43 protein-coding genes and 1 tRNA gene (1 of these 44 running past the window's edge) are annotated in these 57,671 nt (G+C 45.7%); 25 read left to right on the top strand and 19 right to left on the bottom strand.

Annotated features, from left to right (window positions below; translation table 11 throughout):
- Positions 1-1,665, top strand: a 1,665-nt coding sequence (locus QUA47_RS16235; protein WP_333431507.1) for a TonB-dependent receptor domain-containing protein, incomplete at its 5' end; no start/stop codon positions are given.
- 5 nt (positions 1,666-1,670) lie between these two features.
- On the top strand, positions 1,671-2,834 hold the full coding sequence (locus tag QUA47_RS16240; RefSeq protein WP_333431508.1) for a PepSY-associated TM helix domain-containing protein: 1,164 nt from the start codon (positions 1,671-1,673) through the stop codon (positions 2,832-2,834).
- A 657-nt stretch (positions 2,835-3,491) separates the two neighbouring features.
- Here QUA47_RS16240 and QUA47_RS16245 read toward each other — a convergent pair.
- From QUA47_RS16245 to QUA47_RS16255, 3 genes are all read right to left on the bottom strand, one after another.
- Positions 3,492-3,719, bottom strand: coding sequence for a transposase family protein (locus QUA47_RS16245; protein ID WP_333431509.1), 228 nt, complete (start codon positions 3,717-3,719; stop codon positions 3,492-3,494).
- Positions 3,720-3,777: 58 nt separating this feature from the next.
- A complete protein-coding gene (locus QUA47_RS31015; RefSeq protein ID WP_445302520.1) occupies positions 3,778-4,020 on the bottom strand; it encodes a helix-turn-helix domain-containing protein in 243 nt (80 codons plus the stop codon).
- A 15-nt stretch (positions 4,021-4,035) separates the two neighbouring features.
- A protein-coding gene (locus QUA47_RS16255; RefSeq protein ID WP_445302519.1) for an IS1 family transposase occupies positions 4,036-4,805 on the bottom strand; the annotation gives its coding sequence in 2 pieces (ribosomal slippage) (positions 4,036-4,512 and positions 4,515-4,805; 768 coding nt in all).
- A gap of 607 nt (positions 4,806-5,412) precedes the next feature.
- Between QUA47_RS16255 and QUA47_RS16260 the strand changes: the two genes are divergently transcribed.
- Positions 5,413-6,183 (top strand): hypothetical protein, encoded by a 771-nt coding sequence (locus tag QUA47_RS16260; protein ID WP_333431511.1) that lies wholly within the window; start codon positions 5,413-5,415, stop codon positions 6,181-6,183.
- 366 nt (positions 6,184-6,549) lie between these two features.
- Positions 6,550-6,996 (top strand): hypothetical protein, encoded by a 447-nt coding sequence (locus QUA47_RS16265; protein ID WP_190656303.1) that lies wholly within the window; start codon positions 6,550-6,552, stop codon positions 6,994-6,996.
- 225 nt (positions 6,997-7,221) lie between these two features.
- Here QUA47_RS16265 and QUA47_RS16270 read toward each other — a convergent pair whose 3' ends face one another.
- Both QUA47_RS16270 and QUA47_RS16275 read right to left on the bottom strand, forming a co-directional pair.
- Complete coding sequence (locus QUA47_RS16270) at positions 7,222-7,776, bottom strand: cyclic nucleotide-binding domain-containing protein (RefSeq protein ID WP_190656306.1); 555 nt, start codon at positions 7,774-7,776, stop codon at positions 7,222-7,224.
- A 331-nt stretch (positions 7,777-8,107) separates the two neighbouring features.
- Positions 8,108-9,091, bottom strand: a complete 984-nt coding sequence (locus QUA47_RS16275; RefSeq protein WP_333431512.1) for a DUF1517 domain-containing protein — start codon at positions 9,089-9,091, stop codon at positions 8,108-8,110.
- Between the two features lie 440 nt (positions 9,092-9,531).
- Here QUA47_RS16275 and hemB point away from each other — a divergent pair, with 440 nt between their 5' ends.
- The gene (gene hemB, locus QUA47_RS16280) at positions 9,532-10,515 is read left to right on the top strand and encodes a porphobilinogen synthase (RefSeq protein ID WP_333431513.1); all 984 of its coding nucleotides are present in this window, start codon (positions 9,532-9,534) and stop codon (positions 10,513-10,515) included.
- Positions 10,516-11,139: 624 nt separating this feature from the next.
- Positions 11,140-11,628 (top strand): GNAT family N-acetyltransferase, encoded by a 489-nt coding sequence (locus QUA47_RS16285; RefSeq protein ID WP_190656314.1) that lies wholly within the window; start codon positions 11,140-11,142, stop codon positions 11,626-11,628.
- 192 nt (positions 11,629-11,820) lie between these two features.
- Here the strand turns inward: QUA47_RS16285 and QUA47_RS16290 are convergent, their stop codons facing one another.
- The 7 genes from QUA47_RS16290 to QUA47_RS16320 all read right to left on the bottom strand — a co-directional run bounded on the left by QUA47_RS16290 (position 11,821) and on the right by QUA47_RS16320 (position 17,051).
- Positions 11,821-12,756, bottom strand: a complete 936-nt coding sequence (locus QUA47_RS16290; protein ID WP_190656316.1) for a sensor histidine kinase — start codon at positions 12,754-12,756, stop codon at positions 11,821-11,823.
- Between the two features lie 25 nt (positions 12,757-12,781).
- Positions 12,782-13,372: an L-threonylcarbamoyladenylate synthase gene (locus tag QUA47_RS16295; RefSeq protein WP_190656319.1), complete on the bottom strand. Its 591-nt coding sequence runs from the start codon at positions 13,370-13,372 to the stop codon at positions 12,782-12,784.
- Positions 13,373-13,418: 46 nt separating this feature from the next.
- Positions 13,419-14,399: a HemK/PrmC family methyltransferase gene (locus QUA47_RS16300; protein ID WP_333431514.1), complete on the bottom strand. Its 981-nt coding sequence runs from the start codon at positions 14,397-14,399 to the stop codon at positions 13,419-13,421.
- 147 nt (positions 14,400-14,546) lie between these two features.
- Positions 14,547-15,413 (bottom strand): Tic22 family protein, encoded by an 867-nt coding sequence (locus QUA47_RS16305; protein WP_333431515.1) that lies wholly within the window; start codon positions 15,411-15,413, stop codon positions 14,547-14,549.
- Positions 15,414-15,565: 152 nt separating this feature from the next.
- Positions 15,566-15,639 (bottom strand) — tRNA-Pro (locus QUA47_RS16310).
- A gap of 493 nt (positions 15,640-16,132) precedes the next feature.
- Positions 16,133-16,684 carry a GNAT family N-acetyltransferase gene (locus tag QUA47_RS16315; RefSeq protein WP_190656386.1) on the bottom strand — a complete coding sequence of 184 codons (552 nt, stop codon included), beginning with the start codon at positions 16,682-16,684 and terminating at the stop codon, positions 16,133-16,135.
- Between the two features lie 190 nt (positions 16,685-16,874).
- Positions 16,875-17,051: a hypothetical protein gene (locus QUA47_RS16320; protein ID WP_190693418.1), complete on the bottom strand. Its 177-nt coding sequence runs from the start codon at positions 17,049-17,051 to the stop codon at positions 16,875-16,877.
- 149 nt (positions 17,052-17,200) lie between these two features.
- Between QUA47_RS16320 and QUA47_RS16325 the strand changes: the two genes are divergently transcribed.
- A complete protein-coding gene (locus QUA47_RS16325; protein ID WP_006631881.1) occupies positions 17,201-17,926 on the top strand; it encodes a hypothetical protein in 726 nt (241 codons plus the stop codon).
- Between the two features lie 911 nt (positions 17,927-18,837).
- Here QUA47_RS16325 and QUA47_RS16330 read toward each other — a convergent pair.
- A complete protein-coding gene (locus QUA47_RS16330; RefSeq protein ID WP_333431516.1) occupies positions 18,838-19,662 on the bottom strand; it encodes an IS5 family transposase in 825 nt (274 codons plus the stop codon).
- Between the two features lie 446 nt (positions 19,663-20,108).
- On the opposite strand from QUA47_RS16330, the gene QUA47_RS16335 reads away from it, so the two are divergent.
- Positions 20,109-20,978 carry an alpha/beta hydrolase gene (locus tag QUA47_RS16335; RefSeq protein ID WP_333431517.1) on the top strand — a complete coding sequence of 290 codons (870 nt, stop codon included), beginning with the start codon at positions 20,109-20,111 and terminating at the stop codon, positions 20,976-20,978.
- A gap of 175 nt (positions 20,979-21,153) precedes the next feature.
- On the opposite strand, the gene QUA47_RS16340 is transcribed toward QUA47_RS16335, so the two are convergent.
- Complete coding sequence (locus QUA47_RS16340) at positions 21,154-21,324, bottom strand: hypothetical protein (RefSeq protein ID WP_333431518.1); 171 nt, start codon at positions 21,322-21,324, stop codon at positions 21,154-21,156.
- Positions 21,325-21,360: 36 nt separating this feature from the next.
- On the opposite strand from QUA47_RS16340, the gene hrcA reads away from it, so the two are divergent.
- From hrcA to QUA47_RS16380, 8 genes are all read left to right on the top strand, one after another.
- Positions 21,361-22,503: a heat-inducible transcriptional repressor HrcA gene (gene hrcA, locus QUA47_RS16345; protein WP_242729137.1), complete on the top strand. Its 1,143-nt coding sequence runs from the start codon at positions 21,361-21,363 to the stop codon at positions 22,501-22,503.
- 374 nt (positions 22,504-22,877) lie between these two features.
- The gene (locus tag QUA47_RS16350) at positions 22,878-23,063 is read left to right on the top strand and encodes a hypothetical protein (RefSeq protein WP_333431519.1); all 186 of its coding nucleotides are present in this window, start codon (positions 22,878-22,880) and stop codon (positions 23,061-23,063) included.
- Between the two features lie 280 nt (positions 23,064-23,343).
- Positions 23,344-24,936 (top strand): methionine--tRNA ligase, encoded by a 1,593-nt coding sequence (metG, locus tag QUA47_RS16355; protein ID WP_333431520.1) that lies wholly within the window; start codon positions 23,344-23,346, stop codon positions 24,934-24,936.
- 105 nt (positions 24,937-25,041) lie between these two features.
- On the top strand, positions 25,042-25,647 hold the full coding sequence (locus QUA47_RS16360; RefSeq protein WP_006631885.1) for a LabA-like NYN domain-containing protein: 606 nt from the start codon (positions 25,042-25,044) through the stop codon (positions 25,645-25,647).
- A 197-nt stretch (positions 25,648-25,844) separates the two neighbouring features.
- Positions 25,845-27,044, top strand: coding sequence for an LPS export ABC transporter periplasmic protein LptC (lptC, locus tag QUA47_RS16365; protein WP_333431521.1), 1,200 nt, complete (start codon positions 25,845-25,847; stop codon positions 27,042-27,044).
- A gap of 310 nt (positions 27,045-27,354) precedes the next feature.
- Positions 27,355-27,480, top strand: a complete 126-nt coding sequence (locus QUA47_RS16370; protein ID WP_333431522.1) for a hypothetical protein — start codon at positions 27,355-27,357, stop codon at positions 27,478-27,480.
- Positions 27,481-27,898: 418 nt separating this feature from the next.
- Positions 27,899-30,697, top strand: coding sequence for an ATP-binding protein (locus QUA47_RS16375; RefSeq protein ID WP_333431523.1), 2,799 nt, complete (start codon positions 27,899-27,901; stop codon positions 30,695-30,697).
- A gap of 1 nt (position 30,698) precedes the next feature.
- The gene (locus QUA47_RS16380; RefSeq protein WP_333431524.1) at positions 30,699-32,591 is read left to right on the top strand and encodes an EAL domain-containing protein; all 1,893 of its coding nucleotides are present in this window, start codon (positions 30,699-30,701) and stop codon (positions 32,589-32,591) included.
- 332 nt (positions 32,592-32,923) lie between these two features.
- Here the strand turns inward: QUA47_RS16380 and QUA47_RS16385 are convergent, their stop codons facing one another.
- The 3 genes from QUA47_RS16385 to QUA47_RS16395 form a co-directional block, all read right to left on the bottom strand.
- Positions 32,924-33,532 (bottom strand): Uma2 family endonuclease, encoded by a 609-nt coding sequence (locus QUA47_RS16385; RefSeq protein WP_333431525.1) that lies wholly within the window; start codon positions 33,530-33,532, stop codon positions 32,924-32,926.
- Between the two features lie 171 nt (positions 33,533-33,703).
- Positions 33,704-35,152 carry a signal recognition particle protein gene (gene ffh, locus QUA47_RS16390; RefSeq protein ID WP_333431526.1) on the bottom strand — a complete coding sequence of 483 codons (1,449 nt, stop codon included), beginning with the start codon at positions 35,150-35,152 and terminating at the stop codon, positions 33,704-33,706.
- Between the two features lie 554 nt (positions 35,153-35,706).
- Positions 35,707-36,489, bottom strand: a complete 783-nt coding sequence (locus QUA47_RS16395; RefSeq protein ID WP_333431527.1) for a calcium-binding protein — start codon at positions 36,487-36,489, stop codon at positions 35,707-35,709.
- Between the two features lie 496 nt (positions 36,490-36,985).
- Between QUA47_RS16395 and QUA47_RS16400 the strand changes: the two genes are divergently transcribed.
- The 3 genes from QUA47_RS16400 to QUA47_RS16410 all read left to right on the top strand — a co-directional run bounded on the left by QUA47_RS16400 (position 36,986) and on the right by QUA47_RS16410 (position 45,780).
- Complete coding sequence (locus QUA47_RS16400; RefSeq protein ID WP_333431528.1) at positions 36,986-39,373, top strand: GAF domain-containing protein; 2,388 nt, start codon at positions 36,986-36,988, stop codon at positions 39,371-39,373.
- Positions 39,374-39,680: 307 nt separating this feature from the next.
- A complete protein-coding gene (locus tag QUA47_RS16405; RefSeq protein ID WP_333431529.1) occupies positions 39,681-45,134 on the top strand; it encodes an AAA family ATPase in 5,454 nt (1,817 codons plus the stop codon).
- A 220-nt stretch (positions 45,135-45,354) separates the two neighbouring features.
- On the top strand, positions 45,355-45,780 hold the full coding sequence (locus tag QUA47_RS16410) for a hypothetical protein (protein WP_333431530.1): 426 nt from the start codon (positions 45,355-45,357) through the stop codon (positions 45,778-45,780).
- Positions 45,781-45,821: 41 nt separating this feature from the next.
- Here QUA47_RS16410 and QUA47_RS16415 read toward each other — a convergent pair whose 3' ends face one another.
- The gene (locus tag QUA47_RS16415; RefSeq protein WP_333431531.1) at positions 45,822-46,247 is read right to left on the bottom strand and encodes a DCC1-like thiol-disulfide oxidoreductase family protein; all 426 of its coding nucleotides are present in this window, start codon (positions 46,245-46,247) and stop codon (positions 45,822-45,824) included.
- 80 nt (positions 46,248-46,327) lie between these two features.
- Positions 46,328-49,402, bottom strand: a complete 3,075-nt coding sequence (locus QUA47_RS16420) for a PAS domain S-box protein (protein WP_333431532.1) — start codon at positions 49,400-49,402, stop codon at positions 46,328-46,330.
- Between the two features lie 666 nt (positions 49,403-50,068).
- On the opposite strand from QUA47_RS16420, the gene QUA47_RS16425 reads away from it, so the two are divergent.
- The 6 genes from QUA47_RS16425 to QUA47_RS16450 form a co-directional block, all read left to right on the top strand.
- Entirely contained in the window at positions 50,069-51,262 is a 1,194-nt protein-coding gene (locus tag QUA47_RS16425; RefSeq protein WP_333431533.1) for an NAD(P)/FAD-dependent oxidoreductase, read from the top strand.
- A gap of 178 nt (positions 51,263-51,440) precedes the next feature.
- Entirely contained in the window at positions 51,441-53,354 is a 1,914-nt protein-coding gene (locus QUA47_RS16430; protein WP_333431534.1) for a S9 family peptidase, read from the top strand.
- A 163-nt stretch (positions 53,355-53,517) separates the two neighbouring features.
- Positions 53,518-54,234, top strand: a complete 717-nt coding sequence (locus QUA47_RS16435; RefSeq protein ID WP_333431535.1) for an HAD family hydrolase — start codon at positions 53,518-53,520, stop codon at positions 54,232-54,234.
- 302 nt (positions 54,235-54,536) lie between these two features.
- Positions 54,537-55,160, top strand: coding sequence for a DUF3859 domain-containing protein (locus QUA47_RS16440; protein WP_333431536.1), 624 nt, complete (start codon positions 54,537-54,539; stop codon positions 55,158-55,160).
- Positions 55,161-55,307: 147 nt separating this feature from the next.
- Positions 55,308-57,074 carry an asparagine synthetase B family protein gene (locus QUA47_RS16445; RefSeq protein ID WP_333431537.1) on the top strand — a complete coding sequence of 589 codons (1,767 nt, stop codon included), beginning with the start codon at positions 55,308-55,310 and terminating at the stop codon, positions 57,072-57,074.
- A gap of 156 nt (positions 57,075-57,230) precedes the next feature.
- Positions 57,231-57,671, top strand: the 5' end (the start) of a protein-coding gene (locus QUA47_RS16450) for a decarboxylase (protein WP_333431538.1). It continues 780 nt past the right edge of the window; the window shows 441 of its 1,221 coding nt (coding positions 1-441); it begins with the start codon at positions 57,231-57,233; its stop codon lies beyond the right edge, outside the window.

Raw genomic sequence — 57,671 nt, forward strand, 5'->3', positions numbered from 1 at the left:
GGTCTGACAGCAGCAGCCGGCAACCGACGCTTCCTAGAAAGCGGCAGTTTTGGCAACTACATCGCGCATTCCCTATCCGGTACAGAGGGCGCTTACAACTACGCCTTTTCCTTCTCGCGAGAAAGCACCGGCACTTTTTATCATGCTGAAGGCGATCGCATTTTTAACAATCGCCCCTTAGATCAAAGCGCTACCTTCAATGTATTAGCCAAGGCAGGAGTAAACCTAGATTCTCAACAGCGCTTGCAACTAACATTCAATCACTACCGTTCTAGCCAAGTCGATAACGAGTATATCAACGATTTGAGGGTCGATACCCGCCCGGCAGGAACAGAAAAAGCCCGGGCTTTGAGAGTAGGAGAAATCGAAATTATTGACTCTAACCCCCCAAGAGATATAAATACTCTCTTTAACTTGACCTACACTCACGATCGGCTTTTTGGCAGCCAGCTTCAGGCTCAAGCTTACTATCGATCCAACTCTCTAAACTTTTTTCCTACCGATTTTCGAAATGCTTTTTTCAAAAATATTGCTTTTGGACAGGTAGAACATCAAAATTGGGGCGGTCGCTTGCAGATTGACACTCCTGTATTTACAGCAGCTAGTTTACTGTGGGGAGTTGATTACAACAACGAATACAACACCATTGTGCAAGATATTTTCGATCCTGTGGCTTACGATGAAAGCGGCGGTCGAGTTTACCGTAAAATTGACGAACGCGTCGAGGTTCCGCGTTATGACCTCAGCCAGCTAGGTTTGTTTGCTCAGTTGCGATGGGATATTAGCGATAACTTTTTAGTCAGCGGTGGATTGCGCCACCAGCGCATCGGCTTCAGTGTTGACGACTACACTACCTTCCCAGCCAATGCAGATATTGAAGGCGGAGATTTGGACTTTAACAGCACCGTCTTTAATGTCGGTGCTGTCTATAAAATCACAGACACATTTAATGTTTTTGGTAACTTTGCCCAAGGTTTTAGCATACCAGATTTTGGCAATCTCCTGCGCCGTCCGCCAGCCGGATTTTCGATTGGGGGCGATTTTAAACAGTTAGAAGCGGTAAGAGTTGACAACTACGAAATCGGGGTTCGCGGCAACTGGCAGCAAGTGCAAGCGTCTATTTCGGGTTTTTACAATACCTCCGAATTGGGTGAAAGTTTCCTATTAGACGAGCGCGGCTTTCCAATCGGAATTAACCGCGCACCGCAACGGATATACGGTGTTGAGGGAACTCTTGACTGGCGGCCGGGAGGGGGATGGCAACTCGGCGGTACTGCAACTTGGCAAGAAGGTGAAGATGATGTTAACCGAGATGGAGACTATTTGCCTCTCAATAGCAGCATTATCTCACCGCTGAAGCTGACGAGTTATATTCAAAACCAAACTACCCCGGGATGGCGCAACCGATTGCAATTAGTATATATCGGCGATCGCGATCGGGCTTTTGATAAAAAAGTTGACCTCGCAGATATAGACAACTATCTGGTGGTGGATTACATTAGCAGCATCGAGATTGGGCCGGGAACGCTAAACATTGGTGTTGAGAACTTGTTGGACAGTCAATATTTCCCAGTCAGGATTCAACGTGCCGGCGGTTTTAATAATTCCGAGAGGTTTGCCGCTAGAGGCAGAAGCATTAATGTCCGCTACGTGCTCAATTGGTGAAACAAATGAAATTGCGCCAGATCGCATTAGTTTTGCACCGCTATATAGGTGTGACGGTGGGGATACTGCTAGCGATCGTCAGCTTAACTGGCAGTTCGCTGATCTTTTGGAAAGAAATCAACGCTTTCCTCAATCCCCAGATGTTCCAAGTTGTGCCACAAGGCGATCGAGTATCTGTACAGTTTGTAGTTGATACAGTCCGCTCAGCTTATCCCGATTTGCAGCTTAATTTCATGGATCTGCCTCGCACGTTAAATAGCGTGTATACAGTGCAGATGCTGTTAAATAACGGCGGGCGTCTCTTCATCTATCTCGATCCTTACACGGGATCTGTTCTCGGCTCTCAGGAGTGGGGTCGGACTTTAATGAGTTTCATTTATGAGCTCCACATCAGCCTTCTGGGAGGTAAAGCCGGCGAGACGGTTGTTGGTATCTGCGGATTGCTGTTGCTGCTGCTGAGTGTAACTGGACTCATTTTGTGGCCTGGTTGGAAAAAGCTGGTGGCCGGCTTTTCGATCCGGTGGCATTCCTTGCCTCACCTAATGAACTACGACATTCACAAAGTCGGGGGGATTTTATCGGGTGTGCTTTTGATCGCGATCGCCTCTACCGGCACAGCCATGGCTTTTGAAACTCAGTTTAAAAGCGCCGTTTACTCGCTCGCCGGTACGCCAAAACCCCCACAATTAACATCAACTATTGTGGCGAATTCACCGACAATCCCAGCAGATATTGTTTTACAAAAAGCTGACTTGGCGTTACCTTCGGGCAAAAGCCTTTCCATTACCTTTCCCCGCGAACCGCAGGGGACATTCCTAGTGCGTAAAAGACTGGGCGGGGACATCCACCCCAACGGTAGCAGCTACGTCTATCTCGATCGGTATAGCGGAGAAGCTTTGCGGGTGGAAAATTCTTTTACAACAAATGCAGCTTTCCGGATTATAATTGCGTGGTTCCCGATACATATCGGTGCTTTTGGCGGGTTGACAACACGAATTCTCTACCTTTTCATCGGACTTACACCGACATTGTTGTCGCTCACTGGCCTCGCACTTTGGCGCCGGCGACAGTGGAGATTAGCTCAGCGGCGGGAAGCAAACCGCCAATTTACTGCGACAGTAGCTGAATCTCAAAATTTTTCTCCTCTTGCAGAATGGCCTTGGTTTTGAGAATAGTTTCTGATGATTAAAGTGAAAAGCATAATTTTCACATGACTTACGCAAAGAAACCGGGTTCCCTAGAAAAATTGTTAGTCTCTCAACTAAAAATCTACGAAAAACCTAGTTTCTAGCCTAGACCTGCGTAAGTCTTATTTCAGTTCATAGATGACAGTAGCAGCATTTAGTAAACGAGTTTTTTAGATGTTGAGGATTTATTAAATCAATTGCGACGGCCATTAATAGACATCTCCAATAACTGCCAAACCTTTCCCCCGCTTGGTTTCTTGTCCGAAGCTCGCTTCGAGCTTCGGACAAGAAACTAACAGTTAAATAAGGGTTGGAAGATTATATTAATCATAAATACCAATTTTTATGACATTATTCTTACTATTTTTTCCGGTTTCTATCGATTTTTCTTGACATATAACTATTGCACCAATCCGCCATCTCATTAATCCACATACGACCATAATTACTGGCTCGTAATTGCCAGATTTTAAGCGAAATCTCTCTGCTGCACACTAAATCTTCACCCACCTAATCATATGCTCTACTATTATTCTTTTTTTAACATTCTGTTTGTTGGCTTTTTTTGAGCCTCTGTAATATTTTTACTTCGATTTTTTTGTGACGAGTATCAATTAATAGTTCCCCAGCTTTGTACCCTTAAAATTTGTGCTCTGGATTCCATTCTTTTCGTCGGGAATTCCAAATTTTCATGTCCGCCGTTGTTCCAGCTTCTCCCACTACTACATCAACAATTTCTTCCCCGTTCGGCATTACAACTATTGGATTTTTTAAGGTAGGTTTTTTTTGCTTACCTGAATAGTATTTTTTCTTCTTTCTATAGTCTGTAAGTCTTTTTCTTGGCTGTTCATAGCTATCTAGAATCAACTAAAATTCACTCAATATTTCAACAAGTCATTGGCATTCCGAATCATTTTTTTACCTGTTATAACTCTCTAAGCAGGCAAGATTTATCTAAAAACTTTATCCATTTGTGAAAGATATAATTAGCTGCTGACTCACTGACTCCAAATAGAACTCCTAATACTGGAAATGTGGGAAGATGGTGTAAATATACCAAAGTCAGGAGAATTTGAGCGGCAATCTCTAATTTAGGTTGGCGACCATCTCCGCCTTTGATGATGCAAATTTTAGAATTATGTTGAACTTTTTTCTGCTGGTTATACAGATTGGTAGTCCTTTTTTATAAAGGACAGAGAAAAACAATCGATCTTGTTATGCAATCCCTATTTTTTTTTCTAACTTGTTGGTTATATTCGTGGATGAAGTTCCAGATTGCCCCGATATGATTTTCTAGCTTTTTCGAGAATGATAATGTTTTTCTCACTAACCTCGATATTCTCTGTCTTAACGTGTTGTTGAGCCTTTCAATATAATTCGTTAATCCGGTCTCCTTTCCTACCGCAAAATGCCTTTTGCTTGGCACTACCTTTTCATACGCCTCCCACATCTCTGTATACACCTTGGCGCACTGCTTATATACCCCTGGTAATGAATCCCAGAGTTGTCTGGCTGATGCCCGTGAACGCTCTCCGATATTACATCCGATGATTTCTCTGGTTTGAGCATCGAGCGCAATCCAGACCCATTGTTTGTTTCCTTTATGATCCACAAACGACCACAACTCATCCATTTGAACCGTCAGCTTCCATGATTGCTTTTGGCACTACTTCTGCTTGCTGCTCTACATGCTTGATAATATTTGTTCACATAGTTTTGGAGCCAGCTTGCTGACACACCTACTGTTCTGACTATTCCGGCTAAGGGGATTTTATCCAATAACAATAAATTTACCAATGCGATGATGTCTTTGTCTTTTGGTTTCCACTGTGGAGCCTCCACAAACTGTCTTCCACAGTCTCGACATTTATGGTTTTGTTTTCCTCTGCGCGTTGTCCCATTTTTCATAATGTCATCAGATCCACAGGTCGGGCAACTTAGAGCGAGTTTCATTCAATCATTCCTCTGTCGCGATCGTCGATCGATTATACTATTTTCCTCCGCCCTTTACAAAAAAGCACTACCTACAGATTTTATGCGTGAGTAATTAGCCCTATAAGTTGGTCATAGTTTAGACTTAATAGCCGAGTAGTTTCTGAGGGATGTCTTTCTATGTGTTCGCGAAGTTGACTCATTCTTTTTACATAAATCTCCCTTATAATATATTGGCAATTTAACGAGAGTTGGTTTTTTGGAGATGTCTATTATGGATGGGTTCAAGCCCGTGTATGTTCCTGGAACAAACCAGGCGTCTGGAAACCCTTGTCTCCCGGAGTATTACTAATCACTAATAAACTGGGTTCAATAGGACGATTTCTTAACTGTCACACCTTATGAATCCATACCTAAACAACCTACCCCAAATCTCAACTACCTTCCACGATTGAGGTAGAGCAAGTATTTGTGGGAAAAAATAGGTTGCTCGCAACCCTTGGCCTGCATTGTTACTCATAACTAATGAACCGGGATTAATAGGACGCTCACTTAACTGTCACAGTTTATTACTCCAGACCTAAAGCACCTACCCACAATCAAAACAACATTCCACCAAGGCATCGCTATGTATTACACTTTCGCAGGTTTTGGTGCCGTCACAGGCATATTTTTGCTGCTAGTTTTTGCCATTCTCCAATGGCTGCACGTCTCCGCCGGCAGTTTTATTGATTGGGTAATTGCCATTGCTATTTTTGAATGGCTGTTGCTGATAGTTACAGTTCCCTGGAATATCCATTTTGAAGCTAAAGAAGTTTTAGCGCAAGCCGCAGAATCGACTAAAAAAAACATTGCTGTCGATCGGGAACAACTCCAATACGTTACTTTATTAGTTCGCCGATCGCTCTTGGCGGCGATCGCACTTCACCTGTTTAGCGCGATCGCACTTTACGCCCTAGCCGCCACCGGAATTAGTGCTATTGGCTATCTCAGTTCCGGTGCTGCACTGCTGTTAACTGTACTGCGTCCAGCTATCCGAGGTTATCAGTATTTAGCCCAGCGGCTGACAACTATCCGCAGCCAATTTTTGTACCCCCGCGAAGATATTGTCGAACTCCGCAGCCGCTTTGCAGGGTTAGAATCTACTGTTAGGAATTTGAGCGATCAATTAAATTCAGACGATCCGAATTCGTGGGCGGCTGTCCAAAATCGGGAACGGCAAGCTATCAGAAGAGAATTAACTACTGTATCCGCATCTCTACAATCTTTGCAAGCGACAAATCAGGCAGAACACACTAAACTGAGAAGAGATGCAGAAAGTGCGATCGCCCAACTCACCGATGACGGACAATTTCTCAACCACGTCCGCGAAATCATCCGCTTCTTTAAAGAATCGTAAAGTCAGACGACTTTAGATTAAAGAATTGAATAATTGGGAATGACTGATGACTATCGAGCTTGAGAACTGGCCTACCGTAAAATTCTGGTTCTAAACTGCTATCATTAGTCATTAGTACAATTCCCAATCCTCAACCGGCAATGGCCACTTCCCTATCTTTAGATAGATGCCAAATAGTCGCCGATAGTAAAAATTTAAATAAAAACAGAATTTTATCAGTCTTCAGGAAGAGTCCATCAAGGTATTTTCCCTCACAGCAATTTTTCGCAAACTATAACCAAAGATAGTTTGTGAATGAGCTAGCTTGGGCATAATATTTAAACATAGCGCAAAGACCTTTTTGAAAAGATAACTCAGGAATAAATCATGACTAATCGCCAACCAACACCGCCCGAGAGAGAAATTAGCAAAGCAACACCCGCCGACGAAGAAATCGAAGCTAATATGGAAGCCCCCCACTACGACAGGGGCATTACTCCTGCGGAGACAGCAGCGCGGCAAGAACGCGAAGGCGCTAACTTCATGCACACAACCACCGAAGGAAAGCAGAAAGCTGCAAAGACTGATGACCAAACCGATGACGAAAGCATTCACACTACAGATGGTTATACAGTAGACAAAGAAGGTCTGGTTAACAATTACGCGATCGAACCGGAAATGTACATCAACGAACCGGGCGATTTGAGAGAAAAAGAGGAAGCTGAAGCCGCAGAACGCGCTCGAATTCTCGCAGAAGTGAAAGATAAAAAAGGCGAGGAAGGAAAACTGACAATGGATGCAGACACTCGCGGTAAAGGCCCGGGCATTATCTAGATTGTGTGGTTGGTAGTGGCGTTTCAGCGCGCGAAATTGCAACTGCAAACCCAAGGGGCGGGTTTTTATAGTTCCGGCAGTTATTGCTCGCTATTTCCGGTACAACCCGCCCGTGTTGTGTTTTGCACATCGGTTTTTTGAGTTGAGAAGTTACATCGTACCTCTCTCAATTACCGTATCAATCGGCAAGTTTTCACACCCAGCTCAAAAAAGCCTTAAAATTCCTCAAGCTTTAACATTTTCCCTCAGCCAATTAAACTTAGCCTCAGCTAGCGCCAAATTTTCCAGGACGTTAGGATTGATATCCTCTCGTTCAAATTCTGGTTGATCTAATTCAATATTGCGACCGTATTCTATATGTCTGATCGTACCGCGCATTCTGTCTGCCAGACACAGTGAAATTCCATAATAAAACCGGGAAGCGAAGCCCATATCGTTTTGAAGTTTGATTACTAACTGCCGCCTAGGAATTGCCAGCAAGTGAGTTTCTTCGATCGCCTTCACCGTTGCCAAAGGAGGGCGAGCGTCAATGAAAGAGACTTCTCCCACCAGTTCTCCGCTGGCTATTTTAGCGAGTTCTCTAGTCCGCTCAGCCTCGATCAAAACGCTCAAACTCCCATTCAAAACAATGTATAGCGCATCGATCTGTCTCCCTTCATGGATCAAAATCCCGCCCGGATCGAGAACTTCCTTTTTGCCTTTATGGACGATCCAGTTGATATCGTCATTATTTAACTGGCTCAAAATAAAAAGTGCTTTTTTCCTGCTGCTGTCGGCCATAAGTTTTAGCTCTCGATCCCTTCTTCTTTCATATAAAATTTAGATGGCGCGCGGTCGCAACTTCTTCCGAAGCAGTCCTCGCTCAATACAGTTTTTTTTATCCTGCCTAACTTCTTCGCAAAACCCATCTCAGCCAGGCTTTGCCCATAGCAGATGAATCAGGCTGAATCATAATCTCTCAATACTAGCATTTGTTAAACAATCTTCTTTAACTCGATCGACCTCAAAAAACTCGTGTAAAATTCGCGTCTCAAAACCAATTGGGTTGACCCGCCCAGCTTTGCTGCGGGATGGGGCGCGGTAGACAATGCTCCGCGCCCAGTCTTGCTCACTAAATCGATCGCAAATCAGGATAGCCGGCCAACATATCGTCAGCAGTCAGAGTGTCCCCGTTGGCTTGAGGAGTCCACAGCACCTCAATCGCCAGCAACTGCTCGCTCGATACTCCCCCAATCTGGCGCAAAGCTTGGCGCAAATCTTCAGAATTTTTCACTGCTGGCAATTGCAATTTACCTTGAGTACCGACAATCACCGTTACCACAATAAATTCCCCGGGCTCTGAATTCAAATCAGAAGCAACCAGCGCCCCATTTTCCTGCAAACCTGGCAGGAGCTTGCTGCTCCCTGCTTGCCGGAGCTGGTTGTTATAATTCGAGAGCGTTTCTTCAGTAAATTTGCTGCGTTCTGCCAAAGAAAATTGATTAAACTTAGCTTCGGCTGCTTCCAAGCGAGTTTGCACAGATTCAGCGCCCGCGTAAGCCCAGTATTCAGGATGCCGCAGCAGCGCCAGAGTAGATTCTTGCAGCACTTGAGCGCGACCTGCTGCTGTATCGGTATCCGCTTTTAGCGCTAGGGCGTCGAGTTCGGCTTGCAAACCGCGGGCCTCTGCTAGCAAACCAACTTGCAAGCGGGCGACAGATACGGTAGTAGTGGGGGCGCTGTTGCCGAGTTCGTCAGTTCCGCCCCCGGCGCGGCGGAAGCTTTGGACGAGGAAATTAGCGATCGAGATAAAAATCAAAATCGAGAACAGGCCGCCAAACCCGCCCCCAAAGCCAAAAAACGGCAGCAAGAACGGGAAACCGAAACCGCCGCCAAAGCCGCCGCCCGGGTAGTAACCCCCTCCCGACGGCGCGTAAGTGCGACTCGGGGATGAGTAACTGCGCGCTGGAGCACTAAAAGATCCGCCGCCGATGCGTCCTCCGCTGCGGGCAGCCAGAGCTCCATCAGCGTTACCGAGGGCTAGCGTCAGTACCAGACCGATCGCAAATAGTGGTTTCAAAAGGGGTTTCATCTTTGAAATTAGTTGCTTGTACATAAGACCGTTACTATTCGATACATTTATAATTTACAGTCTATCCTCGCTTCTGGGCAGCCTGGTTATAGGTATGAAGCCAGCGAGATATCCGTACCAACCGATCCAACCACATTTACGCCTGAGTCTGCAAACGAGAAAAGCTAGAAAGGACTTGCATTCCTTACTACTAAATTCTTGCACCATTCTCAAGAGCCGGCTTTCGGGCCTGTTCCACAAAGACTGAATTTCCTGTGGGGAGTACGGGTTGGGATCTTCTAGCCCGCCCATAAAATGGTTATTGAGAATGGTGCAACATCTCTGTTACTACAAACAATCGACATCCTGGCTTTTACAGAACTTTACTTAAGTACAGGGCGATCGGCCAACAATAAGCTCTAGACTTTTAAAGAAACGCCGCGAGTCCTCAAAAACAGGGCTTTATCTACCGTAAAAAAAACATTATGTTTCCAACTCACCGCCCCCGCCGCCTCCGCAACCATCCCCAACTCCGCCGGATGGTACGCGAAAATATCTTGACAACGAGCGATTTAATTTACCCCCTATTTGCGGTACCGGGGGAAGCTTTTGCTAAAGAAGTCACATCGATGCCGGGAGTTTACCAGCTATCGGTAGACAAAATAGTAGAAGAAGCAAAAGAAGTCTACGACCTCGGCATTCCCGCTATTATTTTATTCGGCATTCCCGCAGATAAAGACACAGATGCGACAGGTGCTTGGCACGACTGCGGCATCGTCCAACAAGCGACGGAAGCAGTTAAAAAAGCCGTACCAGATTTAATCGTCATCGTTGATACTTGTCTGTGCGAATATACCAGTCACGGTCACTGCGGCTATTTGGAAGTCGGAGATTTAAGCGGCCGCGTCTTGAACGATCCCACACTAGAATTGCTCAAGAAAACCGCAGTGGCTCAAGCTAAAGCCGGTGCAGATATTATCGCGCCTTCGGGAATGATGGACGGTTTTGTCGGAGCAATTCGCCAAGGACTGGACTCCGCTGGATTTGAAGATATTCCCATCATGTCTTACGCGGCAAAATACGCCTCAGCTTATTATGGCCCGTTCCGGGATGCTGCAGATTCTGCTCCGCAATTTGGCGATCGGCGCACCTATCAAATGGACCCCGGAAACGGCCGCGAAGCTCTTAAAGAAATTGCTCTCGACATTGCCGAAGGCGCAGATATGCTCATGGTTAAACCCGCTTTAGCTTATATGGACATCATCTGGCGCGTGAAGGAAGCAACTAACCTACCAGTTGCTGCTTACAACGTTTCTGGGGAATATGCGATGGTGAAAGCCGCCGCCCTCAACGGTTGGATAGATGAAGAAAGAGTAGTGATGGAAACTTTGACAGGATTCAAACGTGCTGGTACTGATTTGATTTTGACTTATCACGCCAAAGACGCCGCCCGCTGGCTGAAAAACTGATTCATATCATTTCCGGTTACACCGGAATGATGTTGACGGTTGACGGTTGACTGTTGACAGTGAACAGTCAACCGTCAACCGTTAACAGTGAACTCGAATTTACTATTCCGATGCTAACGGATTTGATATCACTTGATTTGAGATTAGAGATTAAAGAATTGACTCCACAGCACAATCTTCGGGTGTTCCCGTGGAGTAAACACATCTCTCGATCGATAGATGATTTTTGAGCCATTACGGCATATATTAAGCTCTCAGTTACGCATTAATAATTTCAGAAACCGGGTTTTTTGTCAGTGCGGTGGGCTGTAACTACAAAAAAATTGGTTTCTCTGTAAGCGAACTCTAAACCCATACCACATCAGTCATTCGCATCTAAAATCTCAACTCTCAAATCTCAAATGGTAGGAATTATAAGTTGGGAATTTTGAGTCAAAAACTTTTTTACAACATTTACCCCAAAAAGTATTAATAATCACCGAAATTAGTGAGAAAATATGTCTGAATAAAAATAGTTTTGTAAATGGGGAATTAAATCATTGATTGTTCCCAAGCAAAATCAACTATACCCGCTAAGACAGTAAAAGTAACAAAGTTTAGATACAACTTGAAGGAAGATTGAGCATGACATCAACGACTAGGGATTCCAGTCACATTCAATTTTGTATAGGTCGCGATCGCGCAGACATCGCACAGATCCAAGAACTATTTAAAGCCGCCGCCTTTTGGGCGAGGGAACGCAAGATAGAAGATTGGGAAATTGCGATCGCCAACAGCGAACCAGTTGTTACAGTTTGGGATGGCTCACGCGCGATCGGCTTTGCCAGAGCCACCTCAGACGGGATCTATCGAGCTACCATCTGGGATGTCGCCATTCACCCGGATTACCAAGGTGCAGGACTCGGCCGTAAATTAGTGCAAACCGTCTTGAGTCACCCTCGGATGTGCCGAGTAGAGCGAGTTTACCTGATGACAACTTACAAACAAAGCTTCTACGAGCGCATCGGTTTTCAGCAAAACGCTAGCACCACCATGGTTCTTGAAAATCAGCTTCTAGAAGAGAATCTCGAATTAGAAATTAGCAACGGCGAATTGCTAACTGCTAATTGTTAAATAATCACCAGATTGGCACCAAAATCTATAATATGTAGGGTGCGTAAGGGCGCACCTTACTCCCTATGAATAATTTCCTTCTTTCATCTTCCCTCGAACCTCTTCCCCACCTCCGTTAAATCTGTTAAATCCTTTGCCCTCTTTCCCACCTCCGCTACATCCGGTAGATTGCTCGTGGCCGAACTTCCTCCATCACAAAGTTGCCAAAGGAATAGAACACTGAGTCCGGTTAAAATTGCACTCTTCGGACTCAGAAGGCACAGCCAGAACCTCCAACTTTCCGCTCATCAAACTTAAAAGAGTCTGATTCATCAATAACCTCATTCCAGAAGACACCTGAGAATTATCGCTGCTCTTGGTAACATCACACTCCAAATCGTGCTTCAGCAAATCCCACGACTCGCTCCAAGCACTCACTGAACGCTGATCGTCCACCCAAATGTGAACGTATCCAGATTCCGGCGAAGTATGGGCAGAAACAGAAATACTCCCCTCCTCCATCTGAGCAACAGCAGTATCTACCAAATTGACTAAAACTTGCCTAAACCTCGGCAAATCTGCCAATACATAAATCCCCGGGTCGGGCGGCAAGATCTCCAAACGAATGCCGCGATTAGCAGCTTGCAAGTAAGTTAAATCATCAACCTCGTCAAAAACCTTAGCTAACTGAATCGGCTCAATCTCCATCCTTTCAGTGCCGTGTTCAGTTTTAGCAACAGAGATAATTTCATCTATCAATTTCACCAGCTTGAGTGCCGCGACGTGAGCTTGCTCGACAAACTCTCGTTCCTCAGCAGGATCGTCGCACAAATCCGAGAGAATTAATTGCAGCGTACCAATCATAGTGCTAAGGGGCGATCGCAACTCGTGAGAAGTTCGAGCCAAAAAACCCGCCTTAAATTGGCTCATCTCCGATGCCATCTGATAAGCCAATTGAGTTTGCTTAAGTTGGTCGGAAAGGGCATCAAACTTCTCTAAGTGAATTTCTTGAGGAGGTGGGGCTACATTGGGCGCAGGTTCGGGCTGTTGCGAGCTTTTTTGCCGCAGGCGCCAAATCAAACTGCTTCCCAAACCCAGCCCCAGTCCCATACCTAAATATATAAAGTCGCTCCAGCCGATCGGCGCCATATTGCTTTGCCTTGGAGTTTAGCTTTTAGCATTCTAACTCGATCGTGCCTTGTCGCAAGATTTCCCAATCGCTGCCACTCCATTTAGCCACAGTGGAAGGCAAACTCGAAGCTGTTGTCGCTGTTAATTCAGAAGGAACTAATGTCAAGACTTCGGGAAACTGAGCCTCAATTTCTGTCACAGACTCCAGAGGCGGCTGACCGGATAAATTAGCACTGGTAGTAGCCAAAGGGCCTGTCTGCTCTAAAATCTTTAGGGCCAGGGGAAGGTTAGGCACTCGTACTCCGATTGTAGTTGGGTCGATGGGATTCATCGCCGCCGGGACTTTTGGCGAAGCCGGCAGCACCAAAGTTAACGCCCCCGGCCAATAGGATTCGGCTACTTGCTGCCACAATTTTAACTCTGCTGGACTTCCCTGCACGTAGGGCCACAAGGCCTGGGCCGATGCAGCCATCAAAATCAGCGGTTTGTCTTGACTGCGACGTTTAGCTGCAAAAATCAACTCCGAGCGATCGGGCCGCGCAGCCAAAGCGGGTACAGTATCTGTAGGAAAACTGACGATATGATTGCCAGAAATTGCCCCTTGAACTAGGGCATCGATCAAAACTTGTGTCATGCCATTTTAGATTTAAGATTTGAGAATTTTGGCATATTCTTGAAACCTAAAGACGGTAGGCTAAGGCAAACCGATCGATTCCTGCTAAATCAGAAAATATCTGAACTTCACCGTAACTCCCGTGACTTTGCAGCATATCAGCTACCGCCTCAGCTTGTCCCGCCATCATCTCCACCAACCAAACTCCCCCGGATTCTAAATAATCGGGAGCCGTTTCTACCAAATGCCGGATGCACTCTAACCCGTCAAAACCGCCGTCTAAGGCCAGATGAGGTTCGTGTCGGACAACCTCCGGTTCCAGACTCAGCACCGTGCTGCTGGGAATGTAAGGCGGGTTAGACACCATGCCGCTGACTTGACCTTTGAGAAATGCTAGCGGTTCCCACCAAAAACCTTGATAAAAATTAATTCGCGATGCAAAACCCAAATTCTCAGCATTCAGTCGGGCAACTGCCAAAGCTTCCGAACTGCAATCCACTGCATAAACCGTAGCATTTGTCAACGCAGAAGCCAAGCCGATCGCGATCGCCCCGCTGCCCGTCCCCAAATCCACCCAATGCGATTTGGCAAATTCTCCCCCCCGGAGCTCGGATAAGTTTAAATCTTCTCCCCCCCTTACTAAGGGGGGGTTGGGGGGGGTAGATTTTTGATTGATATTTTCTGCTTCTAAACGGCTTTTAACAGCTTCTACAGCCAAATCGATCAGCAATTCCGTTTCAGGACGCGGAATTAGCACCGCAGGCGTTACTTTGAGCGAAAAATGCCGCCAATGTGCAACTCCCGTTAAATACTGCACCGGCACCCGTTCTTGCAAGCGCCGCTGCCACAATTGAGCAAGTTCAGATAAAGACAACTTTAATTCTATTTTTGGCAAATCTTTAAACGACTCCAAACGCAGAGCCAACCTATCCAAACCAGCCAGCTCTTGCAACAGCCAGTCGATTTCTGCTAGGGGAATGTCATAGGCGATCGCCTCGGTTTTAGCTTGATTCATCCACTGCCAAACCTCTAAACCAGAAACTAACATAAGACTTTGTAATAATTGCTAATTGCTAATTGCTAATTGTTAATTGCTAATTGTTAATTCGTAAATAGTAGGTTGAGTCGAGAAACCCAACCTACTAATTAATGACTGATAACAGATGACTAATGACTGATGACTGCTGGCTAACTATTAGCGAGTCGGTCGAGCTGGAGCCGGAGAGGCAGGAGCCGGCCGAGCTGGAGCCGGAGAGGCAGGAGCCGGCCGAGCTGGAGCCGGAGCAACCTGTGGATTTTGGCCCGCACCAGCAGGTTGGAGCGATCGCACAAATTCCAGCGACTCCCGCGACGGAATCAAAATCATTTGGGTCAAAAACGGGTCGTTCTCAGTACGCAAAGCTTCCAAAACGCTCTCCAAGTTCACCACCTCAATCTTAATTGTGGCTGTCACGTTGGGCTGCTGCTGCTTAAAACGATCGACCATTCCCTGTAAATCCTCCTTGTTAAAAAACAAGGGAATCACCTCTTGCTGACCCCGCTGAATCGTCAAATAACCATTTTCCGCACCGCCTCTGGCCAAAAACAGAGGTACACCGTTGAACTCGTTAACTTGTTGACCAGTCTGCTGAAGTACAGTTTTAGCCGACTGCACCTGCTGCGGAGCCGGAACGAAAGCAAATTGCACTTCCTCCGGCTTGCCTTTATTTGCTTGAGTGATCTGATAAATTTCGCCCAGGGATACTGGCATCACGCGCACCGAGGCAGCCAACTGAGGATTTCTGGTTTTCAGTTGATCGACAAAAGCTTGAGCATCTTTCTGGCTGATGAAAATTCCCGCCACGGAAGCATTACCAGTTTGACCCTGACCCTGCTTGGGAACAGAAGCGATCAGGGGCGCACCCTGAGCGTCTGTAATCGTAAATACTGGCACCGATCGCAATTTTTCCAAAATTTGCGGCTCCGGCAGTGCCAGTGCAGACATCTTGCCAAGGGGGGAGGGGCCCAGCAGAGTGCTGCCGACAATTCCCAATATTGCGCCCAAACGAACTAATGATTTCATGTTTTTTCCATCAGGAGCGATCCTGAAACACATTAACGCAAAGACTGGCGACTTAACACGATCGGCAAAAACTGCCTCAATTTGTTTTCATTTTGACGAAATGTAAACATCTGAGACAGTTATGCTTCAATCTATTATTTAACATTGTGCGATCGGGATGACAGGATTTGAACCTGCGACATCCTGCTCCCAAAGCAGGCGCGCTACCAAACTGCGCTACATCCCGGTGGTATAGTTAGCTAACCTCTAACCATTAACACACAAAACCGCTTGCTTGTCAAGCTTTATTAAATATTTAGCTCTTGATGCAGCTAAGGCGAAGTTTTTTTCAGGTTGTGCTGTTTGACCCCACCCAAAAACCGATACCAGCCCCTGACTGCTATCGTGAGCTGCTCACAATTTTAGACCCTAGTTCAATCTCCCAGATTCATCTGTGGAATAAATCTCAAATCTCAAATAGTTCCTTCGACTGAGGCCAACTCGACTGACGGGGACTTGGCCCTTCGACTGAGCGCCGATGGTCTGAGCGCTCGCCGAAGTCTCACGCCGCAGTCTCAAATCTCAAATTGACTGACAATACTTGCACAACTTCATAACGGCGCTGGTGCCGAGATACATCAAAGCCTAACTGACCACAGCGCACAGGTGCATTCGGTGTTGGCAGCGTCAATATTGTATTGTATATCCTCAACAAATCAACGCCGACCTGCACCTGTGAGCTAATCAGGATACCAAAACATACCTTTAATCCCCTCTGGATCGGACATAAAGCCCAAATTGCGGTAAAAATCCACCACCTGAGGGTCAGCAAATAAGGTAATGTTGCTGATATCTTCACTGCGGAGTTTTTTAATGATGTATTTCATCAGCGCCTTGCCCATGCCTTTGCCCTGGTAGTCGGGATGAACTACCACATCCCAAAGCGTGGCATTAAAAGCATGGTCTGAAGTCGCTCTGGCGAAACCCACCAGCCGTCGCTGGCTGCCCCGCATCTCCCACATAGAGACGACTAGGAAGCTGTGCTGAATAGCTTTTTTGACTTTACGCAGGGGACGGCGGGACCAACCCACTGCATTACAAAGTTCTTCGAGTTCGTAGAGGTCAATGTCCCGATCGCAACTGAAAAAGATGCGAGCGTTGCCGCTGGCGGGTTTGCGAAACGTTGGGGAAAGCGGATCGCCTAACCCAACAGCCACATCTTCCTCAATTTCCGGTGTTTGGGGTACAGAGGCAGACTCAGAACTACTAAATAAGTTTTTCCAAAAACCCATGCAGGCGCGGTTAAGGTAGTAGAAGTTGGACGACGAGAAAGAGAACCCGACAGATAAACCCACTCCGATCGGCGTGGGATGAATTGCCGGTAGCCTCTTGAGGAACAGTTTACGGTACACTCATCTTACGCCGAAAACAGGGATTTGTCGTCCAACATTGAGTCTGCGCTTTTTTGATTCTTGATTCTCGTCAAGTTTCGTAGAACTGTTCTGCTAGCCAGTGCGCGGACAACCCGCTTTTAAGGTAAAATTTGTTGCCGAACCAGGAGAGAGGCATTTTGGGAAGTGCTTCTTTTGAGTGCCGCCGATCGCGCCGGAACTTATACCCTTGGTGGGAAATACCACTGGAATGGCGCAACGGTGACATTCTTGTGATCGGTTCCCCGACCGATTTGACTTTTGCTTTTAGTGAGAAGACGGGGACAATTTAAGTCGAATCGTCAAATCGAAAATCCCATTGCCATAAGGCATGGGAGAGTCAATACCTAGTATATCTCCCGCACCTTCTCCTCAATTATGGCTTCGGGTTTAAAACCATCTACACTAGAACTTCTCAAGCGCTTTAACCGAGCGTTTCCGCAGTTTTATGAGCAATTTGTCAGCAGCGAAATCCAGTTGCAAAACCTCAAATTAGCTTACCAGCTTTACAAAACTCGGCAAGCAGTCATCGAAATCCGAGCCGAAGGTAACAAAAGTGCCCTGCATTTTGCTTACCGGAACCAGTCTTTTCTATTGAGCGATATTTTTGGAGTGCTCGCCGCCTACGGACTGACAATTCACAGTCTGAGTCTGTACGGTCAAATTTACCCGCCCATGCTGGTATTTATCAAATTGGTCGTATCTCGCGGTGGCAAGGTACTGGCAGATAAAACAGCAGAAAACGTCTGTAGAGCCGTTCGAGAGGCATTGGCGGGACATTTTGAGGTTGAAGAGATGTTGGCGGTGGAATTTAATTTAGACGCGGGTTTGGAAGATGTGGCAACTGAATTCTACGTCGATCCGGTTTTCCACTTGCCAGCTTTGCTGATTGAAGCAGATAATCAACCTGGACTTTTTTACAAAGTTATGTATGCCATCTGGCAAGAGGATTTGTTGGTCGTAAATGCTAATTTGCTGGTTTGGCGGGGGCGAACTCGCCTAATTCTCTACTTGTTGGGGCCCAATGAAAGTTTAATTCCCGAGTATCTGGGTCAGAAAATCGCTGAGGGGGTGAGACAAAGATTGCTAGGCGAGCGATTTTAGGGCAAGCTGCCGATGCTCCCTAAATAACTAGATTTCTCTAAGTAGACATTAGTTTGCAGAAGTTGTCCAGTGAGATATAGCAAGTCTATTTGAGTCATGAATGTAGAACCACGTGAAACGCTGGCGATCATTGAATCGATTGTTTACAAATCAAATGGTTTTGCTATAGGATAAAAAGCTCGGCAAAATTGTTCGTACAAACGAGTGTAGATAGCGGTTTTCATAAACATGAGACACGCCGAAACGATGTTGTCAAGTTTTTTAAGTTTGATGGCGTACTTTAACTTGAAGCCCAAACAGCGCGTGGTGAGTCGTAAAGGCCGATGTTATAACCGTATAAATGGAGTAAATAAGCTCGCGCAACTACACGCAAAAGTCGCAAATAGCCGCAAAAATGCGCTCCCTAAAATTACGTATTACTAGCCCCAAATCCGGGTCAAGTAACAATATACAAGTAAGTGCTAATTTTTTGAAAAATTTTTGAAATTTCACAATTTTGGTGCGGCTTTAATAGTTGAATATGGGAGTTGCGAATTTAATTGGTAACTAGCCTACAAAAATATTTTCTTGTCTAAATAGACACTGATATCCCTATAGTTTACGACTTTCAAATCAGCTAAATTTGGGAAAATTATTGCCGCAAAATGCTCTTAAAAAATCGCGCTGATGTATGTCCCCCTTGCGATCGTACAGCAGACAGAAATTTGAATACTGCAAAAAACATAGAACGCTGGTTTGAAGGAATATTTATTCCAGGGCGATCGGATAAAAGGGCAAGCTAGGCCAAGATTGCCAGTGAATTGGACAAAAATCTTGTAGCGTCAACTTAAGACCGCGCGTTGCAGCAGGAAGTAAGCGGTAAATCGATAAAGTTGAGTCTTTTTGACTTACTTATAGAACCCATTTGAGATCTAAGAGGCTAGCCTCTTAATCATCAGCCTAATAAAACAAAGATTCATCTTGGCAGTTGCATTATCTAAAGTTCTCTCGAAATTTTTGATGAGGATTTTACACCTTTCCATCCAAGAATTTGATCGTTCAATTACCCACCTTGCTTTAACTGGAACAAATCCCGATTTTCCTTGAGCTTCTTTTTGTTGTTTTGAGGGTTTTTCCGAAAGTTCAAACTTAATTTTGCTCAAAATCTGTGGGTAAACCTTTTTTAATTCATTTGTCAAATATTCGGGGTGATATCCGTGGTCTAACAAGATAGTGATTTTGGGGACATTCACGGGTTTAGACTTGAAATAATCGATATTTTTGCTTAACATTTCAATTAAACCCGCATCATCTGATAAATTAGCTTTCGTGCAGTGAGTAAAAAAGGGAAACCCAAGCGTATCAACCGCTAGATGCCTTTTGATACCATTGGTTGATTTGTAAAAACAATACCCTTTCGATTCAATACTGGCATTACAGGTATTTTTCACTGCCTGTGAATCGATCATCATTAATGTAGTCCACTTCGGTTTTTTTTTTACTTGCACTCGTACTTGAGAATGTAAGACTTTCATCAATTCTTCAAGCACTTGGAGTTTCCGCCACTGCTTATAATGCCAATATACCGTTGAGTAGGGAGGTAAATCTTTTGGTAAGTCGGCCCAATTACAACCATTTTTAAGTTGATAGAAGATACCATTTAAAATTTCTCGCTCGTGTCCAGTTAGGTGGGCGAGTTCTCTTTTTTTGGGGCAGTATTTGATTGAGTAAGGGTGACAAAATTTCCCATTCGGCATCGGTGAGATTAGTAGAGTAAGGCATCGTCCGAGATTGTGTTTTGAGGGTAATTTTACATGAATTCAGTAAGCAGAGACAACCAACAACCCTTCCCGGTTTTGGTTGTCTCTGCATCACTCTCTTTCCTTGGGGCAATTGGATGTCGAGCGCCCGTGGCGCGAGCCGAGCGCCCGTGGCGTGAGTTGATCGCCCGTGGCGTGAGTTGATCGCCCGTGGCGTGAGTCGATCGCCCGTGGCGCGAGTCGATCACTCGTGGCTGAGCTGATCGCAGTCTACGGGCGATCGTCAAAAGATCTCAAATGGATTCTATAGCGCTTCTTGGGTAGATGAGGTAAACAATTCCACTGAAAAAGCTTGAGAACACAGGGTTTCGGCGTACTCTCTCTTTCTGAGAAAGGCTATACATAGGTTTACATAGGTCTTATGGAGCGGGTAGGATAAAAGTATGGCAACAATCGACATCCTAGGGGTTCGGCACACTTACGAGTTGACGGCTCCGACTGCAACTTCCCCGGTTCTGGTATTTGTCCACGGCTGGCTGTTAAGCCGCCACTACTGGCAACCTTTGACCGATCGCTTGGCATCAAACTATCAGTGCCTTACCTATGATTTGCGGGGGTTTGGCGATTCTCAATCGGACTCCGGCGACGATCGCCCATGTTCCGAACCGCTAAATTCCTGCTACACTCCCGCAGCTTACGCTCGCGATTTGGAACTTTTACTCGAAAAACTCGATATATCTTCTGCTTGGTTGGTGGGACACTCTCTGGGCGGTACGATCGCCCTATGGGGAGCCAGCAAATTGTCCGATCGCGTTAAAGGCGTGGTCTGCATCAATGCAGGGGGCGGCATCTATCTTAAGGAAGAATTCGAGCGGTTTCGAGCGGTCGGCAAGCAGCTAGTGACAATGCGTCCCGGCTGGCTGCCTCACTTGCCGTTAGCAGATTACCTGTTTTCCCGCGATTCTGTAGCCCGCCCGATCGGCAGATCCTGGGGACGGCAGCGCTTGAGAGATTTCGTGGGAGCTCATCCAGAGGCAGCTTTGGGGGCTTTGTTGGACTCCACCACAGAACCGGAGATTCACCTGTTGCCACAAATTGTCTCCCAACTCAAGCAGCCTGTTTATTTTATTGCCGGTACTAAAGACAAAATTATGGAACCAAAATACGTGCTGCATTTGGCTAGCTTTCACTGGATGTTCCAAGGTTGCGGCGAGAATGTCCTTCAGCTTCCCGATTGTGGCCATTTGGCAATGGTGGAACAGCCTGATGCAGTGGCTAGTTATCTGCAAAATATTCTCAAAGAACACATTTAAAGGGAATTGGGCAAAACAAAGCCGAGGAATCGGGCATTGGGCCGAGATCCGGTTCGGGGAAACAAAGCTAGCAAATAGAAAGTTATAGCAGAAGGAAGAAGGAAGAAGGCTTTAGTTGTTATCTAGGAGAGAAGGAAGAAATTGACCGCATGGGGAAAGTGCAATTAAGAACGTCCTAACCGTCCGGGCGGTTGCTATACAAGTTAAAAGTTAAAACATTCTTCCCTGTTCCCTGTTCCTTCTTACCTCTTGCTTCTCCTCTGTTCCTTCTGGCTTCGCCTAAATCTGTTATCTTAAATAGATAAGTCTGCCCGCTCGCCCTCTTCGGACAGACGTTTCGATTCAATAGTGGCTTTCAACTCTAAATTCTAATTCTGCTTAAATATCTGTGCGCGTTAACCTCACCGATCGGCAACAACACATCCTTTGGGCAACGGTTCGCCACTACATAGCTACAGCGGAACCCGTTGGCTCAAAAGCTTTGGCTGACGAATTCAACCTCAGCGTCAGCCCAGCTACAATTCGCAATGCGATGGGGACTCTTGAAAAAGCTGGACTGCTTTATCAGCCCCACACTTCGGCAGGACGAGTCCCCTCTGACTCGGGCTACCGAATTTATGTAGACCAGTTGATCCAGCCGTCTGATACGCTGGCCCGCAAGGTGGAACAGGTACTAGACCAGCTCAATTGGTCGGACGGCCGCATGGACGCGGCACTCCGCGGCGCGGCTCAAATCCTGGCAACTATCAGCGGTTACATAGCCATGATCACCATACCGCAAACCAATATGGCTTGCTTGCGCCACTTGCAACTGGTGCAGCTAGAGCCGGGAAAGGTGATGCTGATCGTGGTGACGGATGCTTACGAAACTCAGTCGGTTTTGGTGCAGTTGCCGAGGGACGCAGAAGGTAACACGCCTGATGTGGAAATCGTCGATCGCCAATTGCAGATTTTGTCGAATTTTTTGAACAGCAAGTTGCGGGGACGATCGCTCTCGGAACTCTCGACTGTAGACTGGAGCGAGTTAGACCGGGACTTTGAACTGTACGCTGAGTGGATGGGAACCATGCTGACTGCTTTGAGCAGCCGCCAAAGCAATCCAACCTACACGCGGATTCTGATCGGCGGTTTAGCAGAAGCGCTGCGCTTGCCTGAGTTTTCGCAGTTGCAGCAAGTTCAAACCCTGGTGCAACTGCTCGAACAAGAGCAAGAACTGCTTTGGCCTTTGATTTTTGAATCGCCTGAGTTGGACATCCCCGGGAAGCGGGTAACGGTGCGTATTGGTTCGGAAAATTCTTTAGAACCAATTCGTGGCTGTACTCTGATTTCTTCGACTTACCGCCGGGGCTCAGTGCCGGTGGGTAGTGTTGGGGTTTTGGGGCCGACGCGGATGGTTTATGAAAATGCGATCGCGGTTGTGGAAGCTGCAGCCGATTATTTGTCAGAAGCTATTGGCGGAAATCGAGTGAGTTTTCCTGATGGCGATCGAGGGCGATCGGATCATCCCTTGTTAGATGCACCCTAATGTGAGAGCCCCAAGCTTAACTGGCTTGGGGTTTTATTGTCTGTGGACGTACTCGCAACCTTTATCAACCGGGTTTTGTGACAAAAAACCTAGGCTTTTATCATCCCACATTCCGCACCCAGGGGTGTTACACAGTATAATTACGCAGAAAACTATATCTTAGAAGTAATAAATTATGCTTTTAAATAGTTATTTATCCGTTAATATACGGTATAACAGTAGAATTTATAGTTTTATTGCTGGATCAAAATAAGTAAAAACCGATAGTGACAGTTGAGGGTGCGAAATGTGGGTTTTATACTATGTTTTGGGGTAAGAAACTAAAGCTTCGCGCTTGACCAGAGAGTTTCCTAAACAACCCGGTTTCTGCGTCCATGAGCGGCTCGGAAAGTGGCAGGAGTTACCGGGGAGCGACTTTCCAGCGCTTGGGAGAAAAAGATTGCGATGGCGAGCGATCGCGCATTTACAGAAAGTGGTCGCGGAGTGTTAGTCGAATGGCAGGTTTAGCAGCCCAACCGATGAGTTGTGTTGCAAACTCGGTGGGCGATCGCCCGCTCTAGGGATAGCTGCTGCGACAAATAAATTGAGGGGGCCCGAAGCCCGCGATCGTCGCTTCCCAAAGCAGCAGAAGGTCAAAATATTAAGACATTTTAGAGAGTTCGTCAAAAAGAACTAAAAAAGATTAGTGTTGATATGAAAGCAATATTTCTTTTGGGAATAGCCGGGGTTAGACAATTGCAAATAACTTGCAGTAAATTTGGCTTGATTGCCACTTCATAAAAAATTTAACCGCTGAGTTAAGATCGAAACGAAATTTAGGGAATTTTCTTTTAGCATTCAATGAAATCGACCGATAAAACTAAAAATACCTTTGCGATAACAACGCCTCTGTATTATGTAAACGATTTACCTCACGTTGGCAGTGCTTACACGACTATGGCTGCGGATGCCCTAGCCCGATTTGAGCGGCTGCGGGGCAAATCTGTTTTGCTGGTTACGGGGACGGACGAACACGGGCAGAAAATTCAGCGGACAGCCGAGAGTTTGGGACGATCGCCCCAAGCTCACTGCGATTCAGTGGTTCCGGCGTTTGAGGCGCTGTGGGAGCAACTCGACATCCAGTACGATCGCTTCATCCGCACAACTTCGCGGCGCCACGAGTACATTGTCAAAGAATTTTTCCAGCGCGTCTGGAACTCCGGCGACATCTACTTGAACCAGCAGCAAGGCTGGTACTGCGTCTCCTGTGAAGAATTCAAGGATGAACGGGAATTGTTGCCCGGAAATCGGTGCTCCGTCCACACCAGCAAGGAAGTTGAGTGGCGCGACGAGGAAAATTACTTTTTCCGTCTGTCGCGGTATCAAGACCAACTGCTGGCATTGTACGCAGAACGTCCCGACTTCATCGCGCCGGAAAGCCGACGCAACGAAGTGCTCAGTTTCGTCAACTCTGGACTGCAAGACTTTTCGATTTCTAGAGTGAATCTCGAATGGGGTCTGCCAATGCCAGTTGACCCCAGTCACAGCATCTACGTCTGGTTTGACGCTTTGCTGGGATACGTCACCGCCTTGCTAGATCCGGACAGCGACCCGATGTTGGAGAATGCTTTATCTAAATGGTGGCCGGTTGACTTGCACTTGATCGGCAAAGATATTCTTCGCTTCCACGCAGTTTACTGGCCGGCAATGCTGATGTCAGCGAATCTGCAGGTGCCGGGCCGCGTCTTCGCACACGGGTTTTTGACCAAAGACGGCAAAAAAATGGGGAAAACGGAGGGTAATACTTTAAACCCTGTCGAATTGGTCAACAAATACGGCGCTGATGCAGTGCGTTACTATTTTCTCAAAGAAATTGAGTTCGGAGAGGACGGCGATTTTAACGAAACTCGGTTTATCAATATATTGAATGCTGAGCTAGCAAATGATTTGGGAAATTTGCTTAACCGTACCCTAAACATGGCTCGAAAATATTGCGGTGGTTGCGTACCGAATGTGTTGGGAGAAAACATTGACGGCGACAACCTTCTCAAGGCTATGAGCCTGGATTTGGGGGCTCAAGTAACGGGTTTTTACGAAGAGTTGGCTTTTAGCAAGGCTTCCGAAGCCGTGCTTGCATTAGTGCGAGCCGGTAACAAGTTTATTGACGTGCAAGCACCTTGGAGTTTGTACAAGCAGGGACAGATCGAAAGTGTGGCACAAGTGCTATATTCTGTTCTGGAATCTGTTAGACTAGCATCTTACCTTTTATCGCCGATTATTCCAAATATCAGCAACGCTATCTATCAGCAGCTAGGTTTTTCAATTGACTTTAACGATCGAGTTACAGTTAACAGTTTAGCGAATTTTGCAGCTCATGCTGCCTGGGGCGCTTTGCCGGCAAACCAAACTCTGGGGGAACCCCAACCTGTTTTTAAGCGGCTCGAACTGCTGTAAACAGTACCTTCATAGTTGGCAGCCAGCGCTCTGGGTGTGATGACAGACTACGAATTAGCACTTATTTCCTTACCAATCTTTCATAAAAATTGAGGCATAACAATCATGTTGAATAGAATAGAAAGCAACGATCTTTTTACGCCGGAACAGGTTCTAGAAAATCGCGGTCGAGTAGCAATTTTTATTGACGGTTCTAACCTTTTTTACGCGGCTTTGCAGTTAGGAATTGAGATTGATTACACTAAGCTGCTGTGCCGTTTAACTGCGGGTTCGCGGCTGCTGCGCTCTTTTTTCTACACGGGTGTCGATCGCACTAACGAGAAACAGCAGGGGTTTTTGCTGTGGATGCGCCGCAACGGCTACCGGGTGATTTCTAAGGATTTGGTACAGTTGCCTGACGGTTCTAAGAAGGCGAATTTAGATGTAGAAATCGCTGTGGATATGATGGCTTTAGTGGGGTCTTACGATACGGCGGTACTGGTGAGCGGTGACGGCGATTTGGCTTATGCTGTAGACGCTGTCAGCTATCGCGGCGTGCGGGTTGAGGTGGTGAGTTTGCGATCGATGACGAGCGACAGTTTGATTAATGTAGCCGATCGCTATATCGATTTGGAAATGATTAAGGACGACATCCAAAAAACATCGCGCCCTAATTATGCTTACCGCCCTTTGTCGGGTCTGAGCTTGATGGAGGAACACGACGACAGATAGGGAATTGGTAATGGGTAATTGGTAAGGGTTAATAGGTGATGGTTGATGGGTTGAATCATTAAGAATTAGAAGTTAAAAATTTAGACAAAGCATGACACATTTTTAATTTTTGATTAAGTGTTTTTCCATACCCAATTATCAATTACCAATTCCTAATTCCCCATTCCCAATTACCGATTACCAATTCCCCCTTCCCAATGATTAATCTCAAATCCCTAATTCCCAATTTCAAATCCCCAAAATTGATGCTGCTATTTTTATCAGCACTGATTTTGGGGATTGGTGCTTGTGCGGTTCCGCAAGAGACTCAAAAGAACAAATTAGCGGAGGATCTCAAAACTGCTCAACAGTCAAACAGCACTTTAACTTTAAACAAAGTAACTCTAGAACAAGCAAACGAAAAGGGCGAGACGTTCTGGAAAGTAAACTCGCAAAATGCCGTTTATAGCAAAGATAAAAAGATAGTTAACGTTCAGAAACCCGTGGGCAAATTGTTTCAGGACGGCAAAGAAATTTACGACATTCAGGGAGAAACGGGGCAGGTATTTCAGGAAGGAAATCAAGTTTTTCTCAAAGGTAACATAGTCGCTAAAGACCTAAAAAATGGAGTGGTATTGCGCGGAAATGAGTTGGAGTGGCGACCAAAGGAGGATGTTTTAGTTGTCCGCAACAATTTGACGGGAGAGAACAAACAGGTGACGGCTTCAGCGAAGGAAGCGCGGGTTTTCAGTAGGGCTAAGAGAATGGAGTTATTCGGATCTGTGGTGGCGAATGTTAAAGATCCGGCTTTGCAATTGCGAACCGAGCACTTAGTGTGGTTTGTGGATCAACAAAAGGTAAACAGCGACAAACCGACTCAAATTGACAGATACAAAGATAAAACAGTAACAGATAGCGGTTTTGCTGACCAAGTAGATGTAGACTTAAAAACCAAGATTGCGACGCTGACGCAAAACGCTCAGTTGATGCCATCAGACCCGCCGCTGCAAATAGAAAGCAGTTTGATGAGTTGGAATTTTCCGGCGCAATCTGTCATATCGCCCGGGCCTGTGAAGGTTTTTCACCGCGTGGAAAAGGTGACGATGACTGGGGATACGGGGCGGGGAGATTTAGAGAAAAAAATCTTTTATTTGACTGGAAATGTAGTGGGAATTGGGGAAAAACGTCAAGCTCAATTAAATACCGATCGCGTAACGTGGTATTTAACTAACCAGACTTTCGACGCCGAAGGAAATGTTGTTTACAAGCAACTAAATCCGGTGTTTAATTTGACTGGGCCGAGGGCGGCGGGAGAGTTGAAAAATCAAACTGTGATTGTCAAAGGCGACGGCGGTGGCGGCCAAGTGGTTACGGAATTTGTACCCGACGAGTACAAGGGAACTTTGGGACAGCAATAATTGCGATCGCAGATGCGGGCAGATGAACACCCATAAACGCAAATCTCATTAAGATTAGATTGAGTAAGCAGGGGTTGGGATGACAACAAATTTACAAACAATTTTAGAAAGGCTTGATGAACCTATAGCCATCCTAAATCATTTGTGAATTTCTTACTCCCTCCCCTTGATAAGGGGAGGGTTGGGGTGGGGTCAAAAATTTACGACTCCTGCAAGGATTGCTATATCTTAATTGACTGATTAAGTTGGAGAGAGTTTAAGGCTGTTGAACTGCATCTCTCGCCTCCGGGGGTGCGACTATCGTTTTTAGATGGGGTGTTGGAGATTAGACGTATCCCTGGAAGAAAAAACGAAACTGCCAAACAGCGGATTTCAACGCTATCTCGATCAGCCCGCTGCGTTTCCGGCGATCGCCCGTGCAGCCAAATCTTCTTAAGCTTCGCATCTGATTTAACCTGAACTAATGGCAAAGTTGAGTTTAGGGTTGATTTAGGCACTATGCACTCAACAGTATTAGGACTTACCAGATCCCCCCAATGCCTTGACCAAGGGGCTTTCAAGTGGCTCCCGGGAGCGGTTCCCCCTTTGTGAAGCTGTTTCTCCCGGGAGTGGTTCCCGCCTTTTTAAGGGTGGCTCTGGGGGTCAGGATGGCTCTGGGTTTCAGACCGTATAGTGCCTAAGTCCTGAATATAATTGTATGCTTAAATAACTTCATATTGAGGTCTTGGCCTACAAGTAAATGGAGGTGTACTTAATATAGAGGGAATCAAGAATTTCCCTAGAGATCGCTTTAAATGACCAAGGGTAAGGGATTGTTGTTATTGATACAATCCAAATACTAAAATGACTCCGCCATGACACTAATCGCAAGTGAGCATGAAGCTGCACAAAGCTCTCAAAAAATCCCGCTGCGCCTCGTCTTAGTCGTACCATTCGTCCTGCAAATCTTTGCCGCTGTCGGACTGACAGGTTGGCTCTCGCTACGCAACGGCAAAACGGCCGTCAACAATGTTACTAGCCAATTACGAACGGAGGTACTCGCCCGCATCAATCAACAACTAAACACTTACTTGGAAACGCCTTATTTAGTCAATGGCATCAGCGCTGATGCCATTCGCCGCTTTGGGTTGTGGAATCCAAACAATATGGGTGCGATGAGAAGTTACCTCTTCTGGCAGCTCAAGCAATTTCCCACCGTTAGTTACATTAGTTTTGGAGGGGAAAGAAAAGAATATGCGGGTGCTGGATATAAGGATGATGGCACTGTTGTTATTGAAATAACCGATCGCTCTACTAATTTTCTTAATACGATAGTCAGCGTAGATAAAGAGGGCAACCCGACTCAGTTTAAGGAAACCCACCCCGAGTACGATCCCCGCATTCGACCCTGGTATAAAGCCGCAAAAGTTGCAGGTAAACCCCAATGGAATAAAATTTATCAATATTATATTCAACCTAGCCTAGGAATCTCGGCTAGCCAACCTGTTTACGACAAAAAGGGGACTTTTATAGGAGTGGTAAGTACCGATTTGTTCCTCTCACAAATCGGCGAGTTTCTCCAAAGTTTAAAAATTGGTAGATCGGGAAAGACTTTCATCATAGAACGATCGGGCTTGCTAGTGGCTTCTTCCACCGCCGAGAAGCCATTTTTTAACAGCAAAGATGGCAAAAAAACACAAAGATTAAAAGCGATAAAAAGCGGCGTCCCTTTGATAAAAGGTACAGCGCAGCATTTAATAGAACGCTTTGGTAACTTCACCGAAATTAGCAGCAACCAGCAACTAGACTTCATCCTAAATGGTCAGCGGGAATTCGTGCAAGTATCCCCCTTCCAAGATGGTCGAGGTCTTGATTGGCTGATTGTTGTAGTTGTTCCAGAAGCCGACTTTATGGAGCAAATCAATGCCAATACCCGCAGCACTATCCTACTCTGCGTTTTAGCGTTAGTGCTGGCGACGTTGTTAGGAATCCTCGCCTCCCGCTGGATTACCCATCCTATTTTTCGTTTGAGTAAAGCGAGTAGAGCGATCGCTAGCGGTCAATTAGACCAAAAAGTAGAGGTAAATGGTATAGACGAACTGGCAATTCTCGCTCAATCTTTTAACCAAATGGCACAGCAATTGCGCGAGTCTTTTGCTGCTTTAGAAAAGACCAACTCAGAGCTAGAAAATCGAGTAGAAGAACGGACAAGTGAGCTAAAAGAGGCAAAAATTGCCGCTGATACTGCTAACCACGCCAAGAGCGAATTTCTCGCGAACATGAGCCATGAACTCCGCACCCCCCTGAACGGAATTCTAGGATACGCTCAAATTATGGAACGCGATAAAACTACCACTCCTAAACAAAAAGATGCTATCCAAATTATTCACCAATGTGGTTCGCACTTACTCACCCTGATTAACGATGTTTTAGATATTTCTAAAATAGAAGCCAGTAAAATGGAACTTTACAGTTCAGCTTTTAATTTTCCTTTTTTTCTGATGGGCGTTGTGGAAATGTGCCGCATCCGAGCCGAACAAAAAGAAATTACATTTAATTATCAAGTATTAAATCAACTTCCTAACGCTGTCAATGCTGATGAAAAACGACTGCGCCAAGTTTTGATTAACCTTTTGGGCAATGCTATTAAATTTACAGAAAAAGGAGGTGTTATTTTTAAGGTAGGCGTAATAGGTAACGGGGAAGACTCTGACCAATCATCACTTACTAAAGTTCGTTTCCATATCCAAGATACTGGGGTTGGGATGGCCCCCGAACAGTTAGAAAAAATATTTTTACCGTTTGAACAAGTTGGAAATAGCCAACAGAAGGCAGAAGGCACTGGGTTAGGACTAGCCATCGCACAGAAAATTGTTGAAATGATGGGAGGCGAAATAAAAGTGGAGAGTATACTCGGTCAAGGCAGCATATTTTCTCTAGATTTAGAGTTGACTAAATCATCTGAATATATTGAGCCAAATTCGAGCAATACTTCAATGAATTTAACTGGATTTAAAGGCCATAAAAACAAAATTCTGCTAGTAGACGATCGATTAGAAAATCGCTCTCTTCTTAGAAAGATTTTAGAACCCCTAGGTTTTCAAATCATGGAAGCTTGTAATGGAACAGAGGGTTTAGCTAAAGCTGCTGAGTTTAACCCCGCTCTGATTATTACAGACTTAGTGATGCCAGTAATGGATGGATTTGAAATGTCGCGACGCTTGCGACAATCATCAGAGTTTAAAGATGTAATCTTGATAGCATCCAGCGCCAGCGTGTTTAACTTCGATCGCCAAAATAGCCACGAAGCAGGTTGTAACGAGTTCCTGTCAAAGCCTATCGAAGTAGACGAATTGCTGGAAGTATTAAAGAATTACTTGCAAATCGAATGGATTTACGACCAACCTGCTGATTTAGGGAACGAACAGCGGGAAGGTTTAACTAATGTGTTAAATGTTCACAGTGGTGAGCTTGTGATACCACCATCAACTGAGCTGGTAGCGCTGTTTAATGCGGCTCGGATCGGCGATATTGAAGTTGTTGAGCAGGAAGCCGATAGACTCAAGCAGATAGACGGCAACTATCTACCCTTTGCTAATAAAATCTTGCTATTTTCCAAAAATTTTGAAGAAAAAAAACTACTAGCTTTTGTAAAAAGACATTTAGAGGAGTAAAATGTTTAACAACAAAGAAAATGTAATTTTAATTGTTGACGATAACCCGAATAACCTAAAAATTCTGTTCGATTTTTTGAAGGAGTCAGGCTTCAAGGTTCTAGTGGCTAAGGATGGGGAAAGTGCTATTGAGAAGCTACAAGAAGTTTCGCCAAATATCATATTGTTAGATGTGATGATGCCGGGTATAGATGGGTTTGAAACCTGCTACCGCTTAAAAGCATCGGTGGCAACGAAAGATATCCCTGTGATTTTTATGACTGCTCTTACCGATCGCGTGGATAAGGTTAAAGGTCTGTCAATGGGGGCAGTAGATTATATCACCAAACCCTTTCAGCAAGAAGAAGTCCTAGCCCGCGTGCAACTACACCTGAGACTGCGAAATTTGACCAAGACGCTGGAAGAGCAAAATGTGCTTCTGAAAGAAGAAATTGAAGCGCGAAGAGAGGCGGAAGCGGCCTTGCAGAAACTCACTTCTGAGTTAGAGGAACGGGTGGCTTCTCAAACGGCTGAACTTAGACAAGCCTACAACGAGCTTCAACAGGCTCAAGTTCAGTTGTTGGAAAGAGAAAAAAAATTAGGACATGATGCGTTTCACGACGCCCTAACGGAGTTGCCTAACCGCGCTTGGTTTATGAATCGGCTGCAACAGGCGATCGACTTGTCGTACAGACGTGAAGATTATTTATATGCGGTGCTATTTATTGACCTAGATCGCTTTAAAGTAGTGAATGATAGCCTCGGGCATTTGGTTGGGGATGAATTACTAAAAAGCGTTGCTCGTAAACTGCAAGCTTGTTTGCGCCACACAGATGCAGTTGCCCGGTTTGGAGGAGATGAATTTGTGCTGTTGCTGGAAGATATTAAAGATATTGAGGAACCAAACAGGGTGGCTGAACGCATCCAACATCAATTAAGGCAGCCGTTTAATTTGGATGATTATGAAGTATTTACCGAGATCAGCATTGGCATTATCTTTAGCACAATGGGTTACGATCGCCCAGAAGACGTGCTCAGAGATGCGGATATCGCAATGTATCATGCTAAAGCTCAAGGCAGAGGGCGTTACGAAGTTTTCGCTCCAGCGATGCAAACTGTTGCGATGGCGCGCTTGCAGTTGGAAAACGACCTGAGAAGGGCGATCGCGCTACAAGAATTTTGCGTTCACTACCAGCCAATTGTCTCCCTTTCTACGGGGCAACTGAGTGGCTTTGAAGCTTTGGTGCGCTGGCATCACGCGTCTGGCATTATCTACCCGCCTGCCGAGTTTATCCCTGTGGCGGAAGAAACTGGTTTGATCAATGAACTAGGGTGGTGGGTTTTGCAGGAAGCTTGTCACCAGATCGGTATTTGGCAGCAACAGTTTCCCCACACACCTCCCTTGGCGATTAATGTCAATCTTTCCGGCGTGCAGCTCAAGCAAGTAAACCTACTCAATCGAATTGAGGACATTTTGCAGCAGACTGGCATTCCCAGTTACTGTCTAAAACTAGAGATTACTGAAAGTTGCATTTTAGAAACAGTATCCAGGGAAGAAAAGATGTTGAAGCAGCTAAAAGCTCTAGGCATTCAGTTGTGTATCGATGACTTTGGCATCGGTTACTCTTCTTTAAGCCGCTTACACGAGTTTCCCATTGATACCTTAAAGATTGACCGCTCTTTTGTCAGCCGCATTGGGGCAGATAACAGTGGCGTAGAAATTATCCAGACGATTGTGACGCTGGCTCGCAGCCGAGGTATGGATATCGTGGCAGAAGGCATAGAAACGCCAACACAGCTACAGAAACTGCGAGAGTTGGGGTGTGAGTTGGGGCAAGGATATTTATTTTCTAAGCCTGTAGACAGCGAAAAGGCGACCGAACTATTAGGCATAAAAGTAGGGGTAGTAAGCTGACCTGCCATTTAGTTGGGCCGCAATAAATTTTATGAATCTCTTGTGGGAACGGCCCAAAAGCCTACTCTCATCATGCGAACTCAATTCTGCTGAGAATTAAGAGTTAGTTTGGGTATGATTTTTGATATTTTATGAATTAATAAAATTTACCTCATGCCCGAAGGTTAATGTTTAGGAATTCCTAACGGGTTTATGCTCAGTAACACATAATTTCCGATATTTTGATTCACTATTGTCTCTGACGATCGACTTGGAGTCGCACTTTTGCAGGGTACGCTGCCCGTTGGGGGGTGCGGAATCTGGGATTGTGCGGATTTGGTATCAAAAGCTATCTAACGCCACACTCGCCTTAAATTCAACACAAATCCTGGCAATACATCTTCCCCGGATAACTCGGCAGGATTGATTAATATTTCTACTTCTGCTTGCTGTCGATAAATCTCTACCTGCGGGTTTTGTGGGTCAATCAACCAGCCCAATCTTGCGCCGTTGTCGATATATTCCCGCATCTTAGTTTGAAGGGTGGAGAGACTATCGGATGCCGATCGCAATTCTACTACAAAGTCGGGACACAGGGGAACAAAGCCTTTTCGCTGTTTTGGTGTCAAGGCTTCCCACCGAGTTCGACTCACCCAGGAAGCGTCGGGAGAAAGACGAGCACCGTTGGGGAGGATGAATCCGGTAGAAGAGTCAAAGCCTTCTCCTAAATCTTCGTGTGTTTCACACCAGCGATCGAGTTGTCCGCTGATACTAAGGTTTCTCTGGCCTGATTCTCCTCCTGTGGGTGGATTCACTATTAATTCTCCTTGTGCGGTTCTCTCTAATCTCAAGTCGGGATTTGCCAATGCTAGGGCCTCGAATTGCTCGCTACTGACAAGAAGCGCGAGCGAATTTGGCAATTCTATAGATATGGTTTCTGGTTGAGTAATTGTTTGTACCATATTTAATTACAGGCTTTTTCAGGTAGAAACTGGCAACAAGAAAAGAGTTAAAGTTTGATACTTCTTACATATTCCACCAATACTAATAAAGAAATCTCGGGCTGGGTGGGGGCGGGTTTACGAGATTATCGGTTTTAGGCAATTATTGTTGGTGAAACCCGCCCCTACTTTCTACAACTGTCCGAAACCTTTTTTAGGCTTATCTTTTTTCTTTTTCTTCTTCTGCTGGGCACCCATATAGCCACGGGAACCGGGCTGCATTCCGGGGCCGCCCATTCCGGGCATTCCGGGCATTCCGGGCATTCCTCCCATGCCGGCGAAGTTGCCTTGACTCATTTGCTGCATCATGGTACGCATTTTCTGGAAATCGCTGACCAGCTTAGTTACGTCGTTTTCAGCGTAGCCTGCGCCTTTGCCGATGCGGCGGCGGCGGGATGGAGAACTTGCTAAAAGTTCGGGATTGCGGCGTTCTTCAACTGTCATCGAATTAATCATGGCTTCGGTGCGTTTTAGCTGCACTTCTCCCTGCCGCATTTGTTCATCTGAGAGTTTGTTCATCCCGGGAATCATTTTCAGGATGCCGCCGAGGGAACCCATATTTTTTAACAGTCTGGTTTGCTTGAGAAAGTCGGTAAAGTCAAACTTTGCCGTGAGCATTTTCTCTTGCATTTTCTCGGCATCGGCGATGTCGAATTCTTCTTGCGCTTTTTCTACTAGCGTCAAGACATCGCCCATGCCGAGTATTCTCGATGCCATGCGATCCGGATAAAATGGTTGCAAGGCTTCCACTTTTTCGCCGACGCCGACAAATTTAATCGGCGCGCCGGATATTTGCCGCACTGATAAAGCTGCACCGCCGCGGCTGTCGCCGTCTAATTTGGTTAAGATTGCGCCAGTAATGCCGATTTGTTCGTGAAAGGTGCGGGTTAAATTTGCTGCTTCTTGGCCGGTCATGGCATCAACAACTAACAGCGTTTCGTGAGGTTGTACTGTTTGTTTGATGCGGCTCAATTCTGCCATCATGTCTTGGTCGATTTGCAGGCGGCCTGCTGTATCGACGATGATGGTATCAATGCCGATTTGTTTGCCGTGTTCGATGCCTTGGCGGGCAATTTCTACGGGGTCAATATCTTTGCCTAATTCAAATACTGGTACGTCGATTTGTTTGCCGAGGGTCAGCAATTGGTCGATCGCGGCTGGTCGATAAATGTCGGTTGCGACTAGCAGTGCGGTACGATTTTGTTTGCGGAGGTGCAGCGCTAGTTTGGCGGTAGCTGTGGTTTTCCCGGTTCCTTGCAAACCAGCCATCAGGACAACTGTGGGCCCGGAGTCTGCAGTGGCTAGGGGTACGTTGGTTTCCCCCATGACGCGCACGAGTTCGTCGTGGACGATTTTAATGAATTGTTGGTCTGGACGGACGCCTGAAACGACTTCTGCGCCTTGTGCTTTTGCCGCTACCTCTCCGATGAAGTTTTTGACGACTTGGAGGTTGACATCGGCTTCCAGGAGGGCGCGGCGGACTTCTTTGAGCGCGTCTTGGATGTTGGACTCGGAGATTTTATTTTGTCCGCGCAGTTTTTTCCAGGTGGATTCGAGTCGATCGGCAAGGGCTTCAAACATAGGGCATTGTTGGCTAGTCAGTCTTTTTAATTTTAAGGCTAAATGCGGATGTTTGGATTAATGTTTTGCTAATTTTTGAATAATCCTTTCAGGGCGGGCTAGAAGCCCACCCCACAAGAAAATTCATATATTGTGGAACAGGCCTCTTGCCTGTTCTTAAAACTGCTGCCACAAAATTCATCTATTGTGAAACAGGCATCTTGCCTGTTCTTAAAACTTCTGCCCTAAAATTCATCTATTGTGGAACAGGCATCTTGCCTGTTCTTAAAACAGCTATAAGATGTGACTTTTTATGTATTCTGCGATCGCTAGTTGGACTGTGAAGAGGGTGCGATCGCCCTTTTGGACTTTTTCGATTAATAACCTCCGTCTCAAGGATTCGACGGCTTTGAGGAATAATGATGAGCCTAAAAAATCTATAAAGGGATAAATGTTTTAATATCTATTCTGCAAAGTACGGTTGCGTATAGATAGATTGCCCGCTATCTGTAGGGACGCGGCACTGCCGTGTCCCTACCCAGAACTCTATAGCCCGTCTAATTCCCTACAAATAACTAAGCTAAAAACTGGAATTGAGAACCGTTAACTGCCAATGCAAACGGACTCGCTTGTTCAAATGCACCGAGAAGTTCAAAGTTGTTGGTGTTTAAAACTATCCCCACAATCTGTCCGGTAATTATGTTTTCAATCACCATGTCGTTGATAATTCCGTCATTATCGTAAGCAATCAAATTGTCGTCTTCAAAGAAAAGGTCTAGTTCTGTTAAACCGTCCGTCAAACCGATGCGATCGGCCTCGTCAAAGTTAAAATCGGTAATGACATCTGCTCCATTTATACCAAATGCTTCATCGTTGCTTCTGAGCACAAATATGTCACCACCGCGGCCTCCCGTGAGCACGTCAACTCCCCGATCGCCTGCTAAGAAATCGTTGCCCTCATTGCCCTCTAAATCGTCGTCTCCTTGTCCTCCCCGCAGGATATCGCTGCCGAAGCCTCCAAAAATAATGTCGTTGCCGGCATCGCCCCTAACTACGTCGTTGCCTTCATTTCCGTCCACTCGATCGGCATCTTTGCCACCGTAAATGATGTCGTTCCCGCCGCCCCCGCCGATCACATCATTGCCATTATTACCTAACAGCCGTTCGTTGGAATCCGACGAACCTCCTATAGTATCGTTGCCGTCGAGTCCCCAAACTCCCCAGGGAAAAGACGACAAACTTCCGTCATCTAAGTCAATCTCATCGGGTGTAGCGAATGCCAAAACACGTGGCCCGCCCCCAGCAAATACAGGAAATCCATTCACATCGCCAATGAGATTGTTAACCTTTAAAGCCATAACTATGTCCTTTCAAAAATCCTGTTAGCTGTATTATATATGTTAATTCTTGCCTTGCCAAATAGCAAGTAATATTGGAATTTTGCTCGCCAATTTGCTAAGTTCGTGACAAGCAACCAGCTTGCCAATTATTAATTACCAATTACCAATTACCAATTACCAATTACCAGGGCTGTGCTTCATTCAACCCAAACCTGCTATATATATCGCCTCTGAGTCAAATAGCATTAGTTGCTGACACTATCCGCTACTGTCTACCGCTTATAATGGGTGTTACCCCCCAGGCAGTAAACACGTTAATATCACCTATAACGTCGAGACTGAGAGGTTGTTTGTGAATAAAAGTAAAAGTCCCTGGGCCCATCGTCCGAGAAAAAACCCAGTTTCCGATACCCATACACAAACTTTACAAACAGGATCTAAGCTCTTTACAAAGCCATAATCGCCGATCGCTGATATTCTTTGGCAAAATCCACTGCTTTCAGGTGTTTTACTCATGTCTACTCCTAAATCGTCTTCCCCTCAAAACAACAACAACTCCGTAAAATCACTGCCAGCTACAGATAGCGTCCCAAAAGAGCAAGACAGTAACAATCTGCCCAGCGAACCAAGTATAGAACAGCTACTGGAAGCTTTGGCCGGCCAAGTACCTAGTCAATCTGCTGAAATGGAACGCTTGAAAACGTGGAAACAAGATTTAAAGCGACTGTTTCAATTTCTTGGCGATCGCCGCGTTTTAATCGCAGTAGTGGAACCGGGAACTTTTGCCCTGCGTTATGCTAACGCGGCATTTTGTCGCTTGGCCGGTTGGGAGGAAACGTCTTTGGCAACTCAATCTACCAACGGTTGGTTTGCAGAAACCCACCTCACTCTGCTGGAACTGTTCGAGGATTGGGGCGGCAAAACAGCAGAACAATTGTACCGCCGCCATCTTTTGCACTGGGTATTTAAGCAATATTATCAAATTGACATCGACGGTTTGCGGGTGCTAGACGAACCTGTGACGGCGAGTGTAAAAAACCCCAAACACCCAGAACCCAGATTTATTGAATTTTGGCTCGGTTCGGAACAGTTAAAAATTACTCGGATTGACTCAAAAATAGATGAATTTGCGGATGTTCCTTTAAAATTAATGCCTGTTGCGGAACGGGAAGCTTGGCTGATGCAGCCGAATCAACTGGAAAAGTTAGCCGATCGATTGCAGTTGGATAATTACCGCGTAGAAGGTTTGCTGCTGCTAGAAGGTTTTGATGTCACCCTGCAGGAGCAAATTCGCCGTCTGACTCAGTTATTGATCGATCGAGATTCGATGCTGCGACCTGACAAATTTGAGAGAATCGATCGGTGTTTGCGATCGCTCTTCAATGCTGACGGCACTTTGCTGCTGCGCCTCGACGGCGAACAGGTACAGCTATTAGTTGCAAAAGACGGCCAACATTTGCAGCCGATTCTTTATTCAATGCACTCCCTAGAAGCTTCTCACTTGTTGAAGGCCACAGCAGCAAATCAAGTTTGGAACGTGCCAGACTTGCGTAGGGAGTGCGAAACCGAGTGCGATCGAACTTTGCGGAGAATGGGAACTCGATCGATGCTGCTGGTGCCCCTGGTAGTCAAATCTGTCAGCCGCGAGGGGTGCGGGCAGCGGATTTTGGGCGTCGTGGGGGTGTTGTGCGATCGGCCCAACCACTTCAACGGCATTGACGCTCAACACGCCCAAGAACTCATTCCCGCCTTCATTGCAGCCCTGCGGCAAGCCATCCAGGAGCGGTTTACCCACATTCACAACATCCACCCCGCAGTCGAGTGGCGGTTCGCTCAAGAAGCAGAAAGGCGAAGTTGGGGACTGCCCCCAGAAACAATCGTATTTGCTGACGTTCATCCGCTGTACGGAATTTCGGACATTCGTGGTTCTAGCGACGAAAGGAACCGAGCCATTCAAACTGATTTGCTCGAACAATTCCGCTTAGCTTTAGTCATAGCTGATGCCGTTTGTCAAACACAAACTACCCACCTCGGCGAGCAACTGCGGCTCGACTTGCTCGACTACATCCAGCGTTTAAAACAAAAAGTAACAGTCGATATGGAGGTGCGAGCAGCCAAGTATTTAAACGAGCATTTAGAAGTATATTTTGACTATTTTGTGCAGTGCGACCCCAAGGTTCAGGCAGCCGTTGAAGCTTACCGAGCAGCCTGTGAAAACGAACACAACTGCGTTTACAGCGATCGCATCCGCTACGACCAAATGCTGAACCTAATCGGCACCAAACTCCAAGAAACTTGGGCCCGCTGGCAAGAAAAAATGCAGCAAATTCTTCCCCACTACTGCGACATCGAATGCACCGACGGGCTCGATCACATGATTTATGTAGGAAAATCGATCGACCCCAAATTTAGCCAGTTTCACCTGCACAGTTTGCGGTACGAACAACTGCGAGCAATTTGCGACTGCGGCCGCACTGTTTTTCGCCTGCAAGCCGAGTCTCAAATTAACATGGAACTCGCACATTTAGTCTTAGTGCAGAATACCACGATCGACATTTTTCACAACGAAAACACCGAAAAAATGTTTGACGTAAAAGGCACTCGCGACATCCGCTACGAACTCGTGAAAAAGCGGATCGAAAAAGCCGTTGACAAAGACGCACAAGAGCGGATTACCCAGCCAGGAATGTTAACGGTAGTTTATTCAACCGAAGACGAATGGGAAGAGTACCAACAATACTTGCGCTACTTGTCTCGCGAAGGTTGGGTAGAACCAAAAGTTCAGACTGGCATGGTAGAATCACTGCAAGCAGTCAGCGGTTTAAAATTCGCCCGCGTGCGTATTTTGCCTGAACCGGAATCTATTTCTACTATCTGTGAAGTTACGGTAGTCAGCGATTGAGAACCCGTTCAATTGCCTGTTTTAGGCGGAGTGCGATCGCTCCCATCCCCTCCTATCTATTTTAGGCAGAATGATTTCGCTCCAATCCCCCCTTAAAAAGGGCGGAGCGAAATCATTCTGGATTCACACACAAGACCGATATTACATTTAATATTTTTGTTGACACCCGCGAACACTGCCGCGTTGTCACTTAGTGTATGTTCGGTGTGATTGGGGAGCGAAAAATACACGATCTGAATCACACAAAATCAAGATAAAGTAGTGTTAATATAAGGAAAATTAGAGCCTGTAATTTATAATTAAAATTATGTTGAAATTATCCAAATACCAAATCAATATTACTCTGCACGAAGGCGTCGAAACAATAATCTATCGCGGACAAACACCGACACATGCGCCCCCAGCAATTTTGAAAGTGCTCAAAGCCGAATATCCCACACTCGAAGCCATTACCAGGCTCAAGCACGAATATCAAATCCGCAAAAATTTAGACAGCGAACAAATCGTCAAAGCCATCAGTCTCGAAACATTTGACCATCGATTAGGAATCGTTTTAGAAGACTTTGGCGGGGAATCCCTCGCAAAACTTCTGGAAAGAGAAACCTTGAGCCTGCGAGCAAATTTAAACATCGCCATCCAAATAGTCAAAGCCTTACAATACCTGCATTTTCAGCACATTATTCACAAAGACATCAAACCCAGCAACATCATAATTAACAGGCAAACAAAACAAGTAAAACTCACCGACTTCGGCATTGCTACAAAACTCAACAAAGAAAATCCGCAATTTAACAATCCCAACTCAGTCGAAGGCACATTAGCCTATATGTCACCCGAACAAACCGGGAGAATGAACCGTACCCTCGACTACCGCACCGACTTTTATTCCCTCGGCATCACCTTGTATGAAATGCTGACGGGAAAATTGCCTTTCCCCAGCAACGACCCCTTAGAAGTAGTTTATAGCCACATTGCAGTTCAACCAACATATCCCCATAAAATCAATTCTGAAATACCTGTCGCCATCTCTGAGATAGTGATGAAATTGATGGCAAAAAATGCCGAAGATAGATATCAAAGTGCGGCCGGATTGTTAGCCGACTTAGAAATTTCTTTGCATCAGTTAGAAACCACCGGACAAATTGCCGACTTCATCCCCGGACGCTTAGATATTCTCAGCCAATTGTTAATCCCCCAAAAATTGTACGGTCGGGAAAATCAGGTTAATGAATTGCTAGCAGCATTTGAACGTGTAAGGGCTGGTTTAGCCAACAATTTGTTAGAAAAACCAACAACCTTAGAACAAAACCCGCCCGCATCAGGAAGCAGCGAATTAATGCTAGTATCAGGCTACTCAGGCATCGGTAAATCAGCCGTAGTTAACGAAGTTAGCAAACCAATTACTAGGTCAAAAGGTTACTTCATCAGCGGCAAATTTGACCAATTAAAACGCAACATTCCTTATGCCTCATTAATCCAAGCACTTAACTCATTGCTGCGGCAACTACTAACAGAAAGTGCACTTTCATTAGAAATATGGCGCACTAAAATTTTAACAGCAGTGGGAACAGACGGCCAAGTAATTGCCGACGTAATTCCAAAAGTTGAATTAATCATCGGCAAACAGCCAGAAGTCCCAGAACTCCCCCCTGTAGAATCCCAAAATCGCTTCAATCGGGTATTCAAAGAATTTATTCGCGTTTTTGCCCAAAAAGAACACCCCCTAGTTATCTTTTTAGACGATTTGCAGTGGGCAGATTCAGCAACATTAAAGTTGATGCAAATACTGATAACTGACCCTGACCAAGAATATTTGTTGCTAATCGGTGCCTATCGAGACAATGAAGTTAGTCCGACCCACCCCTTAATTCAGACTGTTGAAGAGATTGAAAAAACTGGTACAAGAGTCAACAATATAGTGTTGCAACCGCTGGATTTAGCAAATGTGACCGAATTAGTGACTGAAACACTTAACACTTGCACAGAAAAAGTAACAAATCTAGCCAATTTAATCTGGAATAAAACAGGTGGCAATCCTTTTTTCTTGACTCAATTACTCCAAGCACTTTATCAAGACTCTCTTTTGAAATTTGAATTTAATCACATTACAAATGAGGGAAGTAAAAGTGGCTGGTATTGGAGTATCGATGAAATCCAAGCCATTGGAATCACCGATAAAAGTGTGGTGGAACTGGTAGCTTCTCGCATTGAAAAGCTGCCCGCACCCACGCAAGAAGTGTTGAAGCTAGCAGCTTGCGTGGGAGATAAATTTGCTCTAGATGTGCTGTCACTTGTTAGCGAAAAGTCAGCTAATACTACCGCCACTGAACTTTATTCAGCTTTGCAAGCCGGGTTAATTCTGCCCTTGAGCGATGCTTATCGCATTCCTTTAGTTTTCAATCGAGCCGAATCAATCAATCTTAAGTTAGACACTTCGCGGGTTAGTTACAAATTTTTGCACGACCGCGTTCAGCAAGCCGCATATTCGCTAATTCCCGAAGACCAAAAACAATCAACCCATTTAAAAATTGGTCAATTACTGTTACAAAATACTCCTCCAGACAAGCTAGAAGAAAATATCTTTGATATCGTCAATCAGTTGAATGTCGGAATTGACACGATTAGCCAGCAATCAGAAAAGACGCAGTTAGCAAAATTAAATTTAACTGCTGGACGCAAGGCAAAAGCGGCGGCGGCTTATGAAGCTGCTGTTAGGTATTTGCGGGTTGCTATGGAATTATTGCCAGCGGATTGTTGGCAAAGTCAGTATGACTTAACCTTAGCAATTTACGAGTCCACAGCAGAATGTGAATACTTAAATATCAACTATGAAAGTTCAAAAAAAATGGTTGATATTGTACTGCATAATTCTAAAAATTTACTGGATAAAGTGAATGTTTATGAACTTCAAATTCAGTCTTATAACGCTCAAAATAGACTTGTAGAAGCACTCACTACTGGACTGGAAGTGTTGAAACTATTAGGCATTTCTTTTCCCCAAAACCCCAAGGCGCTAAATATTGTGGCGGGACTGATTAATACAAAACTGAGCTTGGGATTGAAACGAATTGAGGATTTAGCTAACTTGCCCGAAATGACCGATCCCGACAAACAAGCAGCCATGCGGATTTTATCAGGGATTTTCAGCACTGCTGTTCAGGCAAAGCCCGGACTGGTACCGCTGCTGGCATTTAAGATGGTCAAGCTGTGCATTAAATATGGCAATTCGCCTGATGCGAGTATTGCCTACGTTTTTTATGGCATAGTTATGTACAAGGTAGGGGACATTAGTTTGGCATACCAATTCGGTGAACTGGCAATTAGGATGTTAGACAAATTTCCCTCCCGTTCAATCAAAAGTAGAGTTTATACACCCTTTGCTTCTTTGATTAGCCACTGGAAAGCAGATCTCAAGTCAGGATTAGGCTATCTCAAAGAAGGTTTTCAAACTGGGATGGAAACTGGAGAGTTGGAATATGCTGGTTATTCTATAAGTGAATATTGTTTCAAAAAACTGTCGATAGGAGAGCCTCTAGGTTTGGTGGATCAGGAGGCTGGTAAATATATGAAACTAATGCAGCAATCTCAACTAGAAATAGCTGTACAGTATATAAGTATAGGCAGGCAGACAGCCCTCAATTTGCGCGGTCAAGCTGTCGAACCCTGCCATTTAGTCGGCGAGAGATTTAATGAAGTCGAAATGCTTCCCGTTTTAATAGAAGCTAAAAGCTTTGTTTTAGTTAATTTCGTTTATAATGCCAAAACTCTGCTTAATTTTATTTTCAGAAACTACGCGGAAGCCTTGGAAAATTCAAGGTTATTTGAGAAATATGAGGAGTCCGTAGCAGGATTTTATGTGGTTGCTCTGAATAATTTTTACTCCTCTCTCAGTATCATAGCCTTGTATCCAGCAACTGGCAAAGGGGAACAAAAGCAATATTTGGAAAAAGTGCTGCAAAACCAAAAGAAGATGAAAATATGGGCGGTTCATGCTCCGATGAATTATCAACACAAATACGACTTGGTTGCAGCGGAAAAAGCCCGAGTGTTGGCGCAAAATACGGAAGCAATGGAATTGTACGATCGCGCAATTGATGGAGCGGCCAAAAACGGTTACATTCAAGAGGAAGCATTAGCCTATGAATTAGCCGGAGAATTTTATCAAGGTTTGGGTAAAGAGATAGTTTCTCAAGCATATCTGACTAAAGCCTATTATGGATATATCCATTGGGGAGCCATAGCTAAAGTTAAACATTTAGAATCAATACATCCTTTCTTAGCAGCACAGACGCGCACAATTCAAACCCCAACCCTCGATGTCACCCGCACTGCCACGGGAAATACTACGAGTAGTAGTTTAGGCGATTTCTTAGACTTAGCTACTTTTATTAAGTCGGCGCAAGCCATTAACGGTGAAATTGTTCTCGAAAAATTGTTAACCAAATTAATCAAAATTATTTTAGAAAATGCGGCCGCTCAAAAAGTAGTGCTGCTGCTGCTGAAAAACGATATCCTCTGCATAGAAGCTACTGGCAGTTTTGCGGAGGATAAAGTGACACTTTTACCCTCTATTCCCGTAGAAAATCGTCAAGATGTTCCCCTGTCTGTGATTAATTACGTACACCGCAGTCAAAAGCATCTGGTATTAGACAATGCGACTGTCGCCGAACCTTTTAAGGTGGACAACTACATTCAGAAATATCAACCTAAATCAATTCTCTGTTTGCCGATTATTTATCAATCTCAGCGGCGCGGAATAATTTATTTAGAAAATGCTTTGACAGTAGGGGCTTTTACAGCAGAGAGAGTAGAAGTATTCAAAGTGTTAATTTCTCAAGTTGCTATTGCTGTAGAAAATGCTGGTTTGTACGCGCGCGAAAAAGAAAAATCTCAACAGTTAGAAAAATCTCTCAATGAATTGCAACAGGCGCAACTGCAACTCATTCAAAACGAAAAAATGTCTGCTCTCGGCAACTTGATTGCAGGGGTTGCTCACGAAATTAACAATCCGCTCGGTTTTATTTCGGGCAATCTTGATGCGGCTGCTGAGGCGAGCTTAGATTTGATTGATTGTTTACAACTGTACCAAGAAAAATTTCCTAATCCTGGAGATGAGTTAGAGGATAAAGCATCGGAGATTGATTTAGAATATTTGATCGAAGACTTGCCGAAAATGCTTTTATCTATGAAATCAGGTACAGAGCGCATCCGCAATATTAGCAAGTCTTTGCGGACTTTTTCCCGCGCTGATAGTGCGAATCAAGTGTCAGCAAATATTCATGAGGGCATCGACAGCACTTTGATGATTTTACAGTATCGCCTGAAAGCTAAAGATACTCGCCCGGCGATTAAGATTATCAAAGAATACGGAGATATCCCGCCAGTTAAATGTTATTTTGGGCAACTGAATCAGGTATTTATGAATTTGCTGGCAAATGCGATCGAGTGTTTTGACGAATTCAATCAGGGTCGTACTTACGCTGAAATTGAAGCTTTACCGAATACGATCGCCATTATCACTCATCTCGGGGAGGATAACAACAGCGTGGTGATTAAAATCAAAGATAACGGTCAAGGGATGTCATCGGAGGTCAAGTCAAAAATATTTGACCATTTATTTACTACCAAAGGAGTAGGAAAAGGTACTGGTTTGGGGTTGTCTATCAGCCGGCAAATTGTCGAAGAAACCCACGGCGGTAAACTAACTTGCGAATCGGTGCTGGGAGAAGGTACGGAATTTGCGATCGCCCTGCCGCTTTGATAAAATTTATTCACCACCTTTACCGAATCAGTCATTGCCAATTGTTTAATCTCCAATCTCAACTCTCAAATGTTATGACTGGTGCTTAACACACACTGGGAAATTTGTCAACTCCTAAATATCTATCAAATAGTCCACAGTTCACTGTTTAAAGCAGGTAGTATGCAGTTACATTGTTAGCTAAATCATGTAATAACTGTATTTGATAGGAGTTTTTCGAGTGAACGCTGCCGAACAAGCCAAAAATATAGAAGTTGCCAGCAAAATTGCTACGGTTGTTAATTTATTCAAGTCCGAATTCCCGGATGCAAAAGTCGATTTGAAACCTTGGATGAATGACCAGGATACCAGAGAACTTGTAGATCCAGATTCGATCGACATTGGCTTCCATTTTCCCGGTAGAAGTCGCTTGCTGCACAGCCGCAGCATTTTGATTCAAATCCGATTTTACCAAGATCCGGTCGAAGGATATCGGCGGGCGATCGGAGTTGAGGCCGCCGGTTACGATCATAGCGGTCAGCAGTGGCACTTTTCTACCGTGGAAAATTGGAATTTTCTCGGCCAAACCGAACCTGCGGTGGAGTCGGCGCAAAAACTCAAAGACTTTTGCCAGCAGATATTCGATTTGTTTAATCAATCTTTTTGAGGAATTCAGTTTTCACTGCGAACCTGTTTGTAGTAAGGACTTTAGTCCTTGCTATTATCGCAATTGTCGATCGACCTACAGCCAACCGGATAAACAGATTTGTAAGTAGTCGATCGCTTGCCAAACAAAGTATAGCGGTTGTCGCGGACTTGTTCGTACACGCGATCGCCCATCCACTTCATCCCCGGCATTGCCCGATAAGCAGCCACAAACACCTCGCCTCCCGGCAATATCCGCCCGATTTCCTCCGCCGCATCGCTGCCCTGCCAGCGCCGTTCTGGGGTATTGCCATCTATCAAAATCATCCCCATTTCGCAGTCTCCAGACGTAATCCCAAAGGGATTTAATTGCTCTAAATCTTGCATGGGAATATACTCAAACCGCGTGCCTTGGTCTAAGGTTTCTAGTAACTGTACCAAAGTAACGCAGAGATTGCAATTGCCGTCATAAATTACGTTGTAATTCATTTGATTATTTCCTAACTTTGAGATGAAATTTTTTAGGAATTGCACCTAACTAACAGTAGGGGGCTGATGGGCGCACCTTACTAACTAACTATTTTGCCGACAGGAATCTCGATCGCAAATTCCGTGCCTTGACCCGGTGCGGAATGGCATTTAAGCTGCCCGCCGTGTTTTTCTACCACAATTTGATAGCTGATCGACAGCCCCAAACCAGTACCTTTACCAGGCTCTTTCGTAGTAAAAAACGGATCGAATAGCCTTTCGTGAACATCTATCGGAATCCCCGGGCCGTTGTCAGCAATCCGAATCACAATATGAGAAGGATGCCGAACCGAAGCATCAGAAACAGCAGAATCTGCCTGCATCAAAGTATCCTGTTCATATTTTACCTCCGTACAAATCCGCAGCGTCGGCGAAGGACAATAAGGAATAGGTGCCTGTTCCCCCTCCGCCCACTGTCCAGTCTCCATTGCCTCTTCCAAAGCATCAATTGCATTGCCAATAATATTCATAAAAACCTGATTCAACTGTCCTGCATAACACTGTACGCGGGGCAAATTGCCGAACTCTTTGAGCAGCAAAATTTTAGGACGCCCTGCGGTTTCTTTCAACCTGTGCTGCAAAATTAACAAAGTGCTTTCAATCCCTTCGTGAATATCCACCTGCTTTTGTTCGGCTTCATCTAATCGCGAAAAATTCTTCAGTGACAGCACAATTTGGCGAATTCGCTCTGCTCCCATTTTCATCGAACTTAACAGCATTGGCAAATCTTTGAGCAGAAAATTCAAATCGACATCATCTATTTCTTGTTTAATTGCCGGTGTTGGGTCCGGGTATTCCTTCTGGTAAAGTTGGAGCAGTTTTAGCAAGTCTTTAAAGTAATCGTCAGCGTGCATGACGTTGCCGTAAATAAAGCTAACTGGATTGTTGATTTCGTGAGCAACCCCAGCGACTAATTGCCCCAAACTTACCATTTTTTCATTTTGAACCATCATGCTTTGAGTTTTATGCACGTCCCGTAGGGCTTTGGCCAATTCTTGATTTTTAGCCCTCAATTGACTTTCGGAAAGTCGCACCGCTTCTTCTGCGTGTTTGCGCTTGGTAATATCTTTGCGAATTGCTACATATTGATGGGGTTGGCCGTTCGTATTTAAGAAAGGTACAATCGTAGTATCCAACCATAATAATGTGCCGTCTTTAGCTTGATTTTTCATTTCTCCCCGCCAAACCTTGCCCTGGCGGATGGTTGACCAAAGCTGCTTGAAAAAATCTGCTGAATGATAGCCAGAATTGACAAGTCTGTGGGTTTTGCCGATCAGTTCTTCTCGGGAATATTTAAATTGTTCGCAAAATTGATCGTTGACATAGGTAATCGCTCCGAATTCGTCGGTATTCGAGACAATTGCCGATTGATCCAAAGCAAATTTTTCAAATTCCAACTCTTTGAGAGTTTGGCGCAATTCTGCTTCTGCTTGTTTGCGATCGCTAATATCGGTAATCATCCGCAACACCCCAGAAAATTCGCCCTCAGCGTCGAACATCGGCGTCGCCGACACGATCGCCCACAAGTGAGATCCGTCTTTGCGAGTAAACTTAAAATCGTGGCGTTCGCTAATGCCTTGCCGCCTGCGCTTGACGTAAGTTTCTGCTATTTTCCTAGAGTCGGAATCTATAAACTCAAATAGCGATCGCCCCAGCATTTCCTCCACAGTATACCCCAGCATTTCGCCCATTCGAGAGTTAGCAAAAGTCGTGATACTTTCGCTGTCAAACATCCAAACGCCCTCCGAAGCCGTCTCGACAATGCAGCGGTAATAGTTCTCCCTCTCCCTGAGCGTTTCCTCTGCTTGCTTGCGGTCCGTAATATCAGTTTGCACCGCAATAAAACCTTCTAGTTCACCATTTTCTTGATAAATTGGGGCTATCGAAAGCGCCACCCAATAACCCTTTCCATTCTTTTTGTAATTGTAGATTTCCTGATTAAACGGCACGCCGGCAGCCAAAGCCGATCGCAGTTGAGCAATAGTTAGCGGGTCTGTTTCAGGGCCTTGCAGTACATCACCCGGTTTTTTTCCCTGCATTTCTGCCAGCACATAACCGCTAATCCGAGTAAATCCTTCATTCACCCATTCAATGCAGCCTTGAGCATCAGTAATAATCACACCATTTTGGGTTTTTTGAGCCACAATGGCCAAGCGCGACAATTCAGTTTCAGTGTTTTTGCTTTCCGTAATATCTTCAGCAATACCCAAAATGTACTTAGGCGCGCCAGAATCGTCAAACAAAGGAACTTTTTTCGTGTGCAAAATCCGCTTTCCCAGGCGCGGAAGTTCGAGAGTTTGTTCGGGCAAATCGACGCCTTTTCTCGTTGCAAATACTTCTAAATCTTGTGCTTGCAAGTAATTGGCCTGCTCTGAGTCCAAAAAGCCAGCAGCATTGTTTAAGATAACTTCATCCCTCGAATAGCCAAACAATTCTTCGCTAGCAGTATTCCAATAAATAAATTTTTGCTCGACAGCATCTTTAATAAAGACACTAATCGGCAGATTTTGCAGTACCGCATTGAGAAAATCTTGAGTGTTTCGCAGGTTTTCCTCAGCTCGCTTTCGTTCAGTAATATCCAAAATCACTCCGTCGAGATAAACAACCCGACACAGAGAATTTGCGATCGGCGAAACCGGCGAAACCACAGCCGACAAAAAGCCTTCTATTTCCCCTTGTCCCTCTTGTTTTCCTCTAGCCTCTTCCGCCTCGCAGCAAACAGCTTTGCCTTTTTCGTAAACCCAGCTAATTTCGCCGTCAGCCCGGACAATCCGGTATTCAAGGATGTACGAAGTTCTGGTTGCTACACTTTTTTTGACAGTAGCATCCACATTTTTGCGGTCTTGAGGATGGATAATGCTGGAAAAAGAACGGACGCGATCGTTGATAAAATCAGAAGAGGGATAGCCTGATATTTCTTGAACAGCCTCGCTCAAAAACGCCATTGTCCGTGTTAATTCCCCGGCGTCCGTATACTCGCAGGTACAGCGGTAGACAGCACCGGGAATATTAGCTACTAAATTTTTATATCGTTCTTCGCTTTTTAACAAAGATGAGCCGTCTTCGTTATTGTGATCGCCGTTCTTAAATTTAGAAGAATTGGAAGAAATTTGCATGGTTTTTTTTCACTTGTGAGTGCGGGGGCAAGTGTTAGCGTAGATGACCCTATAAAAAGTGAATTTAATTTGCGTAACAATTCGTTATAAACTAATATAGTACAAAATTAGTTCTGCGAACATTCAGAAAATTTGAGGTTGGCTAATAGGTAAAGCTAATCAAGGCTAGAGATGTAGAAAAAAGTTCGGAAACGCATTGTCTAACGGATTTAAGGGATTTAACTCACGCCCAGAGCACCATTCTCAAGAACAGGCAAGATGCCTGTTCCACAACAAGTGCATTTTCTTGTGGGGAGCACCATTCTCAAGAACAGGCAAGATGCCTGTTCCACAACAAGTGCATTTTCTTGTGAAGAGCACCATTCTCAAGAACAGGCAAGATGCCTGTTCCACAACAAGTGCATTTTCTTGTGGGGAGTAGGGGTTGGGCAGGAGATCCCGCCCATAAAAAGCTTATTGAGAATGGTGTTCTGGGCGTGAGTTTAACGGATTTAACAGATGGATGTTGAGGTTCGAGGGAAAGAGGGAAGATTTTTCCACTCCCCCACTCTCCGACTCCCCCACTCTCCCCCTTCCCCACTCCCACTACCCCACTCCCTCACTCCCTCACTCTCGTTAGAATAAGATAAGTTTCCTTGCTACCGATCGCCCCTCAAACAAAACACCATGACTCAACAACAACCCCGGATTTGCATTCTCGGCGGAGGCTTCGGCGGACTCTACACAGCCCTGCGCTTGAGTCAGTTACCCTTCTCCAAAACCGAAAAACCCGAAATTGTCCTAGTTGACCGCCGCGATCGATTTTTGTTCGTTCCCCTGCTGTACGAACTCCTGACCGACGAACTCCAAACCTGGGAAATTGCCCCACCGTTTGCCGAACTCTTGCAAAAAACAGGTGTGCGCTTTTGTCAGGGTACTGTCTCCGGCATTGATGTGGAGGAAAAGCGAGTACAGTTGCACGACGGGCCAGAAATTCCGTGCGATCGCCTGGTTTTAGCTTTAGGCGGCGAAACCCCCCTAGATATGGTCAAGGGTGCGGTTGAATATGCTTACTCGTTTCGCACTCTCGACGACGCCTACCGCTTAGAAGAAAGACTGCGGTTTTTAGAAGCCAGCAACAACGACAAAATTCGGGTGGCGATCGTCGGGGCCGGTTATTCAGGAGTAGAATTAGCTTGTAAATTAGCCGATCGACTCGGAGAAAAAGGTCGCGTGCGGTTAGTCGAGCAAGGGGACATGATTCTGCGGACATCACCGGAGTTTAACCGCCAAGCCGCCAGCGAAGCTTTAGAAAAACGGAAAGTGTGGATCGACTTAGAAACAGAAGTAGAGGCGATCGAAGCGGACACAATATCCTTACTTTACAAAGGACAATTAGATGTTCTCCCCGTAGACATAGTGCTGTGGACCGTAGGAACTCAAGTTAGTCAAGCAGTGCGATCGCTACCCTTCAAACAAAACCGCCGCGGTCAATTAATAGTCAATTCGCAAATGCAAATTATCGACCATCCAGACATATTTGCCTTAGGAGACTTAGCAGAATGTCACGATGCAACTGGTCAAAAAGTCCCCGGAACAGCCCAAACAGCCTTCCAGCAAGCTGACTACACCGCCTGGAACATTTGGGCTTCCCTCACCGGCCGCCCATTACTTCCTTTCCGCTATCAGCCGCTAGGAGAAATGATGACATTAGGAATTGACAACGCCACCCTGGCCGGTTTAGGAATTAAACTCGACGGACAACTAGCTCACATTGCTCGCCGCTTAGCTTATCTCTATCGGATGCCAACATTTGACCATCAACTAAAAGTTGGTTTCAATTGGATTAGCAAGCCGATTCAGGAGTTGCTTAAAAGCTAGTTAATTGTAGACAGTTAACTGTTGACCGTTGACGGGTGATTGTTGATTGTAGGACTTATGATGGCGGTCTCGAAACCGGGTTTTTCACGAAAATACTTGACTACTACCCGCATATTTGGTAAAAATCTGGTTTTTTCTGTCGGAGTGTAGATTCAGAGAATATTAGGCACGAGAAAAAATGCAAAATTCCACATTTCAACAGCCCAAAACTGAACTTCCACCGTTGATAGAGCGGGAAATTCTGTTCGGAAATCCCGAAAAAACTAGCCCCCGACTTTCACCCGACGGCAAGTATCTCGCCTATATTGCACCAGATAAAAACAACGTCTTGCAAGTGCAATTGCGTACCGTCGGTCAAGCAGACGATCGCCAACTGACAGCAGATAAAAAACGAGGCATTCGCATCTTTTACTGGGCTTACAGCGGCGAAGAGTTAATTTACCTCCAAGATGCAGACGGTGATGAAAACTGGCATTTATATTTAGTCAATATCCAGTCAAATCTGGTGCGCGACTTGACACCATTTCAAGGCGTTCAAGCTCAGACGATCGCCTTTGACCGCAACTTCCCCAATGAAATATTAGTGGGAATGAACATCCGCGATCGCAGCAAACACGACGTTTACCGCATCAACCTCAAAAATGGTGCCGTTGAATTTGACACCGACAACCCAGGTAACATCGTCGGTTGGACTGCTGACGCCCAATTCCAAGTGCGGGCGGCCACAGCCACCACTGCTGACGGTGGCTCAGAATTGGTGTTTCGGGAAACCGCCGACAAGTCTTGGGAAAGCCTGCGAAGGTGGGGGCCCGATGAGGAAGGTGGTGCCGTCATGTTCTCAGAAAACGGCAAAATTCTTTACATGATCGGCAATCATGATGCTAACGCCGAACGTTTGATCGCCTTAGACTTAGAAACCAAACAAGAAACCGATCTCGCCTCTGACCCAGAATACGATGTCGGCGGTATTGTGGTACACCCCACCAAGCGAGAGATTCAGGCGGTTTCCTTCTACAAGGACAAGCAAGAGTGGCAGATTTTAGACCAAAGCATAGCAGAGGATTTTGAGGAGCTCGGCAAATTCCGCCCCGGCGAATTCTCCATCACCAGCCGCAACCTCGCCGATACCACTTGGCTAGTCGCTTATATGACAGACGACGGCCCAGTTTACTACTATGTGTACGATCGCACTTCCAAAACCTTCACCTTCCTATTTAGCAACCAACCAAAACTCGAAGGTTTGCCACTGTCATCAATGGAACCGATTGTTTACACCGCCAGAGATGGTTTAACCATTCACGGCTACCTGACAAAACCTGTCGGATTCGCCACACCCGTACCAACAGTTTTGCTAGTGCACGGCGGCCCCTGGTTCCGCGATACCTGGGGTTACGATCCAGAAGCCCAATGGCTGGCAAACCGAGGTTACGCCGTTTTGCAAATCAATTTTCGCGGTTCCGCCTGCTACGGCAAAACTTTTCTCAATGCCGGCAATCGCGAATGGGCAGGTAAAATGCACGACGACTTACTAGATGGCGTCAATTGGCTGGTAGAAACAGGAATTTCCCAACCAGATAAAATTGCGATTATGGGCGGTTCCTACGGCGGTTATGCTGCCTTAGTGGGATTGACTTTTAGTCCAGATATTTTTGCCTGCGCCGTCGATATTGTCGGGCCAAGCAATTTGATTACAATGATGGAAACTATTCCCCCTTATTGGGAAGCGTTCAAAGCAAGCATGTATCACCGCGTCGGCAATTTGGAAACAGAACCAGAGTTTCTGAAATCGATCTCGCCCTTATTTTTTGTCGATCGCATTCAGAAACCTTTACTCATCGCCCAAGGTGCCAACGACCCGCGAGTGAAAGAAGCAGAAAGCGAGCAAATTGTCAATGCCATGAAGCAAGCCGGCAAACCTGTAGAATACGTGCTTTATACAGACGAAGGACACGAATTTGCGCGGCCGGAAAATCGCCTGCACTTTTATGCGATCGCCGAAGAATTCCTAGCGAAATATTTAGGAGGCAGATTTGAACCTGCGGGCAACATTGCCAATCATTCTGGTGTGGTGAATCCGCAAACAACTAATTAGAAGGAAGAAGGAAAAAGGAAGAAGAAAGAAGGAATTACTCAAATCTCTTTTCTCTTCTCTTCTCTTCTTTTACTCTGTGTTCTCTGTGTCCTCTGTGGTTAAATCATTCCGATGCAACCGGATGTGCGATAAGCCCTCTTTCCTCTTCCCTTTTTCTTCTCAAATGACCAAAATTATTTTTCTAGACGCCGCCGGTACATTATTTGATGTTCGCGGTAGCGTCGGCGAGGTATACGGACAAATAGCCCAGAGGTTTGGAGTAACAGTTAATAGTGAAGAGTTAAATGCAGCATTTTCCCAAAGCTTCGCCTCAGCAAGTCCAATGGCATTTCCAGGGATAGAATCAGCAAAAATTCCCCAATTAGAATTTGAGTGGTGGCAAGCAGTTTCCGCAAAAGCATTCCAAATAGCAGGAATTATCCACCAATTTTCCGACTTTTCCACATTCTTTGGGGAACTCTACGCTCATTTTGCCACCGCCGAACCTTGGTTCGTCTATCCCGACGTATTGCCAGCCTTAAATAAGTGGCAGCAACAAGGAATTGAATTAGCAGTAGTATCGAATTTCGATTCCCGAATTTATCCAGTATTAAAAGCACTAAATTTAGCCGCATATTTCACATCAGTGACAATTTCTACCGAGGTGGGTGCAGCAAAACCAGACTCTCGAATTTTTACTGCTGCTTTGCAAAAGCACAACTGCACTGCCGAGAAGGTGTTGCATATCGGTGACAGCTTCAAAGCAGATTATTGTGGGGCTAAAAATGCGGGATTAAACGCAATTTGGTTGAATCGCCAACAGGAAAAAATAAATTCAGGAAAGTTTAATTTAACTGATTCCCAAAAAGTAGAAGAGTTTCCTAGTCTGGATTTTATATAAGTCAGTCCTAGACACACTCCCACAAAGAAACCGGATTTTTTACCTAATCGGGGGGTTCCAACGCGCCTTTTCGTAAAAAACCCGGTTTTGCATGAGTCCCGATGCGTCGAGGACTATAAATATGAATTTTATGAGGTTAAGATTATGATTTTTATGAATTGACTTAGAGAGGTGTTTATTGAATAATATGAGTAATTTAACCGCAGAGAGCGCAGAGGGCGCTGAGTTAGAGAAGAGAGAGGCGATCGCTATATTTAACTTTCGAGTGGGAAAGAACATTACAGATACTAATCGTGAACTTTATGGAAACTCGGCTCACTCAAACTCAGTTAGCACAGGTAGTCGCTGAAATCGACAAGTTATCGCAGCAGCGCGAGTTAGAATTGGAGCCCGATCAGGTAAGAGAAATTTTACGAGAGTTGAATCTTCCTGATGAGCTTTTAGAAGATGCGATCGCCCAAATGCGCCGCCGCGAAGTCCTAGAAAAACAGCAGCGACGCAACCGTTGGATCGCGATTGCCTCGACAGTTGTTGTCATATCTGCGATCGGTATAGGCGTGCTGTTCGGGCAAAATCAGCAACAAAAAACTGGTCAAGTTGTGGGAGGAGAAGACAGGATTGCGCTATCGAAAAAAGGTGGTGACAGCCTTACTCAAGTCAACCGTCTAATCAATCCCCGCATCTACTACCAGGTGACGTTGAAAAATGCTCCGATCGGCAATCAGTTGTCTCTGCAATGCGATTGGATTAATCCCAGCGGTCAAACTGTGCATCAGGGCAGGTATCAAACTCGCACGATCGATACTGCGGTTTGGAATACCCACTGCTTTTACGATCTCGGATCGGATGCAGCCCCAGGCAAATGGGAAGTTCGGATGTCCCTGGATGGGCGCGCGATCAGCACTGAACCTTTCACTGTGAAATAAATAGACTTATCCAAAAAAGCCTGTTTTGAACAGGCTTTCCGGCCTGTTCCACAATGATTATGGGAGATATCTACATAGACTTATCCAAAAACAGCCTGTTTTGAACAGGCAAGATGCCTGTTCCACAATAATTATTGGAGACATCTAATGGGTGCGATCGACAAACCTTCACATTTTATCGGCTACTGGGGAGAGGACGATCGCACAAAAACGCTCAGCCGTTTAGTCCCAGATTACTGCATTCGGCAGGGCAAATTATCCGAGTGGGCGATCGCCTCTGCATCTGTACTCACGGCTGACACAGTGACGCTGAATGCTTGCGGGCGATTTCAGCCAACCGATTTACCGGGAGATGCTTGGGCGGCGGTAGAAGCGAAACAGCTACGGCTGGGGCGCGATCCGTTTGGGCGAGTGCCGCTTTACTGGATGCAGTTGGGAGAAACTATTTGGTTTTCGACGCGGATGCAATTGCTGCTACCGCTGATTGCTTCCCCTCAAATTAGCCCGATCGCGCTACACAGTTATGCTTGTTTTTCCTACGTGCCCGCGCCGTTAACTCCGATCGAGCAAATTGCATCCGTAGCAGCCGGAAGCGAGATGATTTGGGGAATCGCCGATGTTAACGATGGGCCGAAAGTACGGGCGGCGAAGCTATCCTGTAGGGAATCGCTGCAATCGGCTTGGCAAGAAGCGCCCCAATTACTGCGCCGTGAGGATGAGGCGATCGCACAATTGCAAGGGCTGTTGCAACAGGCGATCGATCGACAAGTAGCCGATTTGCCGATCGACGAACCCGTGGGCGTTTTACTCTCCGGCGGCATCGATTCTTCCCTGGTGACGGCGCTGCTAGTGAAAGCAGGTTTGCAGGTGCGCGCCTATGCCCTCGATTTTGGTGTCGAAGCCTATTCCGAACTGCCCTACGCGCAACAGGTGGCGGACTTTTTCCAGATTCCGCTGATCCGAGTGGCGGCGACGGGCGATGCAGTGTTGCGGGCGATCGGGCCAACCGCCAAAGCCCTCGATTTACCCTATGGAGATGGCACAACAGCCCCGCTGTTTTTGCTCAAACAGGCGGCGGCGCAAGACGTGCGAGTTGTATTCAATGGCGAGAATGGCGATCAGCTATTTGCTGGATGGACGAACAAGCCTTTGATTGCACACGGAGTTTACACTGCAGAGCATCCCGCCGGAAAAGAAACTTTTGAACAGCAATATTTGCGGACGTTTCAGCGATTTTATGGTTATGAAAAACAGATTTTTTCGCCAGAAATACTCGATCGCATCCAGTCTCACGATTTGAGCGTTTATCTGCAAGACGCGATCGATCGCGAAACCTGTCCTTCCCTGCTAGCGAGGCTGCGGCGCGCTTCGCTGATGCTCAAAGGTGCCCAAAATATTCAGCCGAGGGCAACGGCATTGGGGTTTGCTTGCGGTTTGTGGGTGCGATCGCCCTTCTGCGACCCCGACCTCACAGCATGGACGTTTCAACTCCCTGGCGAGCTGCTGCTGCAAGGTGCGTGCGAAAAATACATCCTCAAAAAAGCCTCTGAACGCTGGCTGCCGCCGGAAATTGTCTGGCGGGAAAAGCGCGGGATGGGTGTGCCGTTGAAGGTTTGGTATTACCGGGAGTTTTGGGCTGCGATCGGCGATCGGCTGAATCCGAATGTGTTGCGATCGCAAAATTGCTGGCAGCCCCATTTGGCCGACGCGATGTTATCGGGACAACTCGGAGTTGCTATGCGCGATCGCTATATTGGCAATAATCTCTGGCTGCTGCTGATGTGGCAGGCATGGCGAACCGAGGTTTTAGGCGAAATTCCGGGCAAGCGATCGCTGGATCATGTGTTTTGGTTGCCACCGGCGATCGGGCAGCGCATTTGGAAATATCGAAGGAGGTTGACTGTTGACTGTTGATTGTTGACTACTATTCACTCGATTTTACAATCTTTCTTCTTCCTTCTTCCTTCTTCCTTCTTCCTTCTTTCTTATTTCTTCTTCCGACTTCCATCAGACTGACATCCGTTACATCCGTTACATCCGTTACAAAATCCGTTGCCGAACTTCTTCTATATGACTGAATCTTTGCTACAGAATGAAACCAAAATACATTCGCCACCGTTCTCGGAAGCATTAGCCAAGCGACTTTGGTCAACTTATGGTTCGCCCTTATATGTGTATCAGGCGGAGATCCTCAGTCAGACTCTTGAGCATATTACGCGATCGATCGACTATCCGCACGTTCAGTTTCATTTTGCTAGCGTCACCAACGGCAATATTGCTCTGTTGAAATTGATTCAGCAGGCTGGTTGGGGGCTACACGCGAATACACCGGGGGATGTTTTTTTGGGGCTGAAAGCGGGTTTTACGAGCGATCGCATTGTCTACACCGGCAGTAACCTCAACAGGGCGGATATTCAGCAATTGATTGAATGGAAGATCGATCGATTCAATTTCGATAGTCTGTCGCAACTCCAGGATTTTTGCGAATATTCGCGCAGTCAACCGCGATCG

This window comes from Microcoleus sp. MON2_D5 (genome assembly GCF_036701905.1).
Taxonomy (GTDB): domain Bacteria; phylum Cyanobacteriota; class Cyanobacteriia; order Cyanobacteriales; family Microcoleaceae; genus Microcoleus.

Coding starts and splice junctions, on each gene's coding strand:
- QUA47_RS16240 (WP_333431508.1), top strand. CDS start 1,671: ATGAAATTGCGCCAGATCGCATTAGTTTTGCACCGCTATATAGGTGTG.
- QUA47_RS16260 (WP_333431511.1), top strand. CDS start 5,413: ATGTATTACACTTTCGCAGGTTTTGGTGCCGTCACAGGCATATTTTTG.
- QUA47_RS16265 (WP_190656303.1), top strand. CDS start 6,550: ATGACTAATCGCCAACCAACACCGCCCGAGAGAGAAATTAGCAAAGCA.
- QUA47_RS16270 (WP_190656306.1), bottom strand. CDS start 7,776: ATGGCCGACAGCAGCAGGAAAAAAGCACTTTTTATTTTGAGCCAGTTA.
- QUA47_RS16275 (WP_333431512.1), bottom strand. CDS start 9,091: ATGTACAAGCAACTAATTTCAAAGATGAAACCCCTTTTGAAACCACTA.
- hemB (WP_333431513.1), top strand. CDS start 9,532: ATGTTTCCAACTCACCGCCCCCGCCGCCTCCGCAACCATCCCCAACTC.
- QUA47_RS16285 (WP_190656314.1), top strand. CDS start 11,140: ATGACATCAACGACTAGGGATTCCAGTCACATTCAATTTTGTATAGGT.
- QUA47_RS16290 (WP_190656316.1), bottom strand. CDS start 12,756: ATGGCGCCGATCGGCTGGAGCGACTTTATATATTTAGGTATGGGACTG.
- QUA47_RS16295 (WP_190656319.1), bottom strand. CDS start 13,372: ATGACACAAGTTTTGATCGATGCCCTAGTTCAAGGGGCAATTTCTGGC.
- QUA47_RS16300 (WP_333431514.1), bottom strand. CDS start 14,399: ATGTTAGTTTCTGGTTTAGAGGTTTGGCAGTGGATGAATCAAGCTAAA.
- QUA47_RS16305 (WP_333431515.1), bottom strand. CDS start 15,413: ATGAAATCATTAGTTCGTTTGGGCGCAATATTGGGAATTGTCGGCAGC.
- QUA47_RS16315 (WP_190656386.1), bottom strand. CDS start 16,684: ATGGGTTTTTGGAAAAACTTATTTAGTAGTTCTGAGTCTGCCTCTGTA.
- QUA47_RS16320 (WP_190693418.1), bottom strand. CDS start 17,051: ATGTCACCGTTGCGCCATTCCAGTGGTATTTCCCACCAAGGGTATAAG.
- QUA47_RS16325 (WP_006631881.1), top strand. CDS start 17,201: ATGGCTTCGGGTTTAAAACCATCTACACTAGAACTTCTCAAGCGCTTT.
- QUA47_RS16330 (WP_333431516.1), bottom strand. CDS start 19,662: ATGCCGAATGGGAAATTTTGTCACCCTTACTCAATCAAATACTGCCCC.
- QUA47_RS16335 (WP_333431517.1), top strand. CDS start 20,109: ATGGCAACAATCGACATCCTAGGGGTTCGGCACACTTACGAGTTGACG.
- QUA47_RS16350 (WP_333431519.1), top strand. CDS start 22,878: ATGAGCGGCTCGGAAAGTGGCAGGAGTTACCGGGGAGCGACTTTCCAG.
- metG (WP_333431520.1), top strand. CDS start 23,344: ATGAAATCGACCGATAAAACTAAAAATACCTTTGCGATAACAACGCCT.
- QUA47_RS16360 (WP_006631885.1), top strand. CDS start 25,042: ATGTTGAATAGAATAGAAAGCAACGATCTTTTTACGCCGGAACAGGTT.
- lptC (WP_333431521.1), top strand. CDS start 25,845: ATGATTAATCTCAAATCCCTAATTCCCAATTTCAAATCCCCAAAATTG.
- QUA47_RS16370 (WP_333431522.1), top strand. CDS start 27,355: ATGGGGTGTTGGAGATTAGACGTATCCCTGGAAGAAAAAACGAAACTG.
- QUA47_RS16375 (WP_333431523.1), top strand. CDS start 27,899: ATGACACTAATCGCAAGTGAGCATGAAGCTGCACAAAGCTCTCAAAAA.
- QUA47_RS16380 (WP_333431524.1), top strand. CDS start 30,699: ATGTTTAACAACAAAGAAAATGTAATTTTAATTGTTGACGATAACCCG.
- QUA47_RS16385 (WP_333431525.1), bottom strand. CDS start 33,532: ATGGTACAAACAATTACTCAACCAGAAACCATATCTATAGAATTGCCA.
- ffh (WP_333431526.1), bottom strand. CDS start 35,152: ATGTTTGAAGCCCTTGCCGATCGACTCGAATCCACCTGGAAAAAACTG.
- QUA47_RS16395 (WP_333431527.1), bottom strand. CDS start 36,489: ATGGCTTTAAAGGTTAACAATCTCATTGGCGATGTGAATGGATTTCCT.
- QUA47_RS16400 (WP_333431528.1), top strand. CDS start 36,986: ATGTCTACTCCTAAATCGTCTTCCCCTCAAAACAACAACAACTCCGTA.
- QUA47_RS16405 (WP_333431529.1), top strand. CDS start 39,681: ATGTTGAAATTATCCAAATACCAAATCAATATTACTCTGCACGAAGGC.
- QUA47_RS16415 (WP_333431531.1), bottom strand. CDS start 46,247: ATGAATTACAACGTAATTTATGACGGCAATTGCAATCTCTGCGTTACT.
- QUA47_RS16420 (WP_333431532.1), bottom strand. CDS start 49,402: ATGCAAATTTCTTCCAATTCTTCTAAATTTAAGAACGGCGATCACAAT.
- QUA47_RS16425 (WP_333431533.1), top strand. CDS start 50,069: ATGACTCAACAACAACCCCGGATTTGCATTCTCGGCGGAGGCTTCGGC.
- QUA47_RS16430 (WP_333431534.1), top strand. CDS start 51,441: ATGCAAAATTCCACATTTCAACAGCCCAAAACTGAACTTCCACCGTTG.
- QUA47_RS16435 (WP_333431535.1), top strand. CDS start 53,518: ATGACCAAAATTATTTTTCTAGACGCCGCCGGTACATTATTTGATGTT.
- QUA47_RS16440 (WP_333431536.1), top strand. CDS start 54,537: ATGGAAACTCGGCTCACTCAAACTCAGTTAGCACAGGTAGTCGCTGAA.
- QUA47_RS16445 (WP_333431537.1), top strand. CDS start 55,308: ATGGGTGCGATCGACAAACCTTCACATTTTATCGGCTACTGGGGAGAG.